General features: G+C 37.3%; 53 protein-coding genes and 2 tRNA genes (2 of these 55 cut by a window edge). 26 read left to right on the plus strand and 29 right to left on the minus strand.

Annotated features, from left to right (window positions below; translation table 11 throughout):
• Both HBN50_RS00270 and HBN50_RS00275 read right to left on the minus strand, forming a co-directional pair.
• Positions 1 to 755, minus strand: partial view of a cryptochrome/photolyase family protein gene (locus tag HBN50_RS00270; RefSeq protein WP_273866995.1) — the 5' portion only. Its footprint begins 670 nt before the window's first position; only the first 755 of its 1,425 coding nucleotides appear in the window; its start codon is at positions 753 to 755; its stop codon lies off the left edge, out of view.
• The gene (locus tag HBN50_RS00275; RefSeq protein ID WP_273866997.1) at positions 739 to 2,085 is read right to left on the minus strand and encodes a TIGR01777 family oxidoreductase; all 1,347 of its coding nucleotides are present in this window, start codon (positions 2,083 to 2,085) and stop codon (positions 739 to 741) included. Before HBN50_RS00275 ends, HBN50_RS00270 begins: the two co-directional genes overlap by 17 nt.
• Positions 2,086 to 2,309: 224 nt before the next feature.
• Here HBN50_RS00275 and HBN50_RS00280 point away from each other — a divergent pair, with 224 nt between their 5' ends.
• Complete coding sequence (locus HBN50_RS00280) at positions 2,310 to 3,239, plus strand: MerR family transcriptional regulator (protein ID WP_273866999.1); 930 nt, start codon at positions 2,310 to 2,312, stop codon at positions 3,237 to 3,239.
• A 37-nt stretch (positions 3,240 to 3,276) separates the two neighbouring features.
• Positions 3,277 to 4,167: a hypothetical protein gene (locus tag HBN50_RS00285; RefSeq protein WP_273867000.1), complete on the plus strand. Its 891-nt coding sequence runs from the start codon at positions 3,277 to 3,279 to the stop codon at positions 4,165 to 4,167.
• On the opposite strand, the gene HBN50_RS00290 is transcribed toward HBN50_RS00285, so the two are convergent.
• Positions 4,164 to 4,823, minus strand: coding sequence for an HD domain-containing protein (locus tag HBN50_RS00290; protein WP_273867001.1), 660 nt, complete (start codon positions 4,821 to 4,823; stop codon positions 4,164 to 4,166). The genes HBN50_RS00285 and HBN50_RS00290 overlap by 4 nt on opposite strands.
• Before the next feature lie 217 nt (positions 4,824 to 5,040).
• On the opposite strand from HBN50_RS00290, the gene HBN50_RS00295 reads away from it, so the two are divergent.
• Complete coding sequence (locus tag HBN50_RS00295; RefSeq protein WP_273867002.1) at positions 5,041 to 5,838, plus strand: hypothetical protein; 798 nt, start codon at positions 5,041 to 5,043, stop codon at positions 5,836 to 5,838.
• A 6-nt stretch (positions 5,839 to 5,844) separates the two neighbouring features.
• On the opposite strand, the gene HBN50_RS00300 is transcribed toward HBN50_RS00295, so the two are convergent.
• Together HBN50_RS00300 and HBN50_RS00305 are read right to left on the minus strand one after the other, a co-directional pair.
• Positions 5,845 to 7,122: a sensor histidine kinase gene (locus tag HBN50_RS00300; protein ID WP_273867004.1), complete on the minus strand. Its 1,278-nt coding sequence runs from the start codon at positions 7,120 to 7,122 to the stop codon at positions 5,845 to 5,847.
• Positions 7,119 to 7,823 carry a response regulator gene (locus tag HBN50_RS00305; protein WP_273867007.1) on the minus strand — a complete coding sequence of 235 codons (705 nt, stop codon included), beginning with the start codon at positions 7,821 to 7,823 and terminating at the stop codon, positions 7,119 to 7,121. The genes HBN50_RS00300 and HBN50_RS00305 overlap by 4 nt, the downstream gene beginning before the upstream one ends.
• 150 nt (positions 7,824 to 7,973) lie before the next feature.
• Between HBN50_RS00305 and HBN50_RS00310 the strand changes: the two genes are divergently transcribed.
• Positions 7,974 to 8,417 (plus strand): Spy/CpxP family protein refolding chaperone, encoded by a 444-nt coding sequence (locus tag HBN50_RS00310; protein ID WP_273867008.1) that lies wholly within the window; start codon positions 7,974 to 7,976, stop codon positions 8,415 to 8,417.
• 25 nt (positions 8,418 to 8,442) lie between these two features.
• On the opposite strand, the gene aspA is transcribed toward HBN50_RS00310, so the two are convergent.
• The 3 genes from aspA to HBN50_RS00325 form a co-directional block, all read right to left on the minus strand.
• The gene (aspA, locus tag HBN50_RS00315) at positions 8,443 to 9,864 is read right to left on the minus strand and encodes an aspartate ammonia-lyase (RefSeq protein WP_273867009.1); all 1,422 of its coding nucleotides are present in this window, start codon (positions 9,862 to 9,864) and stop codon (positions 8,443 to 8,445) included.
• Between the two features lie 95 nt (positions 9,865 to 9,959).
• Positions 9,960 to 12,701, minus strand: coding sequence for a CHASE domain-containing protein (locus tag HBN50_RS00320; RefSeq protein ID WP_273867010.1), 2,742 nt, complete (start codon positions 12,699 to 12,701; stop codon positions 9,960 to 9,962).
• 76 nt (positions 12,702 to 12,777) lie between these two features.
• A tRNA-Arg gene (locus tag HBN50_RS00325) sits at positions 12,778 to 12,854 on the minus strand.
• A gap of 158 nt (positions 12,855 to 13,012) precedes the next feature.
• Here HBN50_RS00325 and HBN50_RS00330 point away from each other — a divergent pair.
• From HBN50_RS00330 to HBN50_RS00355, 6 genes are all read left to right on the plus strand, one after another.
• A complete protein-coding gene (locus tag HBN50_RS00330) occupies positions 13,013 to 14,332 on the plus strand; it encodes an FAD-binding oxidoreductase (protein WP_273867012.1) in 1,320 nt (439 codons plus the stop codon).
• Between the two features lie 3 nt (positions 14,333 to 14,335).
• Positions 14,336 to 15,310: a ribosome small subunit-dependent GTPase A gene (gene rsgA / locus HBN50_RS00335; RefSeq protein WP_273867016.1), complete on the plus strand. Its 975-nt coding sequence runs from the start codon at positions 14,336 to 14,338 to the stop codon at positions 15,308 to 15,310.
• Positions 15,311 to 15,394: 84 nt separating this feature from the next.
• On the plus strand, positions 15,395 to 15,853 hold the full coding sequence (locus tag HBN50_RS00340) for a PilZ domain-containing protein (protein WP_273867017.1): 459 nt from the start codon (positions 15,395 to 15,397) through the stop codon (positions 15,851 to 15,853).
• A gap of 88 nt (positions 15,854 to 15,941) precedes the next feature.
• On the plus strand, positions 15,942 to 17,285 hold the full coding sequence (locus HBN50_RS00345) for a hypothetical protein (RefSeq protein WP_273867019.1): 1,344 nt from the start codon (positions 15,942 to 15,944) through the stop codon (positions 17,283 to 17,285).
• Positions 17,282 to 18,058 (plus strand): hypothetical protein, encoded by a 777-nt coding sequence (locus HBN50_RS00350; protein ID WP_273867020.1) that lies wholly within the window; start codon positions 17,282 to 17,284, stop codon positions 18,056 to 18,058. The genes HBN50_RS00345 and HBN50_RS00350 overlap by 4 nt, the downstream gene beginning before the upstream one ends.
• An 11-nt stretch (positions 18,059 to 18,069) precedes the next feature.
• Positions 18,070 to 18,612, plus strand: coding sequence for a peptidylprolyl isomerase (locus HBN50_RS00355; protein ID WP_273867022.1), 543 nt, complete (start codon positions 18,070 to 18,072; stop codon positions 18,610 to 18,612).
• Positions 18,613 to 18,643: 31 nt separating this feature from the next.
• Here HBN50_RS00355 and HBN50_RS00360 read toward each other — a convergent pair whose 3' ends face one another.
• The 5 genes from HBN50_RS00360 to HBN50_RS00380 all read right to left on the minus strand — a co-directional run bounded on the left by HBN50_RS00360 (position 18,644) and on the right by HBN50_RS00380 (position 23,902).
• Positions 18,644 to 19,513 (minus strand): hypothetical protein, encoded by an 870-nt coding sequence (locus HBN50_RS00360; RefSeq protein WP_273867023.1) that lies wholly within the window; start codon positions 19,511 to 19,513, stop codon positions 18,644 to 18,646.
• Positions 19,513 to 21,231: a single-stranded-DNA-specific exonuclease RecJ gene (gene recJ, locus HBN50_RS00365; protein WP_273867025.1), complete on the minus strand. Its 1,719-nt coding sequence runs from the start codon at positions 21,229 to 21,231 to the stop codon at positions 19,513 to 19,515. The genes HBN50_RS00360 and recJ overlap by 1 nt, the downstream gene beginning before the upstream one ends.
• Positions 21,232 to 21,282: 51 nt before the next feature.
• Complete coding sequence (locus HBN50_RS00370) at positions 21,283 to 21,528, minus strand: hypothetical protein (protein ID WP_273867026.1); 246 nt, start codon at positions 21,526 to 21,528, stop codon at positions 21,283 to 21,285.
• Positions 21,529 to 21,697: 169 nt separating this feature from the next.
• Positions 21,698 to 22,768 (minus strand): hypothetical protein, encoded by a 1,071-nt coding sequence (locus tag HBN50_RS00375; protein ID WP_273867028.1) that lies wholly within the window; start codon positions 22,766 to 22,768, stop codon positions 21,698 to 21,700.
• Positions 22,769 to 22,972: 204 nt separating this feature from the next.
• Positions 22,973 to 23,902: a hypothetical protein gene (locus HBN50_RS00380; protein WP_273867029.1), complete on the minus strand. Its 930-nt coding sequence runs from the start codon at positions 23,900 to 23,902 to the stop codon at positions 22,973 to 22,975.
• Between the two features lie 175 nt (positions 23,903 to 24,077).
• Between HBN50_RS00380 and HBN50_RS00385 the strand changes: the two genes are divergently transcribed.
• Together HBN50_RS00385 and nhaC are read left to right on the plus strand one after the other, a co-directional pair.
• Positions 24,078 to 25,322, plus strand: coding sequence for an amidoligase family protein (locus HBN50_RS00385; protein WP_273867031.1), 1,245 nt, complete (start codon positions 24,078 to 24,080; stop codon positions 25,320 to 25,322).
• A gap of 18 nt (positions 25,323 to 25,340) precedes the next feature.
• A complete protein-coding gene (gene nhaC, locus HBN50_RS00390; protein ID WP_273867032.1) occupies positions 25,341 to 26,786 on the plus strand; it encodes a Na+/H+ antiporter NhaC in 1,446 nt (481 codons plus the stop codon).
• On the opposite strand, the gene HBN50_RS00395 is transcribed toward nhaC, so the two are convergent.
• Together HBN50_RS00395 and HBN50_RS00400 are read right to left on the minus strand one after the other, a co-directional pair.
• Positions 26,787 to 27,257 carry a response regulator gene (locus HBN50_RS00395; RefSeq protein ID WP_273867033.1) on the minus strand — a complete coding sequence of 157 codons (471 nt, stop codon included), beginning with the start codon at positions 27,255 to 27,257 and terminating at the stop codon, positions 26,787 to 26,789. It lies immediately after the preceding gene.
• 9 nt (positions 27,258 to 27,266) lie between these two features.
• Positions 27,267 to 28,013, minus strand: a complete 747-nt coding sequence (locus tag HBN50_RS00400; protein WP_273867034.1) for a substrate-binding periplasmic protein — start codon at positions 28,011 to 28,013, stop codon at positions 27,267 to 27,269.
• A 228-nt stretch (positions 28,014 to 28,241) separates the two neighbouring features.
• Here HBN50_RS00400 and HBN50_RS00405 point away from each other — a divergent pair, with 228 nt between their 5' ends.
• The 4 genes from HBN50_RS00405 to HBN50_RS00420 are packed head-to-tail and all read left to right on the plus strand — an operon-like array spanning position 28,242 to position 33,689.
• Positions 28,242 to 28,712, plus strand: a complete 471-nt coding sequence (locus HBN50_RS00405) for a MarR family winged helix-turn-helix transcriptional regulator (RefSeq protein ID WP_273867035.1) — start codon at positions 28,242 to 28,244, stop codon at positions 28,710 to 28,712.
• The gene (locus tag HBN50_RS00410; RefSeq protein ID WP_273867036.1) at positions 28,709 to 29,977 is read left to right on the plus strand and encodes a TolC family protein; all 1,269 of its coding nucleotides are present in this window, start codon (positions 28,709 to 28,711) and stop codon (positions 29,975 to 29,977) included. The genes HBN50_RS00405 and HBN50_RS00410 overlap by 4 nt, the downstream gene beginning before the upstream one ends.
• Entirely contained in the window at positions 29,977 to 30,639 is a 663-nt protein-coding gene (locus tag HBN50_RS00415) for a hypothetical protein (protein WP_273867038.1), read from the plus strand. Before HBN50_RS00410 ends, HBN50_RS00415 begins: the two co-directional genes overlap by 1 nt.
• Positions 30,636 to 33,689, plus strand: a complete 3,054-nt coding sequence (locus tag HBN50_RS00420) for an efflux RND transporter permease subunit (RefSeq protein ID WP_273867039.1) — start codon at positions 30,636 to 30,638, stop codon at positions 33,687 to 33,689. The genes HBN50_RS00415 and HBN50_RS00420 overlap by 4 nt, the downstream gene beginning before the upstream one ends.
• Positions 33,690 to 33,719: 30 nt before the next feature.
• Here HBN50_RS00420 and HBN50_RS00425 read toward each other — a convergent pair whose 3' ends face one another.
• On the minus strand, positions 33,720 to 34,439 hold the full coding sequence (locus HBN50_RS00425; RefSeq protein WP_273867040.1) for a siderophore-interacting protein: 720 nt from the start codon (positions 34,437 to 34,439) through the stop codon (positions 33,720 to 33,722).
• A gap of 178 nt (positions 34,440 to 34,617) precedes the next feature.
• Here HBN50_RS00425 and HBN50_RS00430 point away from each other — a divergent pair, with 178 nt between their 5' ends.
• The 3 genes from HBN50_RS00430 (at position 34,618) to HBN50_RS00440 (ending at position 37,674) form a co-directional block, all read left to right on the plus strand.
• Positions 34,618 to 35,667, plus strand: a complete 1,050-nt coding sequence (locus HBN50_RS00430) for an alpha/beta hydrolase (RefSeq protein WP_273867041.1) — start codon at positions 34,618 to 34,620, stop codon at positions 35,665 to 35,667.
• Between the two features lie 63 nt (positions 35,668 to 35,730).
• On the plus strand, positions 35,731 to 36,912 hold the full coding sequence (locus HBN50_RS00435; protein ID WP_273867042.1) for an MFS transporter: 1,182 nt from the start codon (positions 35,731 to 35,733) through the stop codon (positions 36,910 to 36,912).
• A gap of 3 nt (positions 36,913 to 36,915) precedes the next feature.
• Entirely contained in the window at positions 36,916 to 37,674 is a 759-nt protein-coding gene (locus HBN50_RS00440) for an SDR family NAD(P)-dependent oxidoreductase (RefSeq protein WP_273867043.1), read from the plus strand.
• 26 nt (positions 37,675 to 37,700) lie between these two features.
• On the opposite strand, the gene HBN50_RS00445 is transcribed toward HBN50_RS00440, so the two are convergent.
• From HBN50_RS00445 to HBN50_RS00470, 6 genes are all read right to left on the minus strand, one after another.
• A tRNA-Gly gene (locus HBN50_RS00445) sits at positions 37,701 to 37,776 on the minus strand.
• Between the two features lie 60 nt (positions 37,777 to 37,836).
• A complete protein-coding gene (locus HBN50_RS00450; protein WP_273867044.1) occupies positions 37,837 to 39,159 on the minus strand; it encodes a hypothetical protein in 1,323 nt (440 codons plus the stop codon).
• Positions 39,156 to 39,581 carry a hypothetical protein gene (locus HBN50_RS00455; protein ID WP_273867047.1) on the minus strand — a complete coding sequence of 142 codons (426 nt, stop codon included), beginning with the start codon at positions 39,579 to 39,581 and terminating at the stop codon, positions 39,156 to 39,158. The genes HBN50_RS00450 and HBN50_RS00455 overlap by 4 nt, the downstream gene beginning before the upstream one ends.
• 24 nt (positions 39,582 to 39,605) lie before the next feature.
• Complete coding sequence (locus tag HBN50_RS00460) at positions 39,606 to 40,646, minus strand: KamA family radical SAM protein (protein ID WP_273867048.1); 1,041 nt, start codon at positions 40,644 to 40,646, stop codon at positions 39,606 to 39,608.
• The gene (locus tag HBN50_RS00465) at positions 40,643 to 40,870 is read right to left on the minus strand and encodes a hypothetical protein (RefSeq protein WP_273867050.1); all 228 of its coding nucleotides are present in this window, start codon (positions 40,868 to 40,870) and stop codon (positions 40,643 to 40,645) included. The genes HBN50_RS00460 and HBN50_RS00465 overlap by 4 nt, the downstream gene beginning before the upstream one ends.
• A 40-nt stretch (positions 40,871 to 40,910) precedes the next feature.
• Positions 40,911 to 41,798 carry an exonuclease domain-containing protein gene (locus HBN50_RS00470; RefSeq protein ID WP_273867051.1) on the minus strand — a complete coding sequence of 296 codons (888 nt, stop codon included), beginning with the start codon at positions 41,796 to 41,798 and terminating at the stop codon, positions 40,911 to 40,913.
• Positions 41,799 to 41,968: 170 nt separating this feature from the next.
• Between HBN50_RS00470 and lpdA the strand changes: the two genes are divergently transcribed.
• Positions 41,969 to 43,357, plus strand: coding sequence for a dihydrolipoyl dehydrogenase (lpdA, locus tag HBN50_RS00475; RefSeq protein ID WP_273867052.1), 1,389 nt, complete (start codon positions 41,969 to 41,971; stop codon positions 43,355 to 43,357).
• Positions 43,358 to 43,394: 37 nt separating this feature from the next.
• Positions 43,395 to 45,032 (plus strand): 2-oxoglutarate dehydrogenase, E2 component, dihydrolipoamide succinyltransferase, encoded by a 1,638-nt coding sequence (gene sucB / locus HBN50_RS00480; protein ID WP_273867053.1) that lies wholly within the window; start codon positions 43,395 to 43,397, stop codon positions 45,030 to 45,032.
• A 73-nt stretch (positions 45,033 to 45,105) separates the two neighbouring features.
• Here the strand turns inward: sucB and HBN50_RS00485 are convergent, their stop codons facing one another.
• Positions 45,106 to 46,134 carry a porin gene (locus HBN50_RS00485; protein WP_273867054.1) on the minus strand — a complete coding sequence of 343 codons (1,029 nt, stop codon included), beginning with the start codon at positions 46,132 to 46,134 and terminating at the stop codon, positions 45,106 to 45,108.
• A gap of 112 nt (positions 46,135 to 46,246) precedes the next feature.
• On the opposite strand from HBN50_RS00485, the gene HBN50_RS00490 reads away from it, so the two are divergent.
• Positions 46,247 to 46,972, plus strand: a complete 726-nt coding sequence (locus HBN50_RS00490) for a substrate-binding periplasmic protein (protein ID WP_273867055.1) — start codon at positions 46,247 to 46,249, stop codon at positions 46,970 to 46,972.
• Positions 46,973 to 47,002: 30 nt separating this feature from the next.
• Here the strand turns inward: HBN50_RS00490 and HBN50_RS00495 are convergent, their stop codons facing one another.
• Complete coding sequence (locus tag HBN50_RS00495) at positions 47,003 to 47,827, minus strand: endonuclease I family protein (protein ID WP_273867056.1); 825 nt, start codon at positions 47,825 to 47,827, stop codon at positions 47,003 to 47,005.
• A gap of 164 nt (positions 47,828 to 47,991) precedes the next feature.
• On the minus strand, positions 47,992 to 48,810 hold the full coding sequence (locus tag HBN50_RS00500) for an endonuclease I family protein (protein ID WP_273867057.1): 819 nt from the start codon (positions 48,808 to 48,810) through the stop codon (positions 47,992 to 47,994).
• 211 nt (positions 48,811 to 49,021) lie between these two features.
• Between HBN50_RS00500 and HBN50_RS00505 the strand changes: the two genes are divergently transcribed.
• Positions 49,022 to 49,411: a hypothetical protein gene (locus tag HBN50_RS00505; protein WP_273867058.1), complete on the plus strand. Its 390-nt coding sequence runs from the start codon at positions 49,022 to 49,024 to the stop codon at positions 49,409 to 49,411.
• 49 nt (positions 49,412 to 49,460) lie between these two features.
• Here the strand turns inward: HBN50_RS00505 and HBN50_RS00510 are convergent, their stop codons facing one another.
• Positions 49,461 to 50,738 (minus strand): replication-associated recombination protein A, encoded by a 1,278-nt coding sequence (locus HBN50_RS00510; protein ID WP_273867059.1) that lies wholly within the window; start codon positions 50,736 to 50,738, stop codon positions 49,461 to 49,463.
• A gap of 171 nt (positions 50,739 to 50,909) precedes the next feature.
• Here HBN50_RS00510 and rpsU point away from each other — a divergent pair, with 171 nt between their 5' ends.
• Complete coding sequence (gene rpsU, locus HBN50_RS00515; protein ID WP_273867060.1) at positions 50,910 to 51,131, plus strand: 30S ribosomal protein S21; 222 nt, start codon at positions 50,910 to 50,912, stop codon at positions 51,129 to 51,131.
• 124 nt (positions 51,132 to 51,255) lie between these two features.
• A complete protein-coding gene (locus HBN50_RS00520; protein ID WP_273867062.1) occupies positions 51,256 to 51,762 on the plus strand; it encodes a hypothetical protein in 507 nt (168 codons plus the stop codon).
• Here HBN50_RS00520 and HBN50_RS00525 read toward each other — a convergent pair whose 3' ends face one another.
• The 3 genes from HBN50_RS00525 to ileS all read right to left on the minus strand — a co-directional run bounded on the left by HBN50_RS00525 (position 51,763) and on the right by ileS (position 56,476).
• Positions 51,763 to 52,608 carry a hypothetical protein gene (locus HBN50_RS00525; protein WP_273867063.1) on the minus strand — a complete coding sequence of 282 codons (846 nt, stop codon included), beginning with the start codon at positions 52,606 to 52,608 and terminating at the stop codon, positions 51,763 to 51,765.
• 39 nt (positions 52,609 to 52,647) lie between these two features.
• A complete protein-coding gene (locus tag HBN50_RS00530) occupies positions 52,648 to 53,115 on the minus strand; it encodes a hypothetical protein (protein ID WP_273867065.1) in 468 nt (155 codons plus the stop codon).
• 232 nt (positions 53,116 to 53,347) lie between these two features.
• A complete protein-coding gene (gene ileS / locus HBN50_RS00535) occupies positions 53,348 to 56,476 on the minus strand; it encodes an isoleucine--tRNA ligase (RefSeq protein ID WP_273867067.1) in 3,129 nt (1,042 codons plus the stop codon).
• A gap of 182 nt (positions 56,477 to 56,658) precedes the next feature.
• On the opposite strand from ileS, the gene HBN50_RS00540 reads away from it, so the two are divergent.
• Positions 56,659 to 57,671 carry the 5' portion of a hypothetical protein gene (locus tag HBN50_RS00540; protein WP_273867069.1) on the plus strand. The gene runs 373 nt beyond the window's last position, so only the first 1,013 of its 1,386 coding nucleotides appear in the window; its start codon is at positions 56,659 to 56,661; its stop codon lies beyond the right edge, outside the window.

Consider the following 57,671-nt stretch of genomic DNA (forward strand, 5'->3'; position numbering starts at 1 on the left):
ACTTGGCCAAATCGCAGATAAGGAGAGATTCCTGATGTTCCCTCTCGCTCAGGATAATCCCTGTCGATATCATATTTTTCAATTTTTTTTCTAAACTGCTTTAGTGTTTTAAGTGCTTCTGCTCTTGTTCCTGGGAGAAATGGATGTTCCATATAATCGAAAGATATTTCATTCATCCAATCTTTATGCAAAAGTGATTCACTATTCTTATACTGATGGAGATTTTCGAGATTTATTTTAAATTTCTTTGTTCTTGATGATTCTCTTTCTAGTAATGCTTTCCATGCCCTTGAGTAGGGAGTAAAAACTTTGTAGGGAGTACCATCTGATTTCAAGAGATCTCTTCTTTCAAAGATCACATGATCTCTATAGTTTTTTACTTCCTTACCAAGGTCGAGGACTTTCTTTTGAACGGTCGTATCCCTTTTGAGTGCATAAGGTTCATAGTCTCTATTGAAAAAAAGACTTTTGGTCTCATTTGAGCTCATTATTTTAGGAACGATTGCAACAGGATCACCATAAAAAATTCTAAGAGAACTTCCATATTCTTGTAATTTCTTTTCTATTTCTTCTAGAGCGTCGTAGATAAAAGATATTCTGCGATCCTCTTTATTTTTAATCTTATCTAAGATTCTCTTATCAAAAATAAAAATAACTGTCGTCTTCCCTGAAGCAGAAAGAGCTGCACTCAGTGCAGTATTGTCATCAAGTCTTAAGTCTCTTCTAAGCCATACTATATTATCTGAAAATTTCATTAAGGGCCTTTTTTCTGTATTCAAATATTCTGCTGATATCTTTTTGAACAATCGGGAATGCTAAATTTCCTAGAATCCCAAAAGGCATGTTGTATTTAACCTTATCTAAAATAAGTGTTCCATTCTTTGATGAGTGAAATTCATGTGTATGAACCCACTTTTTATAAGGTCCTTTTGTTTGAATGTCGACAAAAATGGCTTCGTTCTCATCATCCTCGATACGGCTTTGCCATTTCATAGGAAACCCGTATTTACTAAATTGATAGTTAAAGATTGCCTTATCTTTTACCTCGCGATCTGAATCTTCTAGCATCTTAAAATTCATCTCTTTTGGTGTGAGTTTAGATAAGTTCTCTGGCGTTCTGAAGAAACTTATAATTTCATCGATAGGTCGTGAAATGTATTGAGCCTCTTTCACTGTACCATTACATACATCTTCCATTGCAGATTCAATTGTAGGATAGTTAAATTTGAAAGACTCTTTTTCAAGGGCGAGTGCTCTTACATGTACACTATCAAGCATAAGTTGTGACATCTCACCAAAGACAAGTTTTAGCATAAAAGGAGGTGCTATAAAGTAATTTGGAATTCCAATGGCCTTTGACAACGCTTTAGAGAATTTTGCATTTGTTACGGCCTGTGGAGCAACAGCATTGAATGCGCCTTTAAATTGTTTATCACTCAAGGCTTGTTTGTATATTTTTACAAGGTCTTCAACATGAATCCAACTCATCATCTGCTTTCCAAGACCTATTGGTCCACCTAATCCCATTCGAAAAAGAGGAAGGACTTGGGCCATCATGCCATCATTTGGGGCTATGACAACGCCTAGTCTCGGGTTAAAGATTCTTTTTGCATTTACATTTTTAGAAGCATTTTCCCAATCGATACAGACCTTTGCTAGAAAATCATCTCCATGAGCGGAGTCTTCATCAAGTGGTTTATTTGTATTGGCCTTATAAATACCAATGGCCGACGTAGAAATAAAGACTTCAAGTGGAGTGTCTCTATGATCATTGATTGATTGAACGAGATTCTTTGTTCCAATTACTCTGGAATTATATATCTTCTCTTTTTGCTTGCTCGACCATCTTTTAGCGGAAAGGTTTTCACCCATTAAGTTGATAACACAGTCCGCTTTTAGAACGGCTTCCTTTGGAGCTAATTCGCTCGTAGGCTCCCAATTGTAATAATCTGCTGGCAAGTTGAGCTTAGCTTTTGCACGCTCTTTATCCCTTGAGAGAATAATTAACTCGTGTCCATCTATTATGAGTTCAGTTGCTAATTCTTTTCCTACTAATCCCGTTGCACCGGTAATGAGAACTTTCATTGCTCCTCCTAATCTTTTCCTTATTATAGGATGAATAGGGCAATTTGCAGATGGATTGAGGTTTAATTATAGTTAGACAATATTTCGACAAGTTAGACAAGAAGCCATGCTTTAGTGTTTTGTTCTTGTAAAAACAGGTATTTGTGTGATTCTTGTCTAGTTTGACAGATTTCACTCAGGAAGAGAAGTCGTGTATTCTAGTTAAAAGACGACAAGGAAAAATTATGTCTAAGTATCCAATTCAAATTGCTTCAAAACTTTCAGGTGTTGGTGTCCATACGCTAAGGGCCTGGGAGAAAAGATATAGTGCTGTTGTTCCTTCGCGAAACGACTCGGGCAGAAGACTCTACAGTGATGACGATATTGAAAAGCTCAAGCTGTTAAGTGATCTCTGTTCACTTGGAAATAATATTGGTGCTATTGCTAATAAGAATATAAGTGAGCTCAAAGAGATACTCAAAAAACTAGGGAAGCAGGATTTCGACGAATCTCCTAAAGTTAACGAAGTTAAGGGGCAAGACATTCAAGATGCTTTGAAAAATCTTATACTCGCATTGGAGTTTTATAAGCTAGATGTCATTTCTCATGAGATTAAAAAAATCATGATTACGATGAACCCTAAAGATTTTGCACTTAAAATCCTTATGCCTTTATTACAGGAAGTGGGAATTCGTGTAGAAAGAGGTACATTTTCTATTGCACAAGAGCATGCATTATCATCAATTCTCAAATTTCATATAGGTCACTTAATTTATAAGAGCTATCAAACACGAAGAAAGAAGAATGCTCTTGTACTTTTAACAACTCCCGAAAATGAAATGCATGAGTTTGGTATTATGATGGCCTCTCTTCTTTGCTGTCATCATGGTGTCAATTTCTATTACCTTGGTCCTAATCTTCCTCCTGAAGCTCTGGGCGATGCTGCTAGTTCTCTTGAAGCTGATGCCGTTATTCTTGGAACAACGGTTGTGACAGCAATGAATACTGATCTAAATGATTACCTTGAAAGAACGCTAAGACATATCGGTAAAAAAACTTCTTTATGGGTTGGTGGAAACGGTGACTTTGATATTGACTCATTTTTGCGATCTAAAAGATTTCGTTATCTTCCTACGATAAATCAACTCGATAGAATTTTAGCAGATCTAATTTAATAGACGATTCTTCCGATAAGCTATCGGGAGATTGTCTATGAAAAACTTATTCTTTACTCTTTTACTTGTCTTTTTTTCTTCGTGCTCAACGAAAAGAGAATATAACTTTGATTGGGAATCATTGGCCTGGATCAATGGACACCATTACTTCGAAGGAAAAGAGGCACAGCTAAAAAATGTAGAAAATAAAAGAGAAGTAGCAAGCTCACAGGATTTTCCAAATTGTGAAGATCAAACCGAGCAAGAACGAGAGGAATTAGATCGAATCATTTCTAAAACGAGTGGTGTCGTAGTTGATGCTAATGACTATAAGTCGAGCATAGAAGGATTTCAGGACTTTTTATCAGATAGTGGCGTTTCGAAGAAATTCAGTGCACGTGAAATGGTTAAGCCATTCTCTTCTTCTGCTGCAAAATCATGTGGACTAGAAACTCTTCTACCTAATCGATGTCGATGGAAAAGTGCCGCAGCTCAAGCTCTTGTTGCTATGAAACTTAGAGAGGTCATAAATGATGATCGACCTAATGGTAAAAAAGGAATTTTTCTTCGAAACTGGTGGCGTCCAAATTGTTACAATAAAGCTGTCAGTGGAGCTAGTACGAGTGACCACCGAAATGCGCGTGGATTTGATCTCGATTTTAAATCAGTAGAAGACCGTATGAAAGCGCAAAAATATCTCTGTGAAATGTATAAAGAGATGAGTCCCTTGAGTTTACAAGTCGGAATTGGTTGCCAAACAATTCATCTAGGAATTGGTTCACCAAAAAGACTACCAAATTACCCCGCTGATGGTTCAAGGTTTTGGAAATATGGAAGCCTAAATAGATGTGACCAAAAGAGAATTGAAGGCGATGATTGTTGGAGATTTTCTGGTGAAGAAAAGAAACTTTTCATTCATACAAATAAGTCATCTACTGGGGTTCTTTAGTATTTGGCCTTAATGATACGAAAACGAATCTCTTTTAAAATTTCCAGATCATGTGTTGAAATATCACGATAAAGATTAGAGATAATAAAGTAAGTTTCTTCTGAGTATTTTTTTACAAAGGCTTCCGGTGCAAGATCAAAATCAGATACATTATCTAATCTGTCGAGTAGCTTAATAAAAAATGCCTCGGGGTCCATTTTACTGAGCTTCTTTGCAAGATAAATTCTTTTGCCAACTCTTTCTAATTCCTTTTCATTGCTCGTTAATTGATCGACTAGACGGGCAACATGGGCACCAAAGAGTTTTTTTATTTCTGCAATTGTTGCATCAGTATCTTCGACAGTATCGTGTAAAAGAGCTGCAATAATTTGATCATGAGAACCACCACGCTTATAAACTTGGTAGGCAACCCTAAGAGGATGGTCAAAATATGGCCTTCCATCAAATTTCCTATAAACCCCTAGATGCTTTTTATAGGCGTACTGAAGGGCCCTTTTTATACGAGGGGACTTCAATGCTGTAAGCTCGCGAATAATTTCTTGTTGAAAGTGTTTACTCGAGAATACTTTAACCTTTTGATAGCAAGAAGATGCCCTTACTGACGGTGCAGTTAAAAGTGAGAGAGTGAAAACAACGTTCAAGATTCTAGGATTCATAGGTGGTGCATTTTGAACCAATTTTTTTTATCGATCACGCGCTTTGAAAAAATTACAGAAAAAAAAGGTGTCAAAAAGGGACTTTGATAACTTAAGTGATCGTTTTTACAGTGTAAGGAAGTAACGGTTTTATCTTCTCGTGAATGTGTATCTTTTTAATTATTCTGGGTGTACCTCTTAAACAACAAATTAGAGGAAGACTAAAAGGGAGAGACAAATGAAGAGATTAATGGTCGTAGCAACTTTATTAGCACCAATGGTAGTATCAACAGCTCAAGCAAATTCTCTAGAATTAAGAGAATGTAGAACAAAAGTTCGTACTCAAAATGAGAGAATTGGCCAAATGAGAGGAATGATGAGCACTCTTGAAAGTCAAAACTCTTCATTGAAATCTCAGATGCTTGATCTACAAAGTACAAATACAAACCTATCATCTAAAGTTGGAAATCTTCAAACGAGAGTAGGGAACTTACAAGATCAAAAAGACAAACTTCAATCGAAAGTAGGAAATCTTCAGGATCAAAAAGAGAATTTACAAACCAAAGTGGGGAATCTCCAAGATAAAAATGTTCGATTGATTGAAGAGGTAAAGGATCTTCAAGATGAGATTGTTGCTTGCGAGAGAAGATCTGATAATAGCGAAGTGAGAGAACTTAAAAGAGAGAATAACCTTCTTAAGGGTCAAGTTATTGCACTTGAGCAGCAGGTTGCAGAGCTAAAGAAGAAGCTTGAAGACCAAGATAATGGTGGAAATATCGAAAAAGCAATTCAACACTGTGAGAAAAATATTTCTTCTTCATACAATGTTAATAAGTGTGTTGATATCGTAAAAGAAATGAAAGTAAGCGCTCCAATTGTAAAACAATGTACTGAAGTTATGAGCCACGATTTCTACAAAGTCGATTGTGTCGAAGCTGCTGGAAAAACAGAAGCGAAACTTAGAGATGTAAAAACTTGTCTACAACAGGGAATGTCAGACTTCTCAAAAATCAGATGTATTGAAAATCTTAGATAATCTTCATTAGCCTCCCAATGGGAGGCTAATTTTTATTTTTGATCCGACATGAATTTCACTTTCAATTTTTATCTTTCCTTTATGGGCCTTAACAATTTTCTTACACATATATAGCCCAAATCCATAGCCTTCAATTTTTTTATTTCTTGATTTATCAATGCGATAAAAAGGCTCAAAGACTCTTTCTAATTGTTCTTCTTCAAAACCTTGACCATTGTCGTATACAATAATCTCAAGTGATGATTTCTTAATTGAAGCCTCAATACCAACAACTGGGCCAGTACTCTGATTGTATTTATAGGCATTTTCAATCAAGTTCTTTAAAACGAGAGTGATCTTCTCCTTATCTAGATTCACTTTGGTATCTGTAGATTTGGAAGGGATCTCCAGATTAGAGAATTTTTCTTTGAGATCACTAAATAGTTGATCAAGAGAAATGCTCTCTTTTTTAAGAAGATCAGAGTTTGAGAGTCTCTCTGTTTCAAGGATTGTATCGATAATGTATTTTAATTCCTCTATTTCTTCATTGAGACTTTCTTTTTCTTGAGTATCTTCCATAAACTCAAGTGTTAATTTCATTCTTGTTAGTGGTGTTCTTAACTCGTGTGCGACATCTGTTAAAAGTTGATTTCTTGCCTCTATCATTCCATGAATTGTGTCTAACATATTATTAAAAGCATTTGCTAAATAATTGAATTCATCTATATCTAAGGGATCAATTTTATGCTGAAGATCTCCTTTAGAAACTCTTTCCACAGCATTACTTAGGATCGCTATAGGACCTAGTATTTTTCTGAGTACAAGAAAGCTCATTGCCAAAATTGTTATAGTAAAGATTGAAAAAATAAATAGAGGGCTTTTGCGTAAATGTATTGGCTTTTTAAATGGTAGATCTTGTGGAAGTATAAAGAGTCGATGTCCTTTGATTTTCATCTCTTTAAAAAAAAGAGGCGTGTTATCTCTTTTTGCTCTACGAAGGGCTCTTTTAAGATGGTACATGTCAGGAATCTTAAAGTGCGAACTCCACGTTGTTTTATTTTTCTGTACTCTAATTCTTACATTGTACTTATTGGCAACGGCTTCTAGTTTTTCTTGATTAATTGGAAAAATCATCTCTTTTTCAATTAATGGAGCAACAATATTAATTTCTTGAACTTTCTTTTGCATTTCGAGGTGCTCAGGTAAGTAAAAGAACTTTATAAAACTAAAGGCTCCAACTAAGATCAGAACACTAGTGATAGATAGAGTGAAAAATATTTTAAAGAAGAGACTGTTTCTTTTCATTTTTTAACGACCTCTGATGAAAAAATATAGCCACTTCCCCAAATCGTTTTAATAAAGCGAGGCTCTTTAGATGAGTCTTCAAGCTTTTTCCTTAGACGGCTTATATTAATATCTATTGAGCGATCATAAACATTCCAATCAACGCCTTTTAATGAATCCATAAGATCATCTCTCGTTAATACTTGGTTTGGATTTTCCATGAAGTGCTTTAAAAGATCATATTCCATCGATGTTAATTTTAATTGATTGTCGGCCAGGAGAACATCACGTGTTTTAAGATTTAATAGGAGATCACTACTTACTAGAGTTGTATAGTCTGTATCATTATCATTGTTTGAACTTAGGCTTCTGCGAAGAACTGATTTAATTCTTGCGACTAGCTCTCTTGGTTCAAACGGTTTTGCGAGATAATCGTCAGCTCCTACTTCAAGTCCTAATACTTTGTCTGTCAGTTCACCACGAGCAGTTAGCATAATAATAGGTATCTCTGAGTTTTGTCTTACGTGCTTACAAAATTCAATTCCATCGAGCTTTGGCATCATGAGATCGAGAATAATAATGTCGTATTGTTCTTTATTTAATTGTTCTAATGCATTTAAAGAGTCGTTAAAGAAGTCACTTTCAATTTGAAAGCTAAGGAAGAACTTCTTCAATAGGAGACCTATCTTTTCGTCATCATCTACTATTAAGGCCTTAGTCATATAAACTCCTTCTTTTATACTATCTTAGCATGATTATCTTAAATAAATTAAGGCGTTACAAATTGATACAAATTGATTCAAAAGGTTTCACCGTAGAAAAGATCTCTACAATTAGCTTGTTTATACTATTCAAAAGCAAGGAGGATGCTTATGAAATTACTAAAGATTACAAGTATTGTCGGATTATTATTTCTTATCTCTTGTCGTGCTCCAGAGGATAGAATTGAGAAAATTTCAGCAAAAGTTGTTGAAAAATTAGAACTTACAAAAGAGCAAAAAGTTAAATTTGAAGACCTAAAAAAGACGCTCATTTCTCTTGAAAAAGAGAAGAGAAGTAAGGGAAGAAAGCATCGATTTGACGATGTGAAAAATGAGCTGAAGAGCGATCATTTTGATGTCAATACAATCGTAAAGGGGATGGAAGAGAATTTTAGTAAAAAATTAGAATTTACAAAAACAATTGGAGTAAAGATTCAAGTTTTTCATGCTTCTCTAACTCCTGAGCAAAGAGAGAAGCTTTCGGCCTTTATAGAAAAAATGGAAGAGAGAAGGAAGGAAAAATGGAAAAAACATAGAAGAGCTAAGCACGAATAAAAAAGGCCCTTAAAAGGGCCTTTTTTTAATCGTTATATCTTTTTGCCAAGTACTCTGGACTCATCATGTTTTTATGATCAAAAACCTTCTTTAGCTCTTCTTCGCTCATAAGCTTCTCTTCAAGAACGACTTCTTGTACCGATTTACCTGTTTGAGCACAGATCTTTCCAATTCGATCTCCATTGTGATGGCCAATAAATGGATTTAAAAAAGTAATGATTCCAATTGAATTCATAACATGTTTCTCACAAACTTCTTTATTGGCGGTAATTCCGTCAATACATCTCTCTTTTAAGATTTCAAAACCCTTCGCCAGAAGATTGATTGACTCAAAAAGTGAGCTAGCAAGTACTGGTTCCATAACATTTAGTTGTAATTGTCCTGCCTCTGCGGCCATTGTAATTGTTAAATCGTTTCCTATGACTTTAAAAGCAATTTGATTAACAACTTCAGGAATAACAGGGTTCACTTTTGCTGGCATGATAGAAGAGCCGGCCTGTCTTTCAGGAAGATTGATCTCATTAAGTCCTGCTCTCGGTCCAGAGGAAAGTAAACGTAGATCATTACATATTTTTGAAATCTTAACCGCAGCTCTTTTTATTGCTCCTGAGAGAAGAACATAAGCTCCAGTATCACTTGTCGCTTCAACAAGGTTTTCTGCAGGAGTAAAAGGAGCTCCTGTAATTTCTTTTAGGTGATTGATTGCTATTTTAGAGTATTCTTTTGGGGCATTAATTCCTGTACCAATGGCCGTGGCGCCAAGGTTCACTTCTAAAACGAGTTCGCGAATAAGTTTAATCGTTTTAATCTCTTCTTTCATGTTAACTGCAAAAGCTTCAAATTCCTGTCCGAGTGACATTGGAACAGCGTCTTGCAATTGAGTACGACCCATCTTGAGAATATCTGAGAATTCTTCTCCCTTCTTAGAAAAGCTTGCAACAAGAAGTTCGAGATTTGAAAGGAGACGGTCACATTGAAAATAAAGAGCTACTCTAAAGCCTGTAGGGTAGGCATCATTTGTGGACTGACATTTATTCACATGATCATTGGGAGAGATCAAATCATATTGACCCTTTTCATGTCCAGCTAATTCAAGAGCAACATTTGCGACAACTTCATTTGTATTCATATTAACTGAAGTACCTGCTCCTCCTTGAAGAACGTCTGTCTTAAACTCTTTTAAAAATTTTTGTTCATTATCAAGAATATAATCACAAGCGTGAATGATTTGATCTGCAATATTTTTTGGAATCGTTCCCAATTCTTTATTCGCTAGTGCCGCAGCTTTTTTTGTCATAACCATTGCACGAACAAAAAGAGGGAAGTCCCCAACAATCATGGGAGTGATATCAAAATTGTCTATAGCTCTTTGCGTGTGAATTCCATAGTAAGCATCTGCTGGTATTTCTTTTTCACCAAGAAGATCGTGTTCTATTCTCGTTTTCATTATAGACTCCAAATAAAGGATAAATTTGAGTTATTTTAAAGAAAAAAATGGCAATCTCCTAGCTTTTAGTCGCCTAATAACTGGAGTCATAGAATTTATACACTATTATACTTTAAGGCCCTATTGAGTGCTCTAATTAATTCAAATTTGTTGATTGGCTTGGCTAGATAGTCATCCATTCCAGCATTGTAACAATTCTCTCGATCTTCTTTCATTGCATTGGCGGTTAGGGCAATGATGTAAGGACTATTTTTCATATTTGTTTTTATTTCTCTGGTCGCTTGGAAACCATCCATGACAGGCATTTGGCAATCCATGAGAATCGCATGAAAAAATTGTTTCTGAACTTTCTCAACGGCAAGTTTTCCGTTTTCAACGATTTCACTTTCAATATTTAACTTATCAAGAAAGCGCTTACATATTTTTTGGTTAACCAGATTGTCCTCAACAATTAGGATGTGAAGACTCGATAGATCTTCTTGCTGTGGTTCAATATTCGTTAGTTCTTCTTTCATCTGCTCAATATCAGTCGATACATCTAAAGGAAGAGTGAATTCAAAAATAGAGCCAGCAACATCAAGTCTTTGACGATAGGCGATACTTCCTCCCATCAAATCGACTAGATTCTTACATATTGAGAGACCAAGGCCTGTTCCTTGAAACTTCTTAGAGACACCCGAACTGAGTTGTTCAAAAGGAGCAAACAATTTGTAGAGAAGGTTCTTATCAATACCAATTCCAGTATCTCTTACGGAAAAAGTAATATTGTAATAGTCTTCATTGATGATTTGATCGACAAAGATCTTTATTTCAATTGATCCTTGCATCGTAAATTTCAGTGCATTTGATGTTAGGTTATTGAGAATTTGCTTGATACGCGTTTTATCACCAAAGAAGAGATCTTGAGAATCTCCTTCTATTGAAACATTAAAGCGGAGCTTTTTTTGTTGTGCTAATGGTGTATAAAGCTCTTTAACTTCTTTTGAAAGTTGCTTGATAGAGAATGTTTCTTCTTTTATTTTAATTTTTCCAGCTTCTAGTTTTGAAAGATCTAAGATGTCATTAATAATAACAAGTAGATCTTTTGCTGATTGCTTTATGGTATTGAGATCATTTTTTTGCTTTGGTGTTGTTAATTGTTCTTCAAGAAGTTCTGTTACGCCTATAATCCCATTCATTGGAGTTCTGATTTCATGTGACATATTCGCAAGAAAATCAGATTTTATCTTTGTAGCTTCTTCTAATTTTGTATTCGATTTCTTTAGTTCATTTGTTCTCTTTTCTACGATCATTTGAATCTCTTGACTCTTTCCTGAGAAAGCTAAGAGAAAGGCGCCAAGTATTCCTGAGATACTTAAACCAAGGGCAAGGACGAGCCATGAAAAACGAGTGCTTTTTTGAGAGATGAAATTCAATGTTGGACGAAGCTCTATTCTCCAGTCTCGATTAAAAAATTTAACAACAACCTTGCTTGAAATAGAGTCATACTTACGGGATTTCTCTTTATTAATAGAGTAGATCAATTCGCTCTTTTTATTAGTAATATCGTAAATATCGATATTAAAACTCTCGTAGTCGATTCCAGCGAAGGCCTTTTGTAAAAAGATATTGAGATCAAAAACACCAATGATCAAGCCTACTGCCTGTTCGCTATTTTCTTTAACGTTGTAAACGGGAAGAAATTGTAAAAAGGCCGGATTTCTCTCTTTGTCATCCTGAATTAGATGTACGGTTTCTGTCACAGAAGGAGAGTGAAGAGCAATTGCATACTCTATGGCCTCGCGTCTTGTTCTCTGGGAACCGAGGTCTAGTCCAAAGGCCTGCTCGTTCCCCTGTTTTGGATAGATATAATTGACGATATAATGAAGATCTCTCGTGCCATTATCTTTTTCAATGTATTTAATTTGAAAAGGGTGATTAAATTCTTTTTCTAACTTTTTAGTGAAAGCAGGAATATCTTTTCTTTTTACTATTGGAGCATATTCTAAGGCCCTAATGCCTTGGTCATTACCAATCATATGCGAGGAAAAAGTATTAAACTCTTTTCTTGAGACCTCTTCTGAAGAGTAGAAGAGATTTCGTGCTGCTTCTAGCTTACTTGCATAGCTATCAATTTCTCTTTCTAGGCTAAAGCGAGCCGTTTGAGAAATTTTTGAAAAGTTCGCCTTGATATTGTCGAATTCTCTTTCGCTAGAAAACCAGTACATGGCAAAGCAAAGGGGAATAGAAAGTAACATCGGTATAACAATGATCTTTTGTCTTTCTTTCCAGACTTTCTGATTTGGCGAGAGAAAAGAAAAGATGATTGGAAAGAGAAGAATGACTCCAATGGTATCGCCAACCCACCAATTGAGCCAAGAGTAGATAATCAGATTTTCATTAATAACGTTGAATAGAAAGAGTGTGAGAACACCAATGGTAGAATTAATTAATGAACCAATTGGTCCAGCGAGAGTTAAAAATGAAAGGATGTCGGTGAACTTCACAAGAGGAAGCTCTCTTTTCATTAATTGCTTTGTAAAATTATATGTACAAAATGTCTGAAAGCTTGCACCTAGGCCAATGAAAAAGGGAACGATAAAGAGGCTTACTACACTTAGCTCAACTCCATTTTCAAAAGTTGCAAGAACGTTCATAAGGAACGATCCGAGAAAAATTCCTGGTAATGTGCGCAGGCCAAAGCTAAAGACATAGGCCAGGGCAATTCCTGTAGGAGGAAAAATTGCGGTAGCAAAACCGGGTGGAATGGCCAGCATTAATCCGATCTTACCTGAAATCAGATAGGCCAGTCCCAAGATAATGATATGGGCCCAAGTGGGGAGTTTATAAAGCTTCATGTAGATATATTATCGGAATTTAGTGCTTAATCTGAAGAAAAAGTGGATTAAAATGATAAAAATATAAGGGAAAAAATGGCGCACTCGGCAGGATTCGAACCTGCGACCGTCCGCTTAGAAGGCGGATGCTCTATCCAGCTGAGCTACGAGTGCTTAGATAATTTGACGAAAAGTATCAGTCTGTGAAGAAGAAAATTAATGGTCTTGGCCAAAAATGTCAAGATAAAGATGAGAATATTACGTAGATTTTCTTAATAGCGAAATGATAAGGTAACATTTTCATTAGGCTGAACTGAGATCTTGGAGTGCTCATGAGTAAGGAGCTATATTTTAAAGACTTAGATGAGATTAAATGCTTTTTATCTAAAGCTGAGAGTTTTATTTTTGCCGGTTCTAAGACCTCCACCGTTATTTCCTTTGATGGGCTTAAAGAAAACCAAAAGATCTTAAATCTCTCTCAACTGCCAAAGAAATTAGAATTCTCTGAAGGAGTTCTTGTCGTTGAGGGCCCAGTAAGTTGGCAAGAGGCAAGCGTTTATCTTGAAAGTAAGGGGCGGGAAATTATGGCGCATCCCACTGATCATTGTGCTTGCGTCTTAGCAGGACTGGCAACATCGGCAACTGGTGAGAGGACTTTTCATTATGGCCCTATTCGCGATCAGATCCTTTGGCTTGAATATATGAATAATAATGGCGAAATACATCGACTTGATTATAACAAGGATCTCTTAGAGCTCAGTTTACTAAGACCTTTCAGAGAAGAACTATCTCTTTATCAGCAGCAGTGGAAACGCTATGAGGGCCTTAAAAATGCCCCTTATCCGCGTTTTGAAAGAGAAACTGACCTTATGATCGGAACAGAGGGGCAACTTGGCCTCATTACGAAAGCAGCCTTTAAAACGGCTCCAAGGCACACTAGTCATTTTCTTTATATTCAGACCCCACGCTGGCAAGAGTCCTTTTCACAGCATAAAATTCTCTTAGACTTTGCTCACGCAAATAGAGAGTCACTTCTCTGTGCAGAGTTACTCGATGCTAACTCCCTGAGCTTTGCTCCCAAGGAGCTTCGTCCTTTTGAAAATGGTGATCTCATTTTTTTTGAAGTGGATGAGCCTCTTATAGAAACGATTTATGAGAAACTAGCTCTGATTGAAGAGATCGACACCGAATCAATTCAAGTTGTCTCGAGAAATGTATGTCACGAACTTCGCGTTTCTATCCCAAGAGCAGTCAATGAAAGAAATGCGCGCCGAGGAGTTTTAAAAAAGGGGACGGATGCTCAGGTGCACCCGGATCAATTTGAAGAACTTATCGATATCTATCGAAGACTTGATGAACAAGGTATTGATTCAATTCTCTTTGGTCATTTTGGAGACTGTCACCTTCACTTTAATTTTTTACTTAGCGCTGAACAAGAGAAGAAGTGCTATGATTTATTAACGAACTTTTACCAGCAAATCCAAAAACTTAACGGTTCTCCTTTTGCAGAACATGGAATAGGGACGATTAAGTTAGAATATATTACGGATTTCTATCCTGAGATTGTTAAAAGGGTCTTTTCTTTGTTAAAAAAGGAGTGTGATCCAAATAATATTTTCTTTCCAATGGGATTCATGGGAAATCGAGGTTAACTAGTGGCAAAAGCTCGCGTATACAAATCAGCTAAGAGAGAATTTACTTGTAGATTACTCGAAACCAAAGAACTTGTTCAGGCCAAAGCTTTAGGGAATTTACTTAAAAAAGGTGAGAGCATTGTTGTTGGGGACTATGTCGAAGTTGAGATGATTGAAGAGACAAAAGAGTATGTCATCAGTAGCCTCTATGAAAGAAGTAGTGAAATCTTTCGAATTCTCATTCGCGAAGGAAAGAAGAAAGTCACGGCTTCCAATGTTGATACAATTGTTATCTTAACCTCAGTATCAAAACCTCAATATAAAAGAGGAATTGTCGATCGCTTCCTTGTAAGGGCCTTTCAATGGCAAGTCGAGCCCATTGTCATTTTTAATAAAATGGATGAATACAATAGCAAAGAGTTCGACCTCCAATTTGAGCAAGAACGGTTAAAAGATCTCAATGTGAAGTGTTTTGAAATTAGTGCTAAACAAAGTGCCTACGAGCCTCAATACCTAGAAAAAGGCTATAGAGATTTAAAAGAGTATCTCTCTGGTAAAACTTCTGTCTTTTTAGGACAGTCTGGAGTTGGAAAGAGCCAGACAATTACGGCCCTCTCTGAAGGAGAAGTGGAGCTTAAGACCAAGAAAGTTGGAAAAGTTGGGAAGGGATCTCACACGACAACTTGGTCTGAAATTATTGATTGTCATAATTTTGAACTGATAGATTCTCCAGGGATTCGTTCTTTCTCACTTGATGATATTACAAGTGAAGACCTTCTGAGCTTATTCCCAGATCTTGAAGAGTATGCAGTTCACTGCAAGTTTAATGATTGCTCTCATGAGCCTTCTGCTAAGGGTTGCCGTTTTTGGAAACAAGACCTTGCTCCAGACTCTGAAAAGGGCTCTCTCGTTCATTCGAGACTTGATTCTTATTGCCGATTTTTAGAGGAAATCTCAGAGACGACACATTGGCAAAAAAGCGATAAGTACTCGTAATCTGTTGCATTTTTTCTTAAAGATTTTCTTTCTTTGTCCGATAAGATCCTAGAAGTAGACTAAGGTTTTATACGGGAGCTATGAATGTCTGAAAACGTATTAAATTTCCAGAAAAAAAGAGAAGAAACAATTGAGAAGAAGAGAAGATCTTTTGAGCGTCTCTTGTTCCAAAACTTCTTGGGCGCATACACAGTGATCGATGCCCATGAAACAGTATATCCAGTTGAACTTATTGATATTTCACAAGATGGATGTCTATTCCAAATCCCTTGGAACTTCAATAAAGATAAGAAATTCAACGACGACTTTGAAATTAAGATGAGAATGTATTTTACGAAACATTCGTATATTCCTGTAATCGTTAATATTCGTTATGGTAAAGAGTTTGTCGATTCAGATGGACAAACTTATATGCACTACGGATGTGAGTTTGATAAGTCTCTTCCTTCATTCGATGCAATGAGAAACTTCATCAATTTTATGTACTCATTTGCAGAGCACTCGGCCATTGATAAAGGCGATGTGAAAACATATTTTCTTTAAAAAAATAAAACATTTTTCAATAGAGGGCCCGCTAATAAGCGGGTCTTTTCTTTTAAGAATGAGTGAGTCGTGGTAGTAGTCTAAGCCTATGAAAATTGCAATTATTGGTAGTGGCCCCTTAGGACTTGAAGCGGCCATTCATTTTGAAAATCTTGGTGCAGCCGTTACTCTCTTTATGGATGAAATTCCTGGAGGGCTCATTTATAAATTGAAAGATAATTTTTCTGATGTCGTTGTTCATTCTGACTTTGAAAAGGTCTCGACTAGAAGAGGGCGTGAAATTTCTGGTGCGACACTTCAAGGTGAAGTCACTTTAGGACAGTACAGTGAAGAGTATCTAGAAAAGCTTCTCCATGATCCGACACTCAATCTTGTGATTAAAAAAGCTAAGGTTGAAAGAGTGCATAAGCGCTTTTTGAGTTTAGACGAGTCGGTTCAAGATAAATCGAGAATGCATGATCTTTTTAGAGTAATCTACTCTGTAGATCCTAAAGAAAATATTTTAGAACAAGCACAAGCAAATCCAGAGGCATTCAAGCAATTAGGAGAGGACGTTTTGAAATCTCTTGAAAAGTCTGTTGAGGCCTTTGAAGATTTTGATATTGTTATTGATGCTACTGGAGTTTTCCATTCTCCTTACCCGATGGGAGCATCAGCTAGCTTTGCACTTAATGAAAAGAATTTGAAAGAAGAGAATCCAATTTATTATGGGGCAAAAGCTCTTTTAAAATTAGATGAAATTAAAAAGAATTCAAAAAATCTTGTGCTCATTGGCTCTGGTGAAACTGCCGCTGCTTGGCTCGTTGGACTAGAGAGTTGGTTGGAAGATGATTCGCATTCACTTTCTCTTGTAACGACAGAAACAACAATCTTTGAAAAACTCTCTAAAAACGAAAGTGGAAAGGGCATTTTTAAAAAAGCTCTTGGTGTTGTTGAGAGAAATCGAGAGAAATTAAGAGAAAAGATTATTCAATTTGAAAAAGATCTTCATCACTGGAGAGATTTAGAAGCACATATTAAAGCAAAAAAAACTCAGCCTGTTGAACCTAGATCACAGATCAACTTCTTAACTGGCTATAACGTTTCAGCTTTAGATCGTCTTCTCGATAGGGAGGGGCTCTTTGTAACTCTTGAAATGAGTCCTTTTAGAGAGGATTATAATCCTGAAAAAGAAATGGTTACTCTCGCAGCAGACACGATTCTGGTAGCGACTGGTCATTTTAAAGAGCCAACGCTTTTTAAAGGACTTCTCACGAAATATGATGAGATGAGAAAGTACCCTTTATCTGAAAAGGCAGAAACTTCTGAAAGTGGTTTTTACATAATCGGTGCAACAAAGAGAGCACATAATGATCGCTATAGTTTGGAGGATGGACTTAAAGATATCGATTTGATTGAAAAAGATATTTTAAAGTTCTTTAGTCGAGCATGAAAAAAATAATATCGGCGCTCTTACTTTTCTCTCTTGTTAGCTGTACATCGACGCAAGAGAAGAGTGATGAGACAAGGGCCTTAGAAAGGCGCAATTTAGAGGAATACTTTGTCGGAACAGGGGTTGTTTCCTATTTCCTTCCAATTCTTCCTAAGTGGGCAAATAACTCTGTTGAGGGAAGTTGTAGACGTGCTAGGAGCATGCGATATTTAGACTACTCAAAAATGATGAGTAGTTTTAATTTAAATTACTCTCAGATAACTCAGTTTCAATTACATTATAATTCTCGCATCTGGTCTTCAATGTCTTTAAGTAATCTCGACTTCATTCCATTTAAAGATGCGGAAAGATTCTTCTATGAAGTTTCGGATAAAATCCATGCGGGAAGCCTACTTTTTAAGATGCCTCGTTATAAGAGAGTTCATCTTATTTGGATTGATGAGCTATTGGGTGATAGTAAAAAAATTGCTAAGTTAAAAAATAAATTGAAGGGTGGAGAACTGACAAAAGGTTATCCTGTTTTTGTTTCGCTTTGTATGGCGCGAGTGGATTTAGTTAACTTCATTAAGAGAAGGGGACTCGATATTGGCTCATATGAAATGCTAACTTATGAAATGATGAGCCCATATAGTTCTGAAGGTGAGATGGGTCTTTCTCCTTTTATAGAAGTTGATTCTTTTTTTAAAGGAAAGCAGGTTTATTTTTACGGGAAGAGCTTACCAAGCTCAATTACAGCGAAGAAAAATTTCTATTTTAGAAAGTTAAAATTATAAGAGGAGTATTTATGTTTGGTTTAGGTGGAACTAAGAAATCAGATTACAAAGAAGACCTAGAGAGAATTCAGGTAAAATTTCAAACGAATATGGGAGATTTTACAGCTGAGCTATACGCTAAAGAATGTCCAGAAACAGTTTGGAATTTCATCAATCTTGCTGAAGGTAGACAAGAGACAAAAAAGGAAGGGCCTTTTTACGATGGTCTAACTTTTCACCGTGTTATCAGTGGTTTTGTTATTCAAGGTGGATGCCCAGATGGAAATGGAATGGGTGGCCCTGGATACCGTTTTGAAGATGAATGCCTTCCTGAATTACGTCACGAGTCAGCTGGTATTCTTTCAATGGCCAACGCAGGTCCAGGAACAAATGGATCTCAATTCTTTATTACACTTGGTCCAACTCCACACCTAGATGGACGCCATACTGTATTTGGTAAAGTCATTGATGGAATGGAGACAGTAAATGAAATCGGAACAACTAAAACAGCAATGATGGACAAGCCTGTTTACGATGTTGTGATGGAAAAACTAACAGTTATCAGACCAGAATAATCATATAGAAAAAAGTAGTCTCTTATGGAGACTACTTTTTATCTTCTTCTCTTTCTACATACCAACATTTTGGACGAAGCCCATACTCATGGCCGCTATAGTCCGTACACATTCCTAAGTTGTAAAGCTTAAGGGATAGGTGATCGTCATTGGCCACATTACATAAAGTTCCAGCAAAGAGAGTATCAACTCTACATTGTGGGTTTGGGTAGTCGTTAAATAAGATAAACATCCTCACATAGGGATCTGGTGTATCGAGTTGTGGTCTTGTTGAAAGTCCTGAAAGATCGGCAAAGGTATAAGATATTTCTTCAATTGCCTTGATCTGTCTTAGGCAAAGAAAGTAATCAGCTTTATTCTTATAAACTGCCTTACATTTGTCCTTCCCAAGGGAAGGGATATCAAATCCTTCAATAATCGCTTTGTTATTTGAATGTTTTTCTAACCTTTTAAAACACTTCATTGTCGAGAAGTAGTCGGCCTGTCCTTCTGAACTTGCTTGACTAAAAGGTTTCCAAGTAGGGGCTCCTCCAATGAGGTGTCCGATCTCATGGCATAGAACAAGTTTAAATGAATCTTCTGTTGTATGTTGATATCGAGCTAGACCGCCGAAAGCTCCTATTTCGTAGCTGACAATCTTTTTATTTTGATCAGTATTCTTTTTTGAGTAGGCATTGACTCGATCATTGTCCCAGAGTCTCTTTACAATTAGTGGGTAGCCTTCATGTTTTAAGATATGAGGTCCATAGATTGCTTCGATTTGATCAATAATCTTATTAAAAGTTCCTTCATCTAAGGCCTGAGATTTCTCAGTCGAAGGAATTCTCAAGTCGTTTTTTGGGATAAGAGAGGCCATTGAGTTAAAAGATAAAATGAAGGCTAGAGTTAAAAGTGCTTTCATTAAAAATCTCCTGCCACAACTTTATCAACCATTAATTGAATGTATTGATTACCGTTAAAGTAATTGAATCCAAGAGTGAAGTAGACAGTAAGCTCCTCTCCTTGCTCTTGAAGGCGAAAGAGTTCCTCTGGAGTTTGAAGACCCCACTTTCCAATATAGTTAAAACTGATACCTTTCAGTCTCATTTTTTTATCGAGAGATTGAAAATTCCATCGTACGTGAACATCTTTAAGAAGATCATAGGTATCTAGTCTGAAACCTTTCATTTTGAAAATAGGTTTTGAATTTCCCATCCCGAATGGTTCAAGCTTATCAAGTTCTCTAATAAGTTGAGGAGTAACTTCATGTGGCTTGATTTCTACATCATAATAATCTTGCTGAGTTCTCTCGATAGCTGGAATATCTCTAAGAAGAGCAACCATTCTTTCTTTGAAAGTATCGAGGTTTTCTTTTGGCATAGAGAGTCCGGCAGCGGCCTTGTGACCACCAAACTTAATAAACAATTCACTATTTTCATTAAGACAGTCAAAGAGATTAAGGTCTCCTGCACTTCTTGCTGAGGCCTTGATAATCCCTTCATTTTCGCTGTCTGAGAAAACTATTGCTGGAACTTTAAAAGTCTCAACGAGTTTAGAGGCAACAATTCCTATTACTCCCTCATGAAAGTGAGGAGCGTAGACAATACTAATGAGGTGCTCTCCATCTCTCATTGAATCAAGAACCTGATCTTTGGCCTCTTGGAAGACTTCATTTTGAATGATCTTTCTTTCTCTATTACAAATGTCGAGTTGATTATAAAGTTCAAAGGCTTCTTTGTGATTATCAGAAATAAGAAGTTTTAGTGCTGCTTCAGGGTGATCAAGACGGCCCTTTGAATTAATGAGTGGACCGATATTAAATGACAGTTTCTCGCTTGGAACAAGGGGGCGCTTTCTTTCTTCTGGAGTGAAGAATGCTTTAATTCCTTCGTAGTTTGTATTTTTAATTTGAAGCAGTCCATGGCGAACAATCTTCAAATTGGCTGAGTTTAATTTTGCTAAGTCACAAATGGTACCAATGGCAGCAAATTGAAGGAGTGGGTAGAGAGAAGGAACTTTATTTCCTCTTTTTATTAGGTCCTCTCTTACTTTTACACAAACGGCAAAAGCAACTGTAACACCGGCAAGAGCTCTAAGGGGAGAGTCCTTAGGTTCATCTCTTCTATTTGGGTTAACGACCGAGTATGCTTTAGGCATTTCATCTCTGGCGTCCTTATGGTGATCAGTAATGATGAGATCTAAACCTTTCTCTTTTGCATAATCGGCCGCTTCATTATTGGTAATTCCGCAGTCGACAGTAATGAGGAGATTAATTCCCTTTTCAATGGCACTATCAATTGAAGGTGGGTGAATACCATAACCTTCAATGAAACGACTTGGTTGAATGAGCTGGCACTCAGTACCAAGCATTTTGAAGAAATGGTAGAAAAGAGCGCAAGAGGTTGTACCGTCTACGTCGTAGTCTCCATATATTCCGATCGTTTCATTATTATCAAGGGCCTCAATAATTCGCTTAGAAGTAACTTCCATATCCTGCATATCAGTGAGGTTGGGAAGTGCTTTAAGATCCCATGAAAGAAATTCTTCAATCTCTTTTGGTCCCATTGACCTTTTTTGAAAAAGTCTTTGAATTACTGGTGAAAATTGTTGTGAAGTTGTCGTATTTGTATCTAGGCTCATGCGGCCTAGACTAGCATGATTGAAGGGGCTTGGTAAGCGAAACTAAGTCGCTTACCAGATAACTGAAATCCCTTTAACTAGGTCTTCTTCGTGCATCTCGTCAATATGGCAAAAGAGGTTTCTAAACTCTTCGCTATTCTTTGCATGAACTTTGGAAAAATAGTTACTTGGGAGAAAAGACTTGTTGCAGCAATTGCACTTTTCAATTTCTCTCGTTGATTCCATCATATGTCCACATGAGTGGCATTTTTTAATTAAAACTCTTGTTGCTGTTCTGAGGTTAACTTCTTGTTTCATAATTAAGTCCTTTTTGACAAACTGCCTCCATTGCATAGTACTCCCTCAATCCCTTGAAAGAATCCCTAGATAAAAATCTTGTCGATAGTTTGAAAAAAAAAATTAGGAAAAAAGGAAAAATTTGCCGGAAAAAGTAATGGCCGACTGGGGAATTCGGCCATTAAGTATTTTACCAAATTACTTTGGAATTTGCTGGAAATCTAGAAAAGTTGAAACCTTGAGGAGGCTGTTCTGAAGCTGTATTCATTGGGTTTTGAGCTCCGTTATACATCATCATACTCGTTGAATGTACTGAGTAGGGAAGTTCTCCCATATAGGAATCAGTTGCATATCCTGAAGGTCTTTGAATGAAACTATTAGGATTTGCATACATATCAACCATGCGAGATGAATTATTACTTTGCATGTTGTTTAGCATTTGAAGTTGCATACTAAACATCATCATTTGCATCATATTACTGTTATCATTTTGCATCCCCCAATCAACTTTAGGGATGACTGTCATATTTGAGTAAGGTCCTTGAATTGGTTGCTGAATTTGCTGTTGAGGTTGAGCCTGCATTTGCATACCAAGAAGTAACTTTGCAATGGCCATCGCTTGGGCCGACGGTTCTCTCTTTTTCTCGGTCTCTACTTTTACTTTATCATCTGATTTTTTCTCTTGTTTCTTTTCTTCAAGCTTACTCATTCTAAGAGCGATCTCTTTATTCTTAGAAATTAGTTTTTCTACTTCTGCTTCAAGGTCTGATTGCTTATCTTTATAACACTTAACTTGTGTGTCTTTATTAGCTAATTCTTCTTTTAGGGACTCGAGTTCTATTTCGAGTTCTGATTTTTTTTGTGCAATTTCTTCTGCAGCTTCTTTCTCTTCTTTAGAGACTTCGTGTCCTAGTTCTTTTTTTCCTTCGAGATCGTCGACAATATGTTGGGCACTAGCGACAACATTTTCTACTTCGTTGGATTCTTTAGGTGAGATAATTTCTTGAGGACCACTCTCATCTTGAGCCTCTTTTTGTTTCGAAAACTTTTCGTGATACTCGCTTACTTTAGAAGCAAGAGCTTCTTTAAGTTCTTGCGCTTTTTCAGACTTTGAAAACTTGTAAAGTTGAACGCCGGTCAAAATTAAACTTGCAGGTTGTCGATCTTGGCAATCTGACATTTTTGCAGAGACATTAGCGCTAAAAAAAGTTGTTGAAAGAATGGCCATTGATAAAAGACCAAGTGTTGTTTTTGTTTTCATAATTAAACTCCCCAGTTTGTGTATAATTTAAGTTGCAAAGGGAGTGCCAAAAGCTTGATCGACATATCAATTATTTAGAATTTTAAATTGATTGGAATTTGTATGAATTACAGTGGCCGTTTAAAAAGTAAACAATTTAATAAAGGCCTAGAGCTTTCACTCTAGGCTTTACTTGGGGGAGGTATGAAAATGTAAAATAGTTAACTACTTTACTGAAAATACTTCTACTTCTGCTTTAAAGCGAGGGTTTCTCGGAATTATATTTGTTGTCTGCTGTCCATTTGGTGGTGTCTGCTCAACTTGGATATTATTTCCATTATGTCTAAAATCGAAGCCTTGAGGATATTGTTCCTGGCTTGGAGATCGATTTGTATTAAGAGATTGGTTATTAAGACCCATAAAACTTTGAAACATCATTGCTTGATACATCAGGGTTCCCATTATACTTTGACCCCTAAAGAGAGTTTGGTTTGATTGAACGACATTCTGCTTTGTAAAAAGGTGACCATTCGTTCTTGGCATCATGTAGCTTAATAAGCTCATAAGTCCTGTTTTACTTTCAAGAATTTCATCTATCTTTAAAGCAAGATCATTAAGAGATTGATTCAGGTCTTTTTGACAATTTGTCACGACGTTTGAACCTTGTTGCTCTTTTACTTCTTGCCTTGATTTCTTATCTTCTTTTTGTTGATCAGCGACCTTAGAGTCGACCTCTTTGAGGTCTTTATCAATATCGAGAGCTTCAATTTGCTTGAGGATATCATTCTTAGCGAGAACAATTTCTTTTCTATCCACTTCACGAATTGGAGTATCATTAAGCATTGCTCTTTCTATATTTTCTTTAATGAGTTGTAGCTTTTGTTTAATATCTTTAAGTCCTATTTGTTTAACTTCTTCAGACTCATCGGACTGGTTAATCGAATCTTGGTATTTCTTAATTTCAGCAATATCTGCGCTGACTCGAGAAAAATACTTTTTAGTGTCTTCTAGATTTTCAAATTTCAAAACATCAATATGAATGGCCGTCGATGCAGGAGCTCTCACTTGAGAGTACATGTCGTTTATTTGGACATCGTTTGGCGATAGGGTAAACATTAAGGCCATAAAGCCCATTGCTAGAAATGGTTTTTTCATAAGTCCTCCAAGAATTGATGAACTTATTACAATATTTGTGCCAATGATTTAGACAATTAAGATATTGAAATTCTATTATCGTTTGAATTCTAAACGTTTTTGCGCGAACACTTGTCTATTAAATTGACAAAATTTTTAAGTGTAGAGAACCATGAGAATAACCGATAAAAACATTATGAAACTATCTCTCGCTGTTGTTCTATTTCTCATTATTAGCTGTCAAAGTACGACTACGGTACAAAGAAGTCCATCTTCCTTCACTTCAAAGTTTGAATCGTGTACGCAGATTTTAAAAGACTTCTTCATTAGCAACCGAGAGTTAACTGAAGATCAAAAAGATCTTTTGTATCAATTTGATCAAGCAGTTGAATTTGAGGAACTTGAGGCAATCCACTCTCAAATGAAGCAATGGCCAAAAAAAGACATTCGTCTATTTCTTGGAAGTAGTCAATTAGCAAAAAAACTCAACATGACTGATCATGAAGCTGACTTCTATGTTTATAGAATCAAAGATGGAGGACTATCAGACTTCGATAGAGATTTTCTTGGGTTTCCAAGGAAAACTAAGCTTACTGCTTTAAATGAGTATCGTAAGACGGGAATTGAAATAGAGGGAATGATTGAAAACCCTAGTGTTAATACTTATAAAGTTGTCGCTGATCTCATTAAGGAGTTTTATTCTAAGAGGGGGAAGCACGCTGTTGTTTATGATCATGGTACGCAATCATCTGTTCCAATAGAAGATATTCGTCCTTATGATGAGCAGGAGCTCTATCCAAAAACTCTTTATAGTAAAGAGAATGAAAAGTTCTATACAATTGAACTTCGATTTGGTGGTAAGTTAGAAGTTAAATTTGATGAATCTCTCGCGAGAACACCTACAAATCATTTGGGAATTGAGATTACAAGTCCTATTTTAGATAAGCCACTAGATAGAGAAGAGTTCGAAGATCTAGTTCAATTTGTTCTTTCTAAGACATTGAAAGAATATCCAGAAGAAGGTGGAATTCACATTCATCTCGATGCTCCCGATATTACTTTAGAGGACTATGTCAGTTTTTTAAAAGACTACCAATTGGCAGAAAAAAGAATCATGAGCTACTTTGAACCGAGTAAAACTCGTTTAGTTCAGCCATATTTAATAACAAAGCAAATTGAAACTCTTGAGTCATTAGGGCAGCCAAAGTTAAATGCTTCACGTTTTTCTAAGAAGATAGAGATGATAAGAGGGCCAGTTGCCTATAGTGGGCGTCATGGTACTGTTGAGTTTCGACTCTTCAACTCAACGCTAGTTGTTGATAAGATGAGAACTATGGTAGACTTCTCACAAAGATTTTTAGATCTATCATTAAAGCGCGATGCAGCCTTTTTAAGATGGTTGAGCTCTGATGAGCCTCTTGAAAACTTTTTTAAACTCTAACATCACTGGATATTATTAATGCGAAGACCTTCGATGACGGTATCATTCTTACCGGTCCTTTTTCTATTAGGGCTACTTGTTATAAATATTATTCTCTTTGGAGATGAAGCCACTGGAGGCGCGAATCAATTAGCTCTTCTGATCGCTTCAGCCTTTACAATTGTCATTGGCCATTTTTATTTAAAAATTGATTATAAAGAAATAGAGAAGAAAGTTTTAGACTCGGTAGGAGTCTCCCTTCAAGCTCTTTTAATTCTACTTGTTGTTGGAACGTTAATAAGTATTTGGATTCTGTCTGGGATCGTACCAACGATGATTTATTATGGACTAAAGCTCATTCACCCATCCGTTTTCCTTGCTGTCAGTTGTCTCGTTTGCGCTCTTGTTTCATTAGCAACAGGTAGTAGCTGGTCGACAACAGGTACCATTGGTGTTGCTCTTATGGCCATTGGTGAAGCAATGGGAATCTCTGAGGGAATGATTGCTGGAGCTATTATCTCTGGAGCTTACTTTGGTGATAAAATGTCTCCACTTTCTGATACGACGAATTTGGCGCCAGCCATGGCCGGAACAGATCTCTTCACTCACATTAGACATATGATGTATACTTCAGGTCCGGCCATTGTTATCAGTTTGATTCTTTTTTCAATCATTGGATTTTTTCAAAATGCCTCAAATACTGAAAGTGCTCAAATTGCTTCAGTTCTTACTGGCCTAGAGGCTAACTTTACAATCACACCTTTGCTATTTGTCGTTCCTGCTGTCGTTGTTTTTCTCGTTTATAAGAAGACATCGGCTCTTCCTGCACTATTTGTTGGAATATTTGGAGCAGTAATCTTAACTTTTATTTTTCAAATTCAAGTTATCCACAAATTTGGTGGAACAAATGTACACGACATTGTGAAGTATGTTTTAGAGGTTGCTATTAGTGGTTTTGAAATGAACTCTGGTGGAGAAATTTTGAATAAGCTTCTTTCTAGAGGTGGAATGTACAGTATGCTTAAAACCGTCTGGCTTATCTTCTGTGCCATGATCTTTGGTGGAGCTCTCGATGCGACGGGAATGTTGGAGACGATTTCAACGAAGATCCTTCAGTCTGTACGATCTGTCGGAGGTCTTGTGGGTTCAACTCTTGCGAGTTGTCTCTTTTTCAATATGACAGCATGTGATCAATATTTGGCGATTGTTGTTCCTGGTAAAATGTTTAAGAAATCATATGACAAGTTCAATCTACACCCTAAGAACCTTTCACGTGCTTTAGAGGATGCTGGAACAGTGACATCTGTTCTCGTTCCTTGGAATACGGGTGGAGCCTATAATAGTGGGGTACTTGGAGTGTCGACACTAACGTATCTACCGTTTTGCTTTTTCAACATCTTAAGTCCGATCATCTCTGCTTTTCTTGGTGCAATGGGATGGACGATAGTGAAGAAGATAGAAGCTAAAGAGAATTACGAATATTGATTACTTTTTTCCTCTTTGAGCATCAATTTTTTCGGCCGTTTCATTGGCCTCTGTAAATTGTTCCTCAGAGAGGAACTCTCGACTAATCTTTTCAGTTGGAGAGTAAGTTTCAATTTTATCAAAGAGTAGTCTAAAAATTTTGTCATCATAAAGAAGGTATTCATTTACACCTAGTTTATAGGCTTCAAGAACATCTTCCTGATGGGATTTATGGCTTACCATAATGATTTGCAATTGAGACTTTGGAATCATGTCTCGAATTAAACTGGCAATTTCTATTCCGGCCATTTCGTGAGGATTACCAATGATAACAACAGATTTATAATCAACGTTCTCAATAAGGCTTAGGGCATGAAAGCCACTATTAGCTAAATCAACAGCATATCCATGAATACGAAAGCGTGAAGCGAGCATATCGCGCCTTTGAACTTTTGGATCTACAATAAGGATGCTTTTTTCTGTTTTAACCACGGAACTTGCCTAATGAATCGAATACTTCTCATTTAGGTCTCTGATTATACCTTCGTTCTTGAGTTTTTGAAGCTCAGAATTGAATATTTCTTGTAATTTCTTTGAATGAAAAATAATTGATCTAGGACTCTGTCCAAAGAAAGGATGGAAATCAAAATGGTCAGATACTTTTTTATCTTTTAAATGAAGCTTCGCAAAATAGTTAAAAATACCTTGATCACTTATTGCTACGTCGATGCGACCTCTTAAAAGCATCATAACTTGAGTTTCTTGGTTTGTTGTTTCATTGTAATACTTTAGTTGAGAAGATAGCTTTTTAAAGTCTTTACCAAGTAAAACCCGAGCATTTTGAAAGCCTAAAACCCTTTTACCTAAGAGAGAGTTGAGGTCTTTAAGCTTTTTTCCTTTCATTGTTATGACAATATTTTTAAATGTTACTAATGTCTCCGAAGGATAGACTTTTGTTGGTGTCGCTTTGCGAATAAAGTCATTATCAATATTGACGATAGCATCAAGGTTTTTCTGGGCGAATTTCTCGATAATGCGTTTATTAGGAGCAAAGAAGAAGTCGACTTTGTATTTATGGCGTTCAAAAATTTCCCTAATAATCTCTATTTCATAGCCTGAGCGGCGATCTTTCATTATGTAAGGAGGGGATGCTGCACTGAGGCCAATGAGGATACGTTCACCCTGATCCTGAGCTAGAGCAAAATTTATCTTGAATAGAATAAAAACAATCGTTATTAAGCTTTTCATGTTCTCCATCACCTAGGAGTCCTATTTTAACTGAATTATACCCATTCTCGAAGAGAGAAATAAAGTACCTGAAATCATATGAAATCTTCATAAATAATGACAATAAATTTTGCTGTAAAATGAAGGTCACCCAAAAATTGAGTTGTTTTGATTTAGTTAAGATGTTAACAATGTAGTTAATGTGTTAACAAGTTAGTTAATAAGTTAACTAACTGCTTAGGGGGAAACGTGAGTGTTGTAAGATTTAACGATACTGATCTCGATATTATGGTTCAGATCTTTCGATCCGTTAGGTTACTGGATAGCATGATGGAAAAAGGAATTTCTGAATTTAATATACCACTAGCTCAATTTAATGTGATGGGCTTCATTTACTATTCAGAACATCCAATGACAGTAACAGAAATTGCTGAAAAGAGCTTAGTTTCAAAGGCCAATGTCACAGGTCTAGTAAAAAGACTTGAAAGTGCAAAACTTGTTAAGAAGACTCATGATGAGAATGATGCAAGGATTAGATACATCCATTTAACGGCAAAGGGGATGAAGCTTATTGAAAAGGTTCTTCCACGCTATTTTGATATCACAAAAGATGCCATGTCTATTTTCTCTGATAGAGACAAGAAGAAATTCTTAGGCTTTTTAGATCATATTGAAGGTTTTCTAAGAGTTAAATATGAAAGTGAAAGGAGAGGGAAATGAGAAGTATCCTTTTAGGTCTATCCTTAATAATAGGAGGGCAAGTATTAGCTCAAGATCTTGTCTTAGATGAAAAGGCCGTTATTGACTTAGCATTGAAAAGAAATGAGGCAATAGGAATCTCTAAGGCCGAGTTAGAAATAGCTAAAAAGAAGGTAGACTCTGCCTATTCGAATCTCTTTCCGACAATGAGTGCAAGTGCAATTTTACAAAAGAGTAAAATTTCTGGAAATATCTCAGGCTCATCTGATAATTGGGTTGATACAGGTTCACTACAGGTAACACAACCTCTTTATACATTTGGTAAAATCTCTACGGCCATTGATATCGCCAAGGTTTCAAAAGGTTTATCAAGAGATAAACAACTTGCTACAAAGGCCGAGATTGAAAATGTTTCTAAGAAACTCTTTTACTCTGTTCTCTATGCAAAAGAACTCGTTAAAATTACAAATGATTCTTATCAAAATGCGTTAAAAAATAAGCAAACACTAGAAAGACGTGTTTCTTACGGTCGAATTAGTCGCAACGATAATTTGAAAATGCAAGCAGACTTAGCAAGTCGTATGCCTCGATTAGTTGATGCAAAGAAGAACTTTGAATTAAATAAATTTGAACTTAAAAACTTCTTAGCACTTGAAAGTGACTTTAAAGTAAGTGGAGATCTTTCGAATAATCAATTGGAGAAAAAAGAATCACCTAAATCTGATTCAATTGATGAGATTGCCGATGTGAAAATTTTGAAAAAATCTCTGGAAATTAGTGATCTCTCTGTTGAACTTTCAAAAGCACAACGATTACCTGATCTTGGTGCCTTTGCTAGCTTTTCTCCAACACACCTAAGAAATGATGCCTTTGGAAGTGAAGTTGCTAACAAGGAAGAATCAGCGGTTGGTCTATCGTTAACGTTTGATTGGCCATTTGGTGGCAGTAAGAATGATGCTGTTGAAATTAAGAAAATTGAAAAGAGAGTAGCTGCGCTCAGGTTACAAGAAGGTAAGCGATCAATTAAAACTCAAATCGATAAGATTAATGTTCAACTTGAAAGTTTAAAAATGAAACTTGATTCTGAAAAACGTGCCGTAAAGCTAGCTGAGTCTTCATATAAAGTCGCTCTTGGCGCTTTTGCTACTGGAGCAGTCTCGCAGTTACAGCTTAATGACTCTGAATTATTACTTACGCAAAACAAGTTAAGTCTCGCAGGAACTCTATTTGAATATATGAGTGTTCTCTCTGATCTCGAGCGCCTTCTTGTGAAAGGAGAAAGATAATGAAGCAACTTATCTTTGTCATCGCACTCTGCCTGATTTATGCAGGTAGTATTGTGGTAAAAAACCAAACTTATGAGAGTAAAAAGGGAAGGGAAGTTCCAACTCTTTTCAAGTATTGGTCTGAAAATGGGACTCCAGTAGAAACAACTCAAGCAACCAAGAGGGATCTTGTGAACTACGTTATTGTAACAGGAGCTTCGGAAGGAGGTAATTTAGTCAAGGCCTTTGTTGCCCCTGACTTTGCTAGACAAATAAAGAATGGAGCGAGAACTCTCGTTATACAGGGAAAAGAACGTATTCCAGGAGTTGTTACTTATATGACTAAAGAGGCTTCTCTTCTTTCTGGATTACACGAGTTGCACGTTCGATTTGGAGATCATCAATTTCAAAAAGAATCAGTACGCTTTGGTGTTCAAACCGGTCTTGTTAAAGATGCTATCGTTGTTAAAAGAGAAGCGATCTCTACAAGAGGTGGTGTTGCTCACACATTTGTTGTACGTGGTGAAGTTGTGAGGAAGCAAGAAGTAAAAATTGTTGGAAGTAATGGCTTTTTCTATGCCATCGGTGAAGGACTTAATGACAGTGATAGTGTTGTTCTTAGTGATAAGAGATATCTAAAAGACAACCAGAAAGTTCTCGTTGTTGACGGGGGTGTGAAATGATTGAAATGTTTGTAAAAAGACCTGCGACAACGATTATATTTATCGCAATTTTTATGGTTATGGGGCTCGTCTCAGTAGGGAACCTGATTATTGAGCCAACGCCAAAGGTAGAGTTTCCAATTATTACTGTTCAAACGGTATATGGGGGAGCTTCTCCTGAGGAAATTGAAACGCAAGTTTTAAAAAGAATTGAGGACGCCGTTTCTGAAATTTCTCAAATTAAGAAAATCTCTTCGGAGGCCCGTGATAGTTACGGGGTCGTTGTTATTGAGTTTTTAATTGAAGCAGATGTCAATATCAAGTCGATTGAAGTCAAAGATAAGGTTGAGGCCATTTTAAATGACTTCCCTGATGGTGCCGATAGACCAATTGTTGCCAAATTTGACCCTCTTATTCAACCTATTGCTACTCTTGTTATTTCAAGTGACAAGCATGATGCAACTAAACTCTATGAATATGCGGACAAGAAACTAAAGACTAGATTATCAGCAATTAATGGTGTCGCCTCAGTTGATGTCTTTGGTGGAAGAATCCGTCAAATAAATGTTGAATTAGACAATAACTTACTTATTCAGAACTATCTCTCCATTCAAGATGTCATCGATTCAATTTCTAGAAAAAACTTAAACGTTCCAGGTGGATCGATTGATAGAAGAGATTCGAAAATTAGTGTTCGCTTTGTCGGTGAATTCGCCTCTGTTGATGAAATTAAAAACCTTGAGATCGTTTCTAAAGAGGGGAAGAAATTTAACTTGGAAGATATTGCTCAGGTTACAGATTCGTTTCGCGATGTAGATTCAATTGCAAGATTCAATGGTAAAGAAGTTGTTGGTCTTGATGTTAAGAAACTCTCTGATGGAGATGCTGTAAAGATCGTAAATAACCTTAAGGGACAACTTGATAAAGTTAGAGAAGAACTTCCAGAGGGAATGAAGCTTGAACTTGCAGTTGATACAACAAAAATTACGCTTGATGATACCATTGGAACGATCAATAGTATCCTTCTTGGGATTGTCCTAACGGTTGCCATTCTTTTGATCTTCCTTGGTGATTGGAGAGGGGCCATCATTGCGGCGGTTGTTATTCCAACTTCTGTTATCTCAACTCTCTTTATTATGGATATGTCGAGCTTCTCAATTAACGTCATGTCACTTCTCGCTTTTGGGACGTGTCTTGGAACACTGATTGCTAACGCTTTGATTATTATTGAAAACGTCTATAAACATTTAAAGCTTGGAAAAGACTCTCAACAGGCCGCTGTTGATGGAACAAAAGAAGTTCTTTTGGCAATCTTTGCTTCTTCAGGGACAAACCTCGTTGTCTTTACACCTCTTGCCTTTATGGGAGGGATTGTCGGACAATTTATGGTTCAATTTGGTATGACTGTTGTCTATGCAACAATCTTTTCTATCTTGGCCTCTGTTACTTTAACTCCTATGCTTTGTTCTTTATTACTTAAAGATCCAGCGAAGTTAAAAGGACCATTTCCTGCTCTTTCTAGAGTTACAGATCGTGTAATTGATTGGCTTTTAAAGCAATATAGAGTCTTTTTTGATTTCATGATGAAAAGACCAATTATCTCAATCATCGTTTGTGTTGGATTTTTTCTAACGATCGTCTTTCCCGCAAAACATCTCGGATCAGAGTTTGTTCCTAAATCAGATAGAGATAACTTCTTTGTCTCTGTTGTAATGCCAGATGGAACTCCAGTAGAGCGCAGTGGTGAAGTGATCGAAGAGATTGAAAAAATTGTTAACACTTATTCTGAAGTAGATAGTACTCTTGCCAATATTGGATATGACGGAGAGGAAAAAGCACGTCTCACAGTAAACCTTATTCCAGCAGATCAAAGAAAGAGAAGTTATAAGGATCTTATTGATGATGTTCTTCCAAAATTAACAAAAATTCCCGAAGCCGAAATCATTCTCTCTGGTGGAGAGAGATCAGCAAGTAATCAAGGTGATGTCACTATTGATGTTCGTGGGGATGATTTTAAATCAATGAGTGAAGCCGCAGAGAAAATGAAGCAGATTATGGCCGAAACGGGATACTTTGGTGCCATTGAAAGTTCATTTCGAGTACCAAAAATGGAAATCCGCTTTAGTCCAGATCCAAAGAAAGTGATCGGACAGCGCTTAACAAACGTTCAAGTTGGTAGTGTTATTCGTGCGCTTGTCAATGGAAATGATAATGCTGTCTATAAAGAAGGTGGAGAAGAATATGATATCAATGTTACTCTCGCTCCTGACTTTAAGGGAAATATTGAAGACTTCGATAGATTCCTAATTCACGGTAAAGATGGACTAATTCCAATATCATCTCTTGGTAAAATTGATTTTACTGAAGCAACTTCACCACTTAAGCGTCGTGATAAAAGCCGTATCATTCAATTAAACGGTTACCTTGTTAAGTCAACTTCTGGTGCTGTTATGGGAGAGCTAACTAAAAAGTTTGAAGAAGCAAAATTTCCAGACACTGTTAGCTATGCTTATACTGGAACAGCTGAAAACCAAGAAGAGTCATCGCGTGAACTTGGAAAAGCATTTATGCTAGCTGTTGTTCTAACGTATATGCTTCTTGTTGCAATTCTAAACTCATTTGTTTTCCCTCTTTCGATCGGTTCATCAATTGTAACTTCTTTTCTAGGATCATTTTTATTGATGTTCTATACAGAGCAATCAATGAATATTGGTTCCATGATGGCCATGGTTATGGTCGTTGGTCTAGCAGTTAACAATGCCATTCTTCTCATTGAATTTGCACAGCAAAAGCTCAGTGAAGGTCTTGATATCAAAGAGGCTCTGTGGCTTGGTGCTAAGGAAAAGCTCAAACCAATCCTCATGACTTCAATTGCCATTATTGCAGGAACACTTCCTCAGCTTTTCTCTCTGGATAAGATGAAATCAGCAATGGGTGCCGTTGTCATTGGTGGTATGATCGGATCAATTGTCTTTACTTATTTTCTTGTACCTGTCGTTCACTACGTTGTGTATAAGATAAAAGAATGGTTTAGTGGATTAAAATCAAAAACAGTAGAAACGCAATCTTAAATAAGAAGGCCCTCATTATGAGGGCCTTTTTTATATTGCTGAATCTAGTTTCTTATTCTTTTTGTGCTCTTCATCTTTTAGTCCATTTTGCCAATAGCTACTGATGTACTTATCTACAAGTTCGCTTTGAATCTCTTTAACAAGTTTTCTCATGGGAAGAACTTTATTTCTCTCGGCTGCACACCACAAAATCTTTTCGCTCGAAGTATCGTTGAAAAACTCTTCAAAGAGATTTACAAAAACCATTTGATCATCAGACTCATTCATAGAAAGCAGGTGAGTATTTGGAAGTGAAATATATTTTGAGAAGTAGTGTTGTATTTCTTCTTTGCTCCCTTCTAATCCAATGTAGAGATTCGCTTTTGATTGAGATTGAAGAAGTCGCTCAAGTTGAACACGAATGGCGGGAAACGCTGTTCTATCACCTAGAAAGTAATAATCATCACCGTTTAAAGAGATATTAGCAGCAGGGCCCGGTCCCATAAATTGAAACTCGTCACCAATCTTGCAATCGCGTGCCCATGTGGCCATTTTTCCCTCTCTTCCATGGTCGACGAAATCAAGAGTCATTGTAGAATCCGTCTCATCTACTTTGCTGATACTTACAGTTCTTTTTGTTTCACTAATTGAGTCAACCCATTTTACATAGCCGCCAAGATCTTTGTTTGTGATTACATCCCCCTCAAAAGAGGCAGTAATTGAAATAAACCCGTTGACCTGTATTTTATTCTTTATGATTGCTTTATTCATATTTTACCTTCCATTGTTATTCATCATATCGAGGAAGTTTGCCATAGTCAAACTTATGTTTTGTTAGTGATACAATGACTCTATTGTTTCCTACTCGTTAATGATTCGTTTCTCATTATGCCATTTATCGGAAAGATTCCCTAGACTAAAATAAATCAAAAGTCGCTAGGAGGCTAAGATGAAATCAGTTTTAAAGTCATTGTCACTAAGTAGTTTATTACTTTTTACAGCTTGCTCGAGCAATTATGTATCAAAAGGGGAGCATATGGAATTAACAACAGAATGGGATAAAACATTTGGAAAAAGTGAACTTGTGATTCACAAGAAAGTTACTTTTAAAAATAGATATGGAATTACACTTGTTGGGGATCTTTATACACCAAAATCAAAGCAAGGTAAGTTACCGGCGCTTGCAATTAGTGGGCCTTACGGTGCGGTAAAAGAACAGTCATCAGGTCTTTATGCTCAAACTATGGCAGAAAGAGGATTTGTCGCATTGGCCTTTGACCCATCTTATACGGGGGAAAGTGGGGGAGAGCCACGTAATGTATCTTCACCTGATATTAATACAGAAGATTTTAGTGCAGCAGTTGATTACTTAGGGATTCAAGAGAATATTGATCGCGAGAAAATTGGGATTATTGGAATTTGTGGACTTGGTGGAATGAGTTTAAATGCAGCTGCTGTCGATAAGAGAATTAAAGCAGTCGTGACAACAAGTATGTATGATATGACGAGAGTTATGTCGAAGGGCTATTATGATTCAATGTCACTTGCCGACAGAACAAAGGCCTTAGAACAGCTTGGCAGAGAACGCTGGAAAGATGCTGAGGCGAAAGAATATAGACTAAGTGGTCAAGGATTACCGGATAAATTAACAGGTGAAGAGCCTCTTTTTGTTCAACAATATTTTGATTACTATAAAACTCCAAGAGGTTTTCATCCACGATCTATTAACTCAAATAGCTCATGGACAGCAACGAATTCGCTTTCTTTTATGAATATGCCAATTCTAAGTTATGTAAAAGAAATCGCTCCTCGTCCAATTCTAATTATTGCTGGAGATGAAGCACACTCAAAGTATTTTAGTGAAGATATCTATAAAGCAGCAGCGAAACCAAAAGAGCTAATGATTTTACCAAAGATTAATCATACAGACCTTTATGATAAAACAGATATTATCCCTTTTGATAAGATCACAAACTTTTTTAATCAAAATCTGAAATAAAATACTCTCAAAGCTCTGATCTTTATCGATCAGAGCTTCTCTTCAAATGTTCAAGGTAATGAAATGAATAACAAGAACTCGTGGATGGGGATTTGGGCCCTTGCTTTAGGTGTTAGTGGTATCATGATTGGAGAGTTTCTTCCATCTGGACTTCTAACTCCAATGGCCAATGATTTAAATATAACTGAAGGAGTTGCGGGGCAGACTGTTACTGTGACATCAATCTTTGCTGTTGTCGCAAGTTTATTGTCTGCTTATCTCTCTAGGAGGTTTGATAGAAAGAATGTCCTAATCTTTTTTTCATTTTTAACGATGATATCAAGTTTGATTGTGGGAGCTTTTTCAAATTATCAATTTATTCTCTTTGGAAGAGTGCTCCTAGGAATTGCTCTTGGAGGCTTTTGGTCGATGGCAACAGCAATAGCGCTTCGACTTGTTGAAGAAGAGAATGTTCCAAAAGCACTAGGAATTATCTTTGGTAGCGCATCTTTCTCCGGAATGATGGCGGCACCCCTCGGAAGCTTTTTAGGGGAACTCATTGGATGGAGAAATGTTTTTTACTTAAACTCTTTTGTTTCCATAATTGGTTTGTTCATGATCATTTTCTTTTTGCCAAAATTGCGACCAATAAATGAAGTAAAGCTTAGAACCATAATCGATGTTATGAAGCTGCCTTATGTGAAAGTTGGGATGTTTGCAATTGCTCTCGTTTTTGGGGGCCGATTTGGGATTATCACTTATCTAAGACCATATTTAGAGCAATTAATGAATCTTTCGGCCAATGAAGTCTCATCTATGTTTTTAATTTTTGATTTCTCCTATTTTATGGGAAGTATTATCATTTCAAAACATGTCGCAAAGAACTTAGGTCTCTCCATGACGTTATCTCCTTTGCTATTGTCATTAGTGGGGATTTCACTCCTTTTTACAGTTCACTCCCTTGCTTTAACTTCTGTTCTTATTTGTCTTTTAGGGCTTTCATATTCCCCCGTACCTGTATCGTGGTCAACATGGGGAGCTAAAATAGCACCAGAGTATACCGAGACTATTGGAGGCCTCTATGTTTCATCTGTTCAGGTTGCAGCAGCTTTCGCGTCATATATGGGAGGGCTCGTTCTGGACTATAAAGGGCCTACGGCGGTTTTTATGATTAGTTCCTCTTCTTGGATAATTGCTGTTTTCATCGTTATACTCTTTGTTAAGACAACCTTTAAAAAAGAGTCAGTAGAACTTGTTGAGGTGTAGAGAATGAAAAAAAGAATATTTGTCACAGGTTCAACAACTGGGTTAGGGAATTTAGCTGCCAAAGCTTTAATAGAGCAAGGCCATGATGTATTTCTTCACGCAAGAAATGAAAAAAGAGCGCAAGAGGTTAGTGAGAATACTCATGGACATAAAGATATCCTCATTGGAGATCTTTCTAAGCCTAATGAGATTCAAAAACTTGCAAAAAATCTTCGAGAGCTTGGACAAATGGATTCCGTTATTCATAATGCAGGTATCTCCTATATAGATACACCTGAATATAATGAGCTTCAAATGACAAAGACATTTTGTGTGAATGTCTTTGCTCCCTATTATTTAACAAGAAATATACAAATCCCTAAGAGGCTTGTTTACCTCTCTTCTGATCTTCACTATCAAGGGCATTTTGATCTTTCTAATCTTCAATTTGAAAAGAAGCTTTGGAATTCTGGGCAGGCCTATAATGATTCAAAACTTCTTTTGACGATGCTTGCAAAATCATTTTCTTTTGAATTTAAAGAGAGTTTTGTAAATGCTGTCGATCCAGGATGGGTTCCAACAAGAATGGGCGGAAAAAGTGCTACAGATGATTTGAAGAAGGGTTTTGAAACTCAAGTTTGGCTTTGCTCAGATAAAGACCTGTCTTGTCGGATTACTGGAAAATATTTCTTTCACAAATGTGACATAGCTCCACATGAAGCGGTAAATGATATAGAAAAAAGAAAGATGCTTCTTGATTATTTAAGTGAATTTAAAATATAGGTTTACCATGTTAATTTAATAGAAGATGGAGCGCGAGACCAGGTTCGAACTGGCGACCTCCACCTTGGCAAGGTGGCGCACTACCAACTGTGCTACTCGCGCTTATACGATATATTTGAGAAGAATATTATTTATCGGCATTATAATTGTCAATACGAAAAATTAACCAAGATATTTTTGAAAATGTCCCTTGAGTTCAGGGTAGTCTTTTGTGGCATCAAATACGATTTGTTCAATCGCATCTTGTCTTCTGTTTAGCTCTTTAGAGGCCTCGAGCATTATTTCATAGACTTTTGGTTGCTTGATATTCTTTTTGAGAAGTTGGGTTCCAAGGCTAATAATATGCCCCTTCTTTTCTCCTGTTCGATAAAAAACTTCTAATTCTAATACCTTAAAAGAGGCCATTGTTCCAAGTTTGTCGTCGTATTGATTAAGGACATTCATGGCCTCTTTGTAGAGGGCCGAGTCCACATAGGTTTGTCCAACAGAGAGAATGATATTGGGATTAAAGTCACATGTCTCGAGAGCTTTTTTGAGGGATTTAACTCCTAGTTCTCTATTTTTGTTTTTGAGAAGGTGTTTCCCACAAAGAGCGAGACCTGCTGAGATTTGTAATTTAATTGTCGGCGATAGGTCTGGAATTTGAACAAGTACGGCCGAGATTTTTTCCAGATCTTCAAATTTTTGGTTAGCAAGAGATATTCTAATAAGGTCTGGAATAGAGTTTATTGATAGGGGATACTGATCTAAAAGAAGAGTCGCAGCATCGTAGGCATCCGCATACATTTTAAGAGATTGATAACATCTCATCAGTCCACTCAATGTTTGATAATGAGATGTATCGTTATCGAGTGCTTTTTTATACTGATCGATTGCGCCTTGGAAGTTGGATTGAACCTCTTCTATATTTCCAAGAAGAAAGTAGCTCCAAGCTTGGTCTTTACTCATTGTCAGAGACTTTTCTGCTCTTTGTTTGGCTTCATCAAATTCTTTTGTGTAAATGAGACTCTTGATTTTACAAACTTCACGATCGTAAGGTGTTTGCATGACCTTTTGCTTGAAGGCCTTCATAACTGAGCTTTGAAGCGTCTCTGTATTAAATGGCTGACAAATATAATTATCAACTTCCGTATCCAGATAGGCAGCGGCTGAGGCCTCGGAGTTATGTTTAGAGATAACCATGAAGACACAATTCTCCCTATTGGGAATGAGGTCTAAGTGCAGTTCGAGTAAGTCTTCAGCTGTTTTCTCTTTTCCAATATCTGCTGCCGTGAAGATGATTGCTGCCATTTTGTCTTTAATCACTTCTATTGCTTGGAAATAGTCAGGCACTATGTGAATATTTCCAATTGGAAATCCAATGGCCGAGAGGACGCGCTTAATCGTTGCCCTTGTTGAAGAAGAAGGGTCAATGATAACTGCTTCTTTTCCTTTGAAGAAGTTATCAAATTTTAATTGAAGTTTTTTAGGCACTTCTAAAGTCATAGCTTCTTCTCAAAAAGGTGTGAAATATTACTCTGGTGATCAATATAAAGTTTAATAACCTGTTTCCATTCATCAACCGAGCTTGTTATTTCGACAGTCGTATTAAGACCTTCTTCTAGTTTATTAATTTCTTGAACTCGACCAGAGATAACACGCTGATTTGCTGCGACTTCTCTTGGAAGTTTCTTGATCCTTTGTTTCATTGGATGATCATAGATATAGAGAGAGAGAAGGTGCCCAAGTCCACAAGAGTTGAGAGGTAAAGAGAGCACAACAAAGCGCTCATCTAACTCAATTAATTGCACGGCCGATGGGTCAACGATCTCAGTTTGAGATGTATTATTCTTCAACAAAATGTTGTGTTTTAGCTCTCTAAATTGGGAAATAGTGACCTTATCGCCAAGATTCTTGGAACTTTTCATTATTAAAAGGTAAGTTAAGATAAATTAATTATCAACTAAGAAATCTTTGCTAACACTAATTTTGTTTCCAAACCTATTTAATAGAAAACCAGAGAAACTTAAAGATTCTGGGTTAAATGCAGGGGTTTTTCCATGTCCCCCAGGGACATCAATAATGTAGTTTGGAAGCATCCATCCAGGCAGAGAATCTCTTAATTTTCCATAGATTTTTCGCCCTTTCTCAAGACTTAGCCAGAAGTGCATTCCGCCCTTAACCATGTCCGGATGGTGCAGGTAATAGGGACGAATTCCAAGGCCGTGAAGGGCCTTAAAAAGCTCTTTTAATTTAGTTGAATCATCGTTAATCCCCTTCAGGAGAACAGACTGAGACAGCAGCTGAAGTGGCAATTTTTTGAGCCTTTGGCAGGCTAAGTTAAAGCGATTATCAATTTCTTCGGTATGGTTGAGATGAATGACAAGAGTGATCGTTTCAAACCTCGAATCATACTTTTGAATGAGTTTTTCAAATCCATCATCGATTCTGCTGGGAAGGATCACTGGAGTTCGACTATGAAAGCGAATATGCTTAATTTTAAGGGCCGAAAATTCGTCCATGTAAAAGTCGAGTTTCTTATCACTAAGAATGAGTGGATCACCTCCACTGAAGATAATTTCCTCAATTTCGGGATGATCTTGGATATATTTTTTTGTCTTCTCAAAATCACTGGCAAAGAGCTCATCTCTTTCATTCAACTCATTTTTTCTAAAGCAGTAGCGACAAGTAATTGGACAGACCGTTGTAGGAAGAAAGAGAGCGCGATTTTTATATCGATGAATGATCTGGCCTTCTTTTGCATGGGCCGTATCACCAATAGGATCATAAAGACCTTCGCTTCGTACTTCAAAATCATTTGGAACAAATTGTTTCCAAAGAGAGGAATGAGGTCCTAATTCTTTAATTCTTTTGGCAAATGTTTTTGGAATGAAACTTTGAAACGAGAGTGTGGGGAGATCTGTCTCTAAAAAATTGGCCAGATCGTGAGTGTTTCGAAACGAATCTCTAAACTCTTCTTGCCAAGAACTCATTGTTGTTTCTTCTTTAAGCCTTTTTCATGATGGTATTTGGCCCAGTAAGCAGTTCCACGAATCAGGAGTGCACCGTAAAGAGAGAGTCCTGTAAAGTGAAGGAGAACAGCAATCGTTGTCATCGTACCAGCGTTCGCTAGTGTGTAGTACATCCAATAAAGTAAGACGATGTGGATGACAAAAATGAGGACTTGCTGAAAGCGATAAAAGAGTTTTGATCCCATGGGGGACTTATAGCGAGAATCTAGCTTATTTGCAACGCAATTACTTAGGGCCGATCGTTTTGACGTTCTTTAAAAGCTCGCGCGCTTCTTTACCTTCAACTTCTTCTAGCTCAATAATTTTTGCGAGTGAAAAAGATTTATAGAGATTACTAACGAGACAGTGAGCATAGAGAATATTTCCTGCAGGCATGGGAAGAAGTGCTAAAGGCTTAATCGGGCGCATCTTTCCTCGCATAGACCCACCTTTGTATTTAATCTTCACCACGAGCTGCTTTTCTGTCGCTTCAATCAACGGTTCTAGTTTAGCGGGTATTGATAGGTCTTTATTTTTAGAAAAGTCAGAAATTTTAAAGAGAAAGCCGTGATCTGGCTTAAAACTTTGGTGACGATCGAGTCCTTCTTTATAAATAAGAAGTGAGGCAATAGCATCATCAAGGGCCCTGTGATGATTTTCAAGGGGGATATTGAGTTCAGTGCTAAGAGTTCCCAATTTGTAATTAGGCATATTTTTAATTGCCGAGCGAGCATATTTACATGAGCAGTAAACATTAGATCTACCAAAGCTCATTCCATACTTGTGGGCCTGAAAAACGAGAAATCCAATATCGAATTTCGCATTGTGAGCTATAAGAGGGAGATCGCCAACGAACTCAATAAATTTTGTGAGAACGTCTGCTAATTTAGGCTTTCCCTTAACCATTTCGTCAGTAATCCCATGAATCTCAATTGTATGAGGGGGAATTAGAATTTCGGGGTCAATTAATTGGTCAAAAATGTCGATACCGCTAGGTGTTACTTTAATGGCTGACAGTTCAATGATCCTGTCGATAAGAGGTGAGAGGCCCGTAGTTTCGAGGTCTACAGCGATAACGCCCTGAGAAAAGGTGCGTAGTAAAATATCTTTGTCGGACTGCGAAATTTCGCTCATTTAGAATCCCTTGTCTTGACCCTGCTTCCATTGACATTGAATGGCCCAAATTTTAAAAGTAGTTAATATTTTTGAAGCTTTAAGGCCAGCGCTTTGTCCATCTTTACAGGGCAAAGGTTGTCTTTCAACAATTAATTAACACAAAACCTTTTTTAACTAAAGGATCCTATATGAAGACTTTTGATGTTGTTGTTATCGGTGCAGGACCAGGTGGTTATATTGCTGCTATTAGAGCTGCCCAATTAAAGAAATCAGTTGCTATCGTTGAGATGGATAAGCTCGGTGGAGTTTGCCTTAACCGTGGATGTATTCCAACGAAAGCCGTTTTAAAATCAGCGCACGCTGTTCATGAACTAGCAGACTTTAAAGAGCTAGGTCTTGATGTTGAACTTAAAGGTCTCGATGGAGCTCAAGCTGTAAAAAGAGCTAAGGGAATCTCAGACAAAGTTTCTAAGGGAATTGAATTCCTAATGAAGAAAAATAAGATCACTGTTCTTAGAGGTTTTGCTAAGCTTAAAAACTCTACAACGATCGAAGTACAAGACGCTTCTGGAAAACTAGAAAACGTTGGTGCAAAAAATATTATTCTTGCAACAGGCGCTCACTATAGATCATTCCCTGGTCTAGAGCACGATGGGAAAAGACTTATTGGTGCTTGGGAAGCAATTAAAATGGAACAACTTCCAAAGTCAATCGGTATCATTGGTGCTGGTGCTATTGGTGTTGAGTTCGCATACTTTTGGAATGCATTTGGTGTTGATGTTCATATCTTTGAGCTTCAAAAAAACCTCCTTCCAATTGAAGATACTGATTCTTCTAAAGAAGTTGAAAGAGCTTATAAAAAATACGGAATTAAAATGTCTCTTGGTGTAGAAAAAGTTTCTGCTAAGAACAATGGAAATGACGTGACAATCACTGCGATCGAAAATGGTAAGACAGTTGATTATAAATTTGAAATGGGTCTTATCGCAGTTGGTATGACAGGAAATATTGACGGTATTGGTCTTGAAGCTGCTGGTGTAAAAACTGACAGAGGATTTGTTCAAGTAAACGATATGTATCAAACAAGTGTTCCAAATATCTATGCCATTGGTGACCTTGCTGGACCTCCGCTTCTTGCTCACTCAGCTTCACACGAAGGTGTTATCGCAGCTGAGCACCTTGCTGGAGATAAACCACATGCGCTTGATAAAATGAATGTTCCTGGTTGTACTTATTGTCAGCCACAAGTAGCTTCTGTTGGTTATACAGAAAGAGCACTTAAGGAAAAGGGAATCAAATACTCTGTTGGTAAACTACCATTTCAAGCAAACGGTAAAGCGGTTGCTTCTAATGAAACAGCAGGTTTTGTTAAGACTCTTCTTGGTGAAGACGGAGAGCTTCTTGGAGCTCACATTGTTGGAACACAAGCAACAGAACTTATTCATGAGTATGTTCTTTTCAGACAAATGGAAGGAATTGATGAAGAGATCTTTGCAACAGTTCACCCACACCCAACGCTTGGAGAGTTCCTCGCTGAGTCTGTGATGAATGCAAAGGGAAGAAGTTTAAACTTCTAATTGAAAGAAAACCAAAAAACCATAAGGGAGAAATATAATGGCCAGACACGAAATTGTAATGCCACAAATGGGTGAGTCGATCACAAATGGAACGATCACAAAATGGCATAAACAACCAGGTGACATGATTGAAATTGATGAGATCCTTCTTGAGATCTCTACTGATAAAGTTGAATCTGAGATTCCTTCTCCATTTTCTGGAAAAGTAGTTGAAGTACTCTACCCAGAGGGTGAGACAATTGATGTTGGTGTTCTTATTGCTGTTGTTGATGAAGATGCTAATGCTCAAGTTGGTGGATCAGCTCCTGCTGCTTCTGCTCCAGCTCCTGCAGCGACTCAAGCCCCTGCTGCAACACCTGCAGCCCCTGCGGCAGCGAGTGCTTCAAGAGAAGATATTGTAATGCCACAAATGGGTGAGTCGATCACAAATGGAACGATCACAAAATGGCACAAGCAACCAGGTGACATGATTGAAATTGATGAGATCCTTCTTGAGATCTCTACTGATAAAGTTGAATCTGAAATTCCATCTCCGTTTTCAGGAAGAGTTGAAGAAATTCTTTTCCCAGAAGGTGAGACGATTGATGTTGGAATTAAAATTGCTTCAGTAGAAACTGAACCAAGTAGTGTTCCTTTTGGTGCTTCTGCTTCAACTCCAGCTGCTACTCCTGCTGCAACAACTTCTGCGCCAGCTCCAGTCGCGGCAGCGCCTGTTGCAACTGAAACTGTTGAGTCGGGAAGACGATTCTACACTCCACTAGTTAAAGCTCTTGCTAAGAAAAATAATGTTGCTCTTTCTGAGCTTGCATCTCTTACGGGAACTGGTGCAGGTGGAAGAGTTAATAAAGCTGACTTTGAAAAGTATTTAGCGACAAGAGGAAGCGCACCAGTTGCTTCTGCTTCTACAGCAGCACCTGCGGCAGCAAAACCTGCTGCACCTGTTAAGTCTTCTGTTCCAGCATTCTCTTCAACAGATAGAGTTGAAATTGTTCCTATGGACAATATGAGAAAAGCAATTGCTAAGAACATGATTGCTTCTAAGATGACTTCACCACACGTGAATTCAATCGATGAAACAGATATGACAAATATCTTTAAGTTCAGAGAAGGATTTAAGAACGAGTTTAAAAAGCAAGAGGGATTCTCTCTTACTTATACTCACTTTATTCTTTATGCCCTTGTTCAAGCTCTTAAAGAGTTCCCAATGGTTAACGCTTCAATCGATGGTGATAATATCGTTTACAAGAAAGATATCAACCTTGGTTGTGCTGTAGCTGTTCCTGGAAACGGTCTTGTTGTTCCAGTTATTAAAGGTGCAGATAACCTCAATATTAGAGGGATTGCAAGAAAGCTTGATGAGCTTGTTCAAAAAGCAAGAGCTAAGAAACTTACAATGGACGATATGAGTGGTGGAACATATACATTCACTAACAACGGTTCATTCGGAATTCTTGCTGCGACACCAGTTATTCTTCAACCACAACTTGGTATCTTCTGTGTTGGTACAATGAAGAAGCGTCCAATTGTTACGGATGATGATGCTATTGCAATTCGTCAGATGATGTATGCAACTCACACTTATGATCATAGATTGATTGATGGTGAAGTTGGATCGAAGTTCTTAAGACATGTTATTAACACTCTTGAGAATACAAATTGGGCACAACTCTTCTAGAGACCCACTCAAAATTAAGTAAAAAAAAGCCCCTCGCAAGAGGGGCTTTCTGTATCTCGTCATGTGGAAAAGATTAAAGCACGTCCACATCAAATTTTGTACCAATGATGATTTTTGAGAACTCAGCATCTTTCTTTCCAGAAGTTGTAGAGTAGTCTCTATCTTGCATAACATAAGCGGCATGCCATCTAATGTTATCATTGATAGTTCTTTCATAAGAAAGAGCGTAGGCCATTTCACTATATGTTTCAGTTCCATCGTTTTCTAGTTTGTCTTTAACAACTTTAAGAGCAACGTGGTTTTTTCCAAAGTGATAACCTGTTTTTGCAATGATTGATGTTACATCAACGTCTTTTCCTGAATTTGTTTTATCCCCAGAAAGAGAATACCAGTCTAAGTCGAGGTAAAGAGTTTTCGTGATGTTATAACGACCACCAAGAACAAGGTAAGTTTCTTTTGCTCCGTTATCAAGAGCTCTTGGAAGAACGTGGTAAGAGAAGATTGGAACAATCTTTCCATCCATTAAGTTTCCATAGTACGTAAGACCGTAAGAAAGATTTCTTTGGCTCTTGTTACCATTTGTCGTTGCTTTATCAGCGTTGAAAACTTGCCAGTAAAGAGTTTGTCCTGCAAATTTCGTTGCAACGTTAATACCCATTTCATAGAAAGGAGTTGTTAGACCAGTTGTCCCGTTACCTGCTAGTGAGTAGTGGTAAACGTTAGCAGAGTTGTAATCTTCTTCCATTCCACCGTACCAGAAGAATTGGCGTCCACCCATAATGTCAACGTTCTTATTCAGCTTGTAAGTGATGTAAGCATACTCCATAAGAGTGTTTACGTTTTGAGTTGTGTCTTTTGACCCATCTCCAGTGAAGTTAAATCTGAAATAGTAATCCAGATCTTCATTTGCCGCACCTGAGTAGATCACATAAGCGTTATTTGCTCTAAACTCTTGGTGTTTTGGCTCTGACGTGTTTGCAAGGTCTCTATCTTCTGATACATAGTCAAAACGACCTAGGATCTTGATGTTTCCGCTTGCAGCAAATGTTAAAGGTGTTGATAGCACTAGAGATAGAAGTGCTAACTTCTTAATTACTTTCATTCATCTCTCCTTGATAAAAAAGTACCCTTTATTGTCGCGATATCTTATTCAAGTTAAAACTTAATTTATTCTTAAGGGGCATTTTTTTTTCAATATTTGCTATAATAAGAAAGTGAAAAGACTATCATCGATTATATCTTTATTTTTTTTAATGAATTCTTATGCTTCTGAGAATATCGTTCGTCTTGTTTCACTCGACTGGGAACCTTATGTAGGGAGAAGTCTTCCTGATCAAGGATTTGTCACAAAGCTTATTAAAGACGTTTATCAGTTCAATGGTAAAGATGTTTCCATTTCATTTCGACCTTGGGCGAGGGCCTTAAAAGAAGCTCGCAGCGGTGATTTTGATGGTCTCTATCCAGAGTATCTGAATAAGGATCTAAGAAAGGAATTTATCTACTCTGATTCGTTTATGGTGAGCCCTGTTGGTTTTTATAAGCTAGAAGGCTCAGATGTTTTTCCAGGTAAATCCTATGAGTCGATTAAAGCCTATCGCATTGGTCTTGTTCACGGATATATTAATCACCCAATAGTTGATGAGCATAAAGATTTGCGTGTGGAATACGCTGTAGATGACTTACAGAATTTAAGTAAACTTTGCCGTGGTCGCTTGGATCTTGTCTTCATTGATTTTAAGGTTGCAAAGCACCTTCTAAAGAAGAATTCTAAGCAACTCTGTTCCAATATCATTGAAGCAGCCCCTGCTTTAGAGAAAAAGAAATTATACATAGTCTTTTCTAAAAAAGTTAAAGGACACAAAGAAAGAAGAGATGAGTTCAATCGATTCTTGGAAAATTATAAAAAAAAGAAAAATAGAAATGAATTAGTTAGAAAATAAAAAGGCCCTAAGAAGGGCCTTTTTTATTATTTAGAAGTCTGAGATTTGATCAACAAGTTCTGGGTAATCAATGAAAGGGTTTCTGTTGTTTTGAAGTTTATAGATTTCTTCATTTCTTTCCCTTTCTGCACCATCTACAGGATCTAAAATATGCCATCTTTTCATCGTTGCTTCTTGCTTGCTATCAATGGAAGTTTGATAGCGAATAGAGAAGTAGAAAAGAGCTCTTGCTACGTTTCCTTTGTGCTCATCTGGCGGTTCAAAAAATCTTTTTCTATCTTGTTTTGAAGCCGCACAAAGACTTGAGTTATGTGAATCATTTTCAACATCGGCAAAACCATAATTTCCTCTAATTCCATTTGCTCTATTTTCAGTTGGAAAGAGGTGGTGAAGGTCGGCCTTCTTCATTCCTTTGTCTCCACTTGGAAAACGTGACTGAGGCCAAGTGTGTTCACAGTTTAGCATATTGGCATTAGGAATCTTTTCAGGACCAAGCTTTCCAATTCCAGGAGTTGAGCTACGGTAAACCTTGTTGCAGTAAACATCTTTTACAAAGTAACCATTTTGATCTTGTTCAAGGTGAAGCTTTCCAAAAAGCATTTGTCTCGCACCTTTATAGCCTAGAGAAATCTGGCGATAGCATTGACCCTTTTGAGATCGGCTACAACCTAACTTATCTGGTCCATCAATCATACGTTGGTGCTGAGTTGTTAGAAGAGTATGAATTTCATTGATGAGTCTTTCATCTTTTAATTCATTTCTTTCAACTTTCTCTTGGAAATCTTGTGGGTAGTAGTCATTAGCTGCCAAACACAGTGTTGGAGCCACTAGTAGAAGAAGTGCTAATTTTCTCAAAACGCTTTCCCTGTTTTCGATTTTTTCGGAGCCTTCAATGGTCCTATAAGAAAAGTGTACCGAAAATTATTAAGAATGCTAATATTTTTTTTAAGAAAGACTTATTAAGATTGTGTTAGAGACAAAAAAAAAGCCTCCAATGAAGGAGGCTTTATGCGTTATAATTAGAAGTTGTTTACTTTTTCTACTAGCTCTGGGTAATCGATGAATGGGTTTCTATTATTTTGGATTCCATAAATCTCTTCATTTCTTTCCATTTCAGCAGCATCTACAGGATCTAGAATGTGCCATCTTCTCATTGTTTCTTCTTGTTTTGGATCGATATTGATTTGGTAACGAACTGAGAAGTAGAAAAGAGCTCTAGCTACGTTTCCTTTGTGCTCAGTTGGCGGTTCAAAATCTCCACCGTGACCTTCTGTTCTTGATGCTGAGCAATTGTCAGAAACAACAGTTCCATTTACATCAGAGAACTTGTAATTCCCTCTAATGCTATTTGCTTTGCTATCAGAAGGGAAGAGGTGGTGTAGGTCAGACTTTTGAAGGCCCTTATCGAATTTTCCAGTGAATTTACTTTGTGGCCATGTGTGCTCACAGTTAAGAACATTTGAATTCGGGATAGTATTTGGACCAACTTTCGTTCTATTGTTTCTGAACTCTTTATTACAGTATACGTCTTTAACGTAGTAACCTTGAGAATCTTCTTCTAGGTGAAGTTTACCGAAAAGAACTTTTCTCGCTCCTCTATATCCTAGAGAAAGTTGTCTGTAACAAGAACCTTTTCTGTTTCTGTCACAACCTAGTGTATCTGGCTGATTCCCATTTCTTTGGTGTTGAGTATTTAGGATATCAAAAAGAGATTGCTTGAGGAATTCTCCTCTTAGCGTGTCGCTTTCAAGCGCTTTTTGAAATTCAGTTGGATAGTAGTTGTTTGCAGTTGCTGTGTAAGCGGTAAAGACAAGGATTAAAGCTAATAGTTGTTTCACAAAATTCCCTTTGTTGTGTGGTGTGCGAGGCTACTATAATAAAAAATATTAAGAATGCTAATACTTTTTTTAAGTATTTCTAATAAAAGTTTCTTACATTTAGATTACAAACGGTTTGCGATGCGCAAAGCGGGATTGAACTAAAGAAATTTACTTCTTAATTTATTTTAAGTTATAACTTTAGAACACACACAACAAATGGGGAGAAACAGTGAAGTTTATCGCTCTTATTACGATTTTATTTTCTTTAAGTGCTCATGCTGAGCAAAGTTGTCTTGAAAAACTAACAAATGATTATGAAAGAGAAAGTCGAACTTTTGAGTTCAATGCTGATCATGTGACAGATAGAGACTTTGGCCGCGACACCTTGGCTTTCTCTTTTCAGGCCGTGAGAAAAGCACTAACAACTGTAGGATGTCATCCTAAACTAGATGTTAACTTCTCTAAGTCACCACTGGGTGGAAGCGATAATCTTTGTCGTGAAATCATTCCTGGCCGTCACTCTTCAATGGTTTGTTATATTGAAAGTAATCTCGGTTATTGGGTTGTCTCACAGGGAACGGTTAACAATGTTGTTGTTACCTATTATCGTTGGGACTAAATCAATCAAGATATTTATTAAAATGAAGGGTCTCGATGTAGGCCCTTTTTTATTTGGTAAATCGATTCCAAAGTTTTGAAAGTCTCTCTCTAATATTTTTTTCTACGCCAACCTCTTTTGGCCTATAGAATTGAGGAGTACCTTTAGGAGCATATTCTTGTTCAACAAAGCTATGGGGATAGCTATGAGGGTATTGATAGGGCCTAGTATTTTTGGGTGGAAAATTTCTAAGATGATTTGGAACTTCTATTGTTTGTGTATTTCTCACAAATTCTAAGGCCTCATTGATACCATTGTATGCGGCATTACTTTTTACAGTTGAAGCAAGGTAAGTGGTGGCCTGTGCGAGATTGATTCTTGCTTCAGGCATTCCTATATTTTGAACGGCAATGAGAGAAGAGGTTGCGATATTTAAAGCGCTCGGATCAGCGTTGCCCACATCTTCTGAAGCAAAGATGATTAATCGTCTGGCAATAAAGACAGGGTCTTCTCCTCCATCAAGCATCACGGCAAGCCAAAGAAGAGCTGCATCGGGATCACTTCCTCTCATACTTTTAATAAAGGCCGAAATTACATCATAGTGGCGGTCTTTATTTTTATCGTAAGAGCGAGCGTTTTCAAGAACCAGTGGCTTTACTTCAGCGAGAGTCATCTCTTGGTCACCTGCATAGTGTGAAACGATCTCTAAAAGATTGAGTGCATTTCTCGCATCACCATTAGCATTGTCTGCTAAAAATAGGAGAGATTCTTTATCAACATGAATTTCAAAGTCCATGGCAGCATTCGTGACAATATTGAGAAGATCATCTTCAGTGAGCTTCTTTAACTCTATCGATTGAACTCGACTTAAGAGTGCTCTATTTACTGAACTTCTTGGATTTTCTGTCGTTGCACCAATTAATTTAAAGTCCCCAGCTTCAACATAGGGAAGTAGGGCATCCTGTTGAGACTTATTAAATCGATGGATTTCATCGACAAAAATAACAGCTTCTTTTTGTAGCATTTGCTTCATTTCAAGAGCACTTGAAATGAGTTTTTTCAAATCGTTAACTCCACCTAAAACTGCATTAAAGCGATAAAATTCTCGTTTCGAGTTATTGGCCAGAATATGAGCAAGGGTCGTCTTTCCCGTTCCTGGGGGCCCCCAAAGAATGAGGCTCGGGAAGTTTTCATCTGTGAGAAAGGGATATCGTTTAAAGATATGCTTTTGACCTACGTAATTTTCGAGACTTAGAGGTCGAGCTTTATGAGCAAGTGGTCTTCCTTTTTGATCCTTTGGAGATTGCTCCTGATTTAGATCTGAAAATAAACTTTGTTGCTTGACCATGGGGGTTCCTCTTTTTCTCTCAAAACCAAGTATATTCGAGGGGTCACAAACTTTAGTGTTGACTTCGACGCTCGGCCCGCTTAATTTATACGGACTTTTAAGGACAGTAAACCCTTAAACCTGCACCGTTAAAGGAGCAGCTAGCGCCATGAAGAAGGAGGTGAATTTAACATGTCTGAAAATCTAATCAAAATCACTATTGATGAAAAGATCGGAGCAGAGAGATCTCTAAAGAAATTTAAGAGACTTTGCGAATCTTTCGGTGTTATTCGTGAATACCGTAAAAGACAAGAGTACAAAAAACCTTCTGTGCGTAACAAGGAAAAACTTGAAGCGGCTGAAAAGAGAAGAAAGAAGTCGAACTTCAAGTACTCAAAAAAGTCTAAAATCTAGTTTTTAGCTAGTAAAAGATAGGGCCCTCGTTTGAGGGCCTTTTTTTTTCTCTTTCTTGGGTAATTTCATCCCTCTGCCATTCAAACTCCGTATCTGCCATAATAGAGGGGCGAGAGGAGGATTTATGATTGAAAAAAAGATCTTTAATTTGCCGGCCTTTTTAATTCTATTTAAAAGACTATGTTTTTTTGTTTCAATCGGGATGACTCTAGCTCTCGTTTGGGGGTATGTTGAATTTCAAACTGTCGGCCAATGGGATATTCTAAAGTCTTGGGTCTTTGACTTTCTTCCCTCGACAATTATCACGTTTACTCTTCTTACAATTTTAACTTCTCTTATTTCTTTGAGCGTCGGTAGTCTTGTGATCTATGGCTACGTTTATGCTTATCTGTCATTTGTTGTGGATGCTAATGGTATTGTTGGTCCATCGAGTGAGAAGCTCTTTCCTGAAAGAAAATATGTTCTCTTTCAAGATATAAAATATATGGGACTCGATTTACTGGGAAGGTTTGTTGTTCATGCTGATCAGGCTAAGCTTGGGGCGAAGTATAAGTTGAACCGATTTGACGAGTTTTATCTTAGAAAGCTAATTCGTGAAGCTGTTCGCGGATTCTCTTATCACCTTCAGTAATTAGTGATTTCTTAGAATCATTTTTAAAATAGAATTCCATCTATTGTGCATGATCTTTAAAGTCGTTGCTTGATGCTTTGGAACGCCAATAATTCCTTTGTCGACTTTCATGTGAAAGTTATTCCAAGCGATATTAAGCTGCTCGAGATTGTCGAGTAGGTAAGTGAAGCTTCTTTCATCAACCACTCTCTCTTCAAGAGGTTTAATAAAGTTACTCCAGCAGGATTCAAATTGTGCTTTGTACTCTTTGTCTAAGAGAGAGGCATAAGTGAAATTTAATTTGATGAGCATGCGATGAAAGGCCCTATCAAAATGAATATCTGCATGAAAGTAATTTTCATAAATTGTTTTCTTTGTGATCAGAGACTCTTCTAGATAGTGAATCATTTTATAATTCTCGTTACTAATGGCCTTGAGATAAGAAATCGTTTTAATGATTGAATCTCTTTTTGGTGCACTTTTAATTTTCTCAAGAGATGGTGCTGATTCAATGGCCTTAAGAATCTCAATATCGAGAGCTCTTGCTCTTTTAAAGAAGCGGTGAAACTTCTCTTCGCATTCTTTTTCTTTATCACTGGTTTGACAGCTTACTTGAATTTCTTTCCAAAGTTGTTGTTGAGACCTGATATCTTGCCTAAGTCCTAAGAGGACTTTGTGATAGGGATCGAGTTTTCGAAGAGTGTGATAGAACTCGATTACAATACTTCGCGCCTGAGAACGAATGTAACGATTAAAAGATGCTTCTGAGACAGAGACTTTCTTCTTATCGAAAAAGAAATAGCTATAATTTCCTTGCGAGCTAAGGCTTAGAAGGAGAATGAATGTCGCTAAAATGCTTTTAACCATAGAACTATGGTCGGTTGCTCCATCCTTATAGTCAAGAACTTAAGCAGCAAGCCCCATGAAAGAAGTATCTTCCTCAATTGGACCACTTAATTCCATATATTCAGGACATTCTCTCAGTGTTTGAAAAGGCTTCAACCAACAGTCTTCATTTAGACAGATGTTGATATGATGTGCATGCCCTTCAGAGGTCTTCTTAACAAGTTCCCTTGGAAAGAGCTTTACCGGAAAACTAGAGAGCTCAAAATAGATATCTTTTTGCTTTGATAATTTTCCTGAGAACATGGCCGCAAGACAGATAAATGCACCAACTTCACTCGCTTCAATTCTAATGATGTCTTGATCGAGTTGATTAATTTCTTTGACTAGTTGGTTGGCGTATTTTTGAATTTGTTTCGGATTGATATGCTTATATTGGAAGAGCTTCTCTCTTATAGGCTGGCTAAGTGCTCTCTTTTCGGACTCGCAAAAACCTTGGTCTTTGAAGTTATACATCAATGTATCTTGCATTGAGTGTTTGATCTCTTCAAACTTGTAGTTGCAGAGGGTTCTTTTGTTCTTAGTGAGTCTAATTTTTCCAGTCAGAGTGTTCTGGCCATGCATAAGATCCTACCTTGTTTAGCACAAGCACGCTTTTATTATAGTTCTTATCGTGATCTTTCTTAGAAAATATTAGACAAATTTTATAAGTTTTTGATTTTCGAGGGAAGGTTAGGCCCAGTAGTGACTGGGCCTAATGAAATTAAATTTTGGCAATTGTAATTTTAAGATCGTGTTCATCAACTTTGAAAGAATTTTCGCTCTGAAGTCCAGATTTCCCTTCAAATTTCTCGCAGAGAGTCTCTTTTGAAATATAGTCCGCGTGAGTAGAAATGGCCTTTGAAAGCTCATCTGAAGCTTCGTATTCAACCGCGATTCTATCTTCAACGTTGAATCCTGAATCTTTTCTGAGTCTCTGGATACGATTGACAACTTCTCTTGCCAGACCCTCATGAATGAGTTCCTCATCGAGGTTGCAATCGATGTCGATTGAGATGAATCTATTTGAAAGGGCCTGAGTCCCTTCTTTTGCCTCTCTAAAGATCTGAATGTCTTCAGAAACAAGCTTTTCTCCAAGAATTTCAACTGAACCTTTCTCTTCGAAAGTATTGAGATCATCAGCACTTAGAGCTTGAATGGCCTTCCCAAATTCTCCCATGCGTTTACCGACTTTCTTTCCAAGAACGCGGAAATTAGGTTTTGCATAGAGTTTGATGAAGTTATCCTCATCTTGAGAGTAAGTGACGTTCTTAACGTTAAGCTCTGTTTGAATGTAGCCTTCAAGCTTTTTGATCTCATCGAGAAGCGCTTGATCTTTATGAATTACAGTTAATGTTCTTAGAGGTGTTTTAACTTTAATTTGAACGGCATTTCTTTGCTGACGTCCAAGAAGAATAAGCTGTTGCATTCTATCAACGGCATCTTCAAGTACTGGATTGATTTTTGACTCATCAGCAACAGGGTAGTCACAAAGGTGAACTGAAAGTTCTTTTTCATTTGAATCAAGTTTCTTTAGTTCACTAAAGATATGCTCAGAAAGAAATGGTGCAAATGGAGCCATTGCTTGAGTGAGTTCTTTAAGTGCAATATAAAGAGTCGAGTAGGCCGAGCATTTATCATCATTAAGTCCTTCTCCCCAAAAGCGAGAACGGTTAAGACGAATATACCAATTTGTTAGATCCTCAATGAAATTGAAAAGAGCGGGAACAACATTGTAGAGTTTGTACTCTTCCATTTCTGTTGAAATGTTCTTCTTTAGCGTTTGTAGCTTAGAGAGAACCCAGCTATCCATGATATTATCGTTGTACTTAAGATTTGTAGAGGCATTCCAGCCATCAACTTCAGCATAAGTTGTAAGGAATTTAAAAGAGTTATACCAAGGAAGAAGAGCACGGCGAACCATGTCCTTAACTCCGGCATCTGTAAAACGTTGCTCTTCACCGCGAACAAGACCTGAGTTGATGAGATAGAGTCTTAGAGCGTCGGCACCAAAGTCTTCCATGAGAACATCTGGAGCTGTAAAGTTTCTAAGAGACTTACTCATTTTCTTACCATCTTCAGCAAGGACGAGTCCGTTTACAATAACATTTTTAAAAGCAGGCTTATCAAAAAGAGCTGTCGATAAAATCGTGAGAGTGTAGAACCAACCTCTCGTTTGATCTAGACCTTCAGCGATGAACTCCGCTGGATATCCATTTTCAAAAACATCTTGGTTCTCAAATGGGTAGTGAAGCTGAGCGTAAGGCATTGATCCAGATTCAAACCAACAGTCAAATACTTCAGTGATTCTCTTATATGTCCCTGCTTCACCTTCAATTTGGAAAGTGATTTCATCTACAGTTTCTCTGTGAAGATCGTCGATTTCTACACCTGAATAATTTTTAAGTTCTTCAATTGATCCAATACAGATCATATTTTCAGTTTCGTCATTAACCCATACTGGAAGTGGTGTTCCCCAAACTCTGTTTCTTGAAACTGCCCAGTCTCTTGCTCCTTCAAGCCACTTTCCGAAACGACCATTTTTAATGTGGCCAGGAACCCAGCGAATTTGAGAGTTTGACTTGAGTAGTCTCTCTTTCATTTCTTCTACTTTAATGTACCAAGAAGGAATCGAGCGGTAGAGAAGAGGAGTGTCTGAACGGTAACAGAATGGGTAACTGTGAACGAGCGTTGCTTGTTCGTACAACTTCCCTGACTCTTTTAGGTCTTTGATGATTTGCTTATCAGCATCTTTCACATACATATCGGCATAGTCTGTAACGCTTGATTTGAAATGCCCTCTATCATCAATAGGACAGGTTTCAGCGAAGACTTTAGCTTCTTTCATTACACGGTTATCGTCTTCACCAAATGAAGGTGCTGTGTGAACAATACCTGTTCCATTATCTGTTGTTACATAGTCATCATTGAAAACTTGAAATGCACCTTCGCTAGCAAGTTCAGAGAAGTAACCAAAGAGTGGCTCATATTTCTTTCCAAGAAATTCAGAACCCTTGTGTTCAGAAAGAACTTCTAGCTCTCTTTTTTTTCCATAAGCTTCAAGTCTCTGCTTAGCTAAAACGACAACTTTTCCAAGATCATTATCTTTTACTTTAACGTAATCGATATCAGCACCCATACAAAGACCAAGGTTTGATGGAAGCGTCCAAGGAGTTGTTGTCCAAGCGAGAAGGTAAGTATCTTCATCTTGAAGTTTAAAAAGAACAGTGATCGCTGGATCTTGCACGTCTTTGTAGTTTAGACCCGCTTCAAAGTTTGAAAGAACTGTTCCAAGGGCCGTTGAGAAAGGTACGACTTTCGTTCCTTGGTAGACGTAATTTTTCTCCCAAAGACTTTTGAAAACCCACCAGCATGATTCCATGAATGAAGGGTCCATCGTTTTATAGTCATTTTCAAAATCAACCCAACGTCCAAGACGATTAACTGTCTTTTCCCATTCAGATGTATATTTGAGTACAATTGAGCGACACTCGTCAGAGTAACCTTTAATTCCAAGTTTCTCGAGCGCATCGTGTGCCGACATTCCTAGCTTTTTATTGATTTCTTGTTCAATTGGAAGACCGTGCGTATCCCAACCAAAACGTCTTTCAACGTAGCGACCTTTCATTGTCCAGTAACGAGGAACAATATCTTTGAGTGTTCCAGCAAGAAGGTGACCGTGGTGAGGAAGACCTGTCGCAAACGGAGGACCATCGTAGAAAATGTAGGGAGCATTATCTTTTGTCTTTTCTAGGGACTTCTTGAAAATCTGGTTTTCTTCCCAAAATTTCAGGACTTTATGCTCTGTCTCTACGAAAGAGAACGATTCATTACCATTTGTTTGTTCTGACACGGTTTACTCCACTTTAACCAGTTGAATTTATTAAGCACCAATCATAGCAAAAGTGTTTGAATTTGAATAGGTTAGGCTTCTTTTAGCGTGTAAAAAACAAAGGATCGGAAAAATCTTCCAGACGTTCACTCTATCGAGCTCATGAGGGTCATGGGATTTCTCTTAATTCCGAATAGTTAGGTATGAAAATGAAAGGCCTTACCCTGATAATTCTCTCCATTTTGCTAGGACAACTCGCCCTAGGGCAAGACTATTTGGCCCAAAAGCGCAGCCTCATTCGTTGGAATGAAGTGGATGAAGTGAAGTGGCTCGATTTTGGAGAGTGGAAAAAAGAAAGAAGAAAAAGAGATGAGACTCCCGATTGGGAGGAAATTGTTCGCGATCGCGATCTTGTCGAAGAGGTTGGTTCCATTATTAAGTGTGTGGGCGATTGTCGCTTGTATCGTGGTGAGAGTACTCACCAGGCGAAGTATCGCTCAAAAGTTAAAGAGGGAGATGAACTTCATACTTTCGGTCAAAGTTTTGTCTGGGTATATCTCTATGATGGAACTCTCGTTCGCCTTTCACCAGACTCATCGATTTCTTTTAAAGAATTAAATATAGGATTAAAAACGAATTTTCTTCATGTCAGAATGAACTCGGGAAATATCTTTTGGATGAACCGAAGTTCTAATGAAATTGCTCTAAGTCAAAAGAAGGAAACGGATACTCTATTTCTTCCTTTGAAGCTCCATGATGCCAATCCAAGGTCAGTTAAAAGAAAATATGGTGATGATGAACTTTTTAATTATCTGGCAAATGATGAGGCAAAAGGAAATCAGTACAAACGCCTTAATCAATTAATTCAAAGTAATAATACTCATTTGAAAAAGAAGACTCGCTCTTTCATCGTCATGCCGAATGGCTCCCTTGTTGGAGATGAAATCGCCGCTGAGTTCAATGTCCTCGTTGGTGGGAAGAGCTACTTTAAATTGAGGAATGAAAAGACCTTAAGCTATGTCGAAGCAATTTCTCCAAGTGCGACCTTCTACTTCAGAGGATTTGAAAATGAAGAAAGCGAAGAAATTATTTCGGGCTTTTGGTATGAAGTTGATGAAAGGGGAAGGGATGTAAGTCGAATCGAAGGATTGCAGGGCTTTGCTACAGGAGAATTTGTAACAAAGAGAATTCCTACAATTCTTATGGCCCGAGAATT

The sequence above is a fragment of the Halobacteriovorax sp. GB3 genome (assembly GCF_028649655.1).
GTDB lineage: Bacteria > Bdellovibrionota > Bacteriovoracia > Bacteriovoracales > Bacteriovoracaceae > BSW11-IV.

What these genes read in the sequence shown, in the direction of transcription:
- HBN50_RS00275 (WP_273866997.1), bottom strand. Translation starts at nt 2,085, where the DNA reads ATGAAAGTTCTCATTACCGGTGCAACGGGATTAGTAGGAAAAGAATTA.
- HBN50_RS00280 (WP_273866999.1), top strand. Translation starts at nt 2,310, where the DNA reads ATGTCTAAGTATCCAATTCAAATTGCTTCAAAACTTTCAGGTGTTGGT.
- HBN50_RS00285 (WP_273867000.1), top strand. Translation starts at nt 3,277, where the DNA reads ATGAAAAACTTATTCTTTACTCTTTTACTTGTCTTTTTTTCTTCGTGC.
- HBN50_RS00290 (WP_273867001.1), bottom strand. Translation starts at nt 4,823, where the DNA reads ATGAATCCTAGAATCTTGAACGTTGTTTTCACTCTCTCACTTTTAACT.
- HBN50_RS00295 (WP_273867002.1), top strand. Translation starts at nt 5,041, where the DNA reads ATGAAGAGATTAATGGTCGTAGCAACTTTATTAGCACCAATGGTAGTA.
- HBN50_RS00300 (WP_273867004.1), bottom strand. Translation starts at nt 7,122, where the DNA reads ATGAAAAGAAACAGTCTCTTCTTTAAAATATTTTTCACTCTATCTATC.
- HBN50_RS00305 (WP_273867007.1), bottom strand. Translation starts at nt 7,823, where the DNA reads ATGACTAAGGCCTTAATAGTAGATGATGACGAAAAGATAGGTCTCCTA.
- HBN50_RS00310 (WP_273867008.1), top strand. Translation starts at nt 7,974, where the DNA reads ATGAAATTACTAAAGATTACAAGTATTGTCGGATTATTATTTCTTATC.
- aspA (WP_273867009.1), bottom strand. Translation starts at nt 9,864, where the DNA reads ATGAAAACGAGAATAGAACACGATCTTCTTGGTGAAAAAGAAATACCA.
- HBN50_RS00320 (WP_273867010.1), bottom strand. Translation starts at nt 12,701, where the DNA reads ATGAAGCTTTATAAACTCCCCACTTGGGCCCATATCATTATCTTGGGA.
- HBN50_RS00330 (WP_273867012.1), top strand. Translation starts at nt 13,013, where the DNA reads ATGAGTAAGGAGCTATATTTTAAAGACTTAGATGAGATTAAATGCTTT.
- HBN50_RS00340 (WP_273867017.1), top strand. Translation starts at nt 15,395, where the DNA reads ATGTCTGAAAACGTATTAAATTTCCAGAAAAAAAGAGAAGAAACAATT.
- HBN50_RS00345 (WP_273867019.1), top strand. Translation starts at nt 15,942, where the DNA reads ATGAAAATTGCAATTATTGGTAGTGGCCCCTTAGGACTTGAAGCGGCC.
- HBN50_RS00350 (WP_273867020.1), top strand. Translation starts at nt 17,282, where the DNA reads ATGAAAAAAATAATATCGGCGCTCTTACTTTTCTCTCTTGTTAGCTGT.
- HBN50_RS00355 (WP_273867022.1), top strand. Translation starts at nt 18,070, where the DNA reads ATGTTTGGTTTAGGTGGAACTAAGAAATCAGATTACAAAGAAGACCTA.
- HBN50_RS00360 (WP_273867023.1), bottom strand. Translation starts at nt 19,513, where the DNA reads ATGAAAGCACTTTTAACTCTAGCCTTCATTTTATCTTTTAACTCAATG.
- recJ (WP_273867025.1), bottom strand. Translation starts at nt 21,231, where the DNA reads ATGAGCCTAGATACAAATACGACAACTTCACAACAATTTTCACCAGTA.
- HBN50_RS00370 (WP_273867026.1), bottom strand. Translation starts at nt 21,528, where the DNA reads ATGAAACAAGAAGTTAACCTCAGAACAGCAACAAGAGTTTTAATTAAA.
- HBN50_RS00375 (WP_273867028.1), bottom strand. Translation starts at nt 22,768, where the DNA reads ATGAAAACAAAAACAACACTTGGTCTTTTATCAATGGCCATTCTTTCA.
- HBN50_RS00380 (WP_273867029.1), bottom strand. Translation starts at nt 23,902, where the DNA reads ATGAAAAAACCATTTCTAGCAATGGGCTTTATGGCCTTAATGTTTACC.
- HBN50_RS00385 (WP_273867031.1), top strand. Translation starts at nt 24,078, where the DNA reads ATGAAACTATCTCTCGCTGTTGTTCTATTTCTCATTATTAGCTGTCAA.
- nhaC (WP_273867032.1), top strand. Translation starts at nt 25,341, where the DNA reads ATGCGAAGACCTTCGATGACGGTATCATTCTTACCGGTCCTTTTTCTA.
- HBN50_RS00400 (WP_273867034.1), bottom strand. Translation starts at nt 28,013, where the DNA reads ATGAAAAGCTTAATAACGATTGTTTTTATTCTATTCAAGATAAATTTT.
- HBN50_RS00410 (WP_273867036.1), top strand. Translation starts at nt 28,709, where the DNA reads ATGAGAAGTATCCTTTTAGGTCTATCCTTAATAATAGGAGGGCAAGTA.
- HBN50_RS00415 (WP_273867038.1), top strand. Translation starts at nt 29,977, where the DNA reads ATGAAGCAACTTATCTTTGTCATCGCACTCTGCCTGATTTATGCAGGT.
- HBN50_RS00420 (WP_273867039.1), top strand. Translation starts at nt 30,636, where the DNA reads ATGATTGAAATGTTTGTAAAAAGACCTGCGACAACGATTATATTTATC.
- HBN50_RS00425 (WP_273867040.1), bottom strand. Translation starts at nt 34,439, where the DNA reads ATGAATAAAGCAATCATAAAGAATAAAATACAGGTCAACGGGTTTATT.
- HBN50_RS00430 (WP_273867041.1), top strand. Translation starts at nt 34,618, where the DNA reads ATGAAATCAGTTTTAAAGTCATTGTCACTAAGTAGTTTATTACTTTTT.
- HBN50_RS00435 (WP_273867042.1), top strand. Translation starts at nt 35,731, where the DNA reads ATGAATAACAAGAACTCGTGGATGGGGATTTGGGCCCTTGCTTTAGGT.
- HBN50_RS00440 (WP_273867043.1), top strand. Translation starts at nt 36,916, where the DNA reads ATGAAAAAAAGAATATTTGTCACAGGTTCAACAACTGGGTTAGGGAAT.
- HBN50_RS00450 (WP_273867044.1), bottom strand. Translation starts at nt 39,159, where the DNA reads ATGACTTTAGAAGTGCCTAAAAAACTTCAATTAAAATTTGATAACTTC.
- HBN50_RS00455 (WP_273867047.1), bottom strand. Translation starts at nt 39,581, where the DNA reads ATGAAAAGTTCCAAGAATCTTGGCGATAAGGTCACTATTTCCCAATTT.
- HBN50_RS00460 (WP_273867048.1), bottom strand. Translation starts at nt 40,646, where the DNA reads ATGAGTTCTTGGCAAGAAGAGTTTAGAGATTCGTTTCGAAACACTCAC.
- HBN50_RS00465 (WP_273867050.1), bottom strand. Translation starts at nt 40,870, where the DNA reads ATGGGATCAAAACTCTTTTATCGCTTTCAGCAAGTCCTCATTTTTGTC.
- HBN50_RS00470 (WP_273867051.1), bottom strand. Translation starts at nt 41,798, where the DNA reads ATGAGCGAAATTTCGCAGTCCGACAAAGATATTTTACTACGCACCTTT.
- lpdA (WP_273867052.1), top strand. Translation starts at nt 41,969, where the DNA reads ATGAAGACTTTTGATGTTGTTGTTATCGGTGCAGGACCAGGTGGTTAT.
- sucB (WP_273867053.1), top strand. Translation starts at nt 43,395, where the DNA reads ATGGCCAGACACGAAATTGTAATGCCACAAATGGGTGAGTCGATCACA.
- HBN50_RS00485 (WP_273867054.1), bottom strand. Translation starts at nt 46,134, where the DNA reads ATGAAAGTAATTAAGAAGTTAGCACTTCTATCTCTAGTGCTATCAACA.
- HBN50_RS00510 (WP_273867059.1), bottom strand. Translation starts at nt 50,738, where the DNA reads ATGGTCAAGCAACAAAGTTTATTTTCAGATCTAAATCAGGAGCAATCT.
- rpsU (WP_273867060.1), top strand. Translation starts at nt 50,910, where the DNA reads ATGTCTGAAAATCTAATCAAAATCACTATTGATGAAAAGATCGGAGCA.
- HBN50_RS00520 (WP_273867062.1), top strand. Translation starts at nt 51,256, where the DNA reads ATGATTGAAAAAAAGATCTTTAATTTGCCGGCCTTTTTAATTCTATTT.
- HBN50_RS00525 (WP_273867063.1), bottom strand. Translation starts at nt 52,608, where the DNA reads ATGGTTAAAAGCATTTTAGCGACATTCATTCTCCTTCTAAGCCTTAGC.
- HBN50_RS00530 (WP_273867065.1), bottom strand. Translation starts at nt 53,115, where the DNA reads ATGCAAGATACATTGATGTATAACTTCAAAGACCAAGGTTTTTGCGAG.